We start from the raw sequence: 56,545 nt of genomic DNA, 5'->3' as shown, positions 1-56,545 counted from the left end.
CCATGCGGGAGAGTTGGGTGGCCCCGCCCGTGCCGCGCACCCGGGCGCGGGTGCGCTGGTCATGCACCACGCAGTCCACGCGGTCACCGGCGGAGTGGGCGAGGGCGGTCAGGAGCAGCGCCGCCTCAAACGAGGTGTCGATGCGTGGCTCGTTGTCGATTCGGGCGGCGGAGGTGCGCCCCGAGTCCACGAGGATGATCACGCGCCGGTCCCGCTCCGGCCGCCAGGTGCGCACGACAACATCCCCGCGTCGGGCGGTGGCCCGCCAGTCAATCGAGCGCACATCGTCGCCGCGCACATACTCACGCAGGGAGTCGAACTCGGTTCCCGCACCCCGCAGCATCGTGTGGGTTCGGCCGTCCATCTCTGTGAGCTGCGCGATGAGCGAGGGTAGGTGCCGCCGCGAGTGGAAGGGTGGGATCACACGGATGGTTCCCGGTACGGCGTGTGTGGCCTGGCGCGCCCACAACCGGAGCGGACCAAACGCCCGCACGGTGACGTGGGGGCTCGTCCGTTCGCCCCGCCGAAACGGCGTGAGGGTCACGGCGATGACGCGGCGTTCGTGAGGGGGTACCCGTATCCGCTGGCGGCTGGGGACGGCCCGAGCGGAGGGCTCCCAGCCGTCGCGGACCATCCCGCGCAGGCCGCGCGCGGAGGGGTTCCCCAGGACCAGCTCGCTGCGGGCGCTCTGACCGAGGCGAATCTTGGCGATGGGGCGACGTTCCACGGTCATCCGGCGTGCCGGGGCGGCGAGAAACAGGTCGAGGATGCCCAGCAGCAGACACAGCGCCAGCCAGACTCCCAGCGCACCGTACACGGCACCATCACCGGCATCCCCCAGCACCACGCTGGTGCCCACGAGGGGCACCACCCCGAGGAGAACGAGGAGCACAAACCACCCAGAAACGGCCACGATTAGACCGGAACGCGAACCTGCTGAAGAACCGAGCGCAGGATGCTGTCGGCGCTGACCCCCTCCAGCTCGGCCTCGGGTTGCAGTTGGATGCGGTGGCGCAGCACGGGCAGCGCCATCGCCTGCACATGGTCGGGGGTCACCGCGGTAAAGCCGCTCAGCCACGCCCAGGCCTGTGCGGCGGCGAGCAGTGCCGTGGTGCCGCGCGGGCTCACGCCGAGTTTCACGGAGGGGGCGTAGCGGGTGCCGCGGGCGACATCCACGATGTAGCCGAGTACCTCGGGTTGCACGACCACACGGCGTACCTCCTGCTGTGCGGCCGCGAGTGTTTCGGCGGTGAGCACGGGGGTGAGTCCGGCGGCGGTGAGGTCGCGGGGGTTGAAGCCCTGCGAGTGCCGGTGTAGCACCTCGATCTCTACGTCGCGGGGTGGCAGGTCGAGGACCAGTTTGAGGAGGAAGCGGTCGAGCTGTGCCTCGGGCAGCGTGTAGGTGCCCTCGTGTTCGATGGGGTTTTGTGTGGCGGCCACCATAAACGGTGTGGGCAGGGCGCGGGTCACGCCGTCCGCGCTCACCTGCCGCTCCTCCATCGCCTCCAGCAGGGCCGACTGCGTTTTGGGTGGTGTTCGGTTGATCTCGTCGGCGAGCAGGATGTTGGTAAACACCGGGCCCTCCCGAAACTCAAATTCTCCGGCGGTCGCGTCGTAGATGAGCGAACCGGTTACATCGCCCGGCATCAGGTCGGGAGTGAATTGCACCCGCTTGGTGTCGAGCGAGAGCGAGTGGGCGAGCGCGCGCACGAGCAGGGTTTTGGCCACCCCGGGCACGCCCTCTAGCAGTACGTGGCCGCGGGCGAGCAGCGCGATAATCAGGCCCGTTACCGCACCCTCCTGGCCCACGACCGCTTTATCAACCTCGACGCGCACGGCGTTGAGCGCTCGGCGCAGTGAGTCAGTCGGGTGGGGACCGGGGATGGTCGCGTCGGGAGTCGTGGTCATGTGGGGTTCTCTTCCTGCTGGCGGGGATGGTCGTGGGGAGGGCTGGCTCCGTGGATGCGGGCCCGGGCGTCGGTCTCCAGGGTGTTCAGGGTCTGTCCCAGTCGGGTGAGTCCCGCGCTGGTGACGGGGTCGTTGCCGATGAGCAGCGCGTGCACCTCGGCGATCGGCCAACCGGTGAGGCCTGCGACAACCGGGATCACGGTGGCGGCGGTATCCGTCACCCCCAGAAGCCGGGACAGCCGGTGCACAGTGCCGTTGCGGAGGATCTGGGCGGCGTGTTCGCTCGCCAGGTTGGTGGCGTACAGTCGCGCGCGGCCCTCGGTGGTCTCGCCGGCCTTGACGGTCACGGGCAGATTTTCGATGGTGAGCGGGCCGAGTCGGCGGCCACGCCAGACGGCCGCGGTGAGCGCGGTGAGGCCCAGGAGCAGCATCACGGGTGGCACCCAGCCGGGGAGGAGCTCGGTGGTGGTCGGCGGGGTGCCCTGGGCGATATCCGCCACCCCCGCGGTGTACCACACGAGCGTGCTGTGCCCGCCGAGCACTCCCAGCGCGAGGGCTGCATTGCCCTCCCGAGTGATGGTGCTGTTGCGTAGCACATCGCTGATGCCGAGCAGGGTGAGTGGATGCTCGCCCCCGATCACGGCAATCGCGTCGTTCCCCTCGCTGTCGGCGAAGCAGCCCACCCAACCCTCGATGGGTTCGAGTGGTGTGTAGCTGGTGCCCCTCCCGGTGATGGTGTCGGCCCGGGCGGCGGCCGGTAGGTCGCAGTCGGCCGATAGCGTGAGGGCGTCCTCGTTGGAGGATCCCGCCACGGGCCCGAGCGCGACGGGTAGGTCGAGGTGGCTGAGGGTGCCAAATGTGGGCTGGATAAAAACGGTTTCTGCGCCGAGCCGGAGCAGCCGGTCGAGTTGATCGGAGTTCAGTACACCCCCGGTATCATTCACCACCACGGTGCTGTCCTCCTCGGCCAGGGCGGTAGCCTCGTCGAGGCTGGTGGCCACGCGCACGTCAACCCCCTGTTGTCGCAGTACCTCCGCAAGGGCCTGCGACCCTGCCGGATAGGGACTTTCCGGGTTGAGATCACCCTCCGTGGTGGTGGCCTGGCCGTTGCGAAGAAAGAGGATGACCGCCCCGATCAGCACGACGGCCAGCAGAATCAGCCACATGCGGGCCTGCCGGAGGCGCGCGCCCAGGCGGGGGGTGAGTACGGTATCGGTCGGTGTGGCGACGGGGTCAGCGGTCACGGCGGCTGCGTTCACTATTCCTCCCTCGCAACGAGCGGGGGAGGAACGGCACCGGCCGTCACTCGGGCTCCCCGGAGTCGGGTATCAAGTTCGGTGACCTGCGCGTAGTGGTCGGGGGTGAGGGTCTCATTAAGGTAGCGGGCCGCGTCGAAGGCGCGCGCAGCGACGCGCAGAGCTTCGCGTTCGCGTGTGACGCTGTGGGCGGCCTCGGTGGCCAGGGTTTGGGCGGTCATTCCGGGCAGCACGGTCACGATCACGCGGTCGTCAAGGCTGCGGGCAATGGCGCGGTAGCACTCCACCACCGCGAGGTTCCAGTCGGCGGCGCGGGCGGCCTCGGCGGCGGCGGCTCGAAGCTCGGCAGCACTGCGCGTCTCTGCCTCGCCGAACAGGGCGCGGTTCTCCCCCGCCTGACGGTGGCGTAGCCGGGGCAGCCCAAAGATGAGGAGGGCGGCTGTGATGAGGGCCACCAGGACCCCCACCACGACAACCTGGCCCCAGGCGCCCCAGCTGCCGCCACCGTTCAGCTGACTAAAGAGCGACAACACCCACTCCCACACCCGCTCGGAGAGGAGATCAAACCAGTTGGGCTGGGCCGAGGTGTAGGCAGGTTGGGCGAGCTCGCGTTCCAGAAGCTGCCGCGCCTCGTCGGCGTCGGGGTCGAGGGGGATACCACTCAGCAGGGTGGCGCTGGCTGCTCTCATTGGGGTCCGAAGCTGGTTGGCCGAGGCAGGAAGGGGTTGTCGAGGGGGCTCGCATCGGTGTCAGACGCGTGGTACTCGGTGTAGCGCACGAGGTCCACATCGAGGCCCTTGGCGCGTATCCGCCGATCAATATAGATCAGGCTGTAGCAGGCCGAGGTGGCCACAGTGGTGATCGCCGACAGGATGAGGTTGAGGACTAATGAGGCGATGTAGTAGATAATAAGCGCCGTCATCGCCTGCGTGCCGCTGGGGTCGGCCATCGAGAACGCGCTGAAGAGCTGGTACACCAGACCGAGGGGCACCGTGATGATCGAGGCCGCCGTCGTGATGATGACAGAGAACAAAACGATCACGCCAAATGTGCGCCAGAACGCGCCGGATGTGAGCCGCCAGGAGCGGGTGATAGCCACCCCCAGCGAGGCCTTTTCGAGCACAATTGTGGCGGGAACGATGGCCAACTTGGTGCTGACCCAGGCATACACAACCCCGGCCCCCAGAAGAAGCGCGATGGTGAGGAGCACGGCGACCACTCCCCAACCGAATCCCGCGTTGCCATCCACGGCGGCCACGATCAGCAGGATGGTGGGGCTCAGTGCCACCCCAACACTCAGAAGCGTTGCCACGCTTGTGAGCAGCGACCACAGCAGGAGCGTGCCAAACCGGGGCGCGACCAACTGCCAGAGCTGGCGGAAGGTGCGCTTGCGGCCGATTGTGGCCTGGGCGACCTCCGCCGAGATAATCCCCTGCATGAGGCTCGCGGTCACGAGTTGGATGGCCGCTTGGAGGAGTACCACGGCGATCCCGGTGGCGATCCCGCCCGCCAGGATGGCCTCCTGGTCACTCGACATCGCTGACATGTATCGATTCACGAAGTACCAGAGGAGCAAACCCATAATGGTGCTCGATAGCAGCGCGATGCCGGTCTGCAGGAGGAGCGCTGCGCCGAGGGTGGGCCGAGGATTGCGGCGGAACACCTGAAACGGCACCCCGATCAGGGTGCCAAATCCCAGCGGTCGCAGGGGGATCAGGCCAGGCTGAGGGGCAGGTGACCATCCGGGTACCTGAGGGTAGCCGGGTTGGCCATAGCCGGGTTGGCCATAGCTAGGTTGGCCGTATCCGGGCCCCTGTCCGGAACTGTCCGGGGCCGTCCACTCGCGATTATTATCCACCCCTCCATGGTGTCACAGGGGGCCCTCCGGTGCAGACATTCGGGCTGCACAGTTTCCACCGACATAATAGGAGGCATGAACCCTCGCATTCTCGTGGTTGACGACGACGTAGCGCTGTCCGAAATGATCGGTATTGTTCTTGAGGGGGAGCAGTTTGAGCCCGTCTTTTGCAACGACGGGGCCGCGGCCATGGATATTTTCCGGGAGTCGCGGCCCGACCTCGTGCTGCTCGACGTGATGCTGCCCGGCCTGGACGGTATTGAGATCTGCCAGCTCCTGCGGCTCGAATCGGGTGTGCCCATCATCATGCTCACGGCCAAGACGGACACCACGGATGTGGTGCGTGGCCTCGAAGCCGGTGCCGACGACTACGTGGTCAAACCGTTCAACCCGGTGGAACTTGTTGCGCGTATCCGTACCCGTCTGCGCCCCGCGGCGGTCGAGGTGAGCGATGAGGTCAGGGTGGGCGACCTCACCCTGGATGTCGTCGGTCACGAGGTGCGCCGCGGGTCCGAGCGTATCAACCTCACCCCACTCGAATTTAATCTTTTACTCACGCTGGCCTCCAAACCGCAGCAGGTCTTCAGCCGTGAGGCACTACTGGAGCGTGTCTGGGGTTACCAGTACAAGGCCGATACTCGCCTGGTGAATGTCCATGTGCAGCGTTTGCGTGCCAAGGTCGAGAGAGACCCCGACCAGCCCATCATCGTCACAACCGTGCGCGGTGTGGGTTACCGGGCGGGCGCAGTCATCGAATGACCTCGCCGGTGGGGGAGCGGCTGAGTCGGTGGGGGGCGGCCACCCGGGCCACCCTGCGCAGCACCTGGCTGTCCTCACTCAAGGTGCGCACCATGACCATCACGGGTGTTGTCACGGCCATCGCCATTGTCCTGTGTGGCACCTACCTGTTGCTCAGTATCGGCGGAGACCTTTTTAACACCCGCAAAGACCAGGTGCTCGCCGACTCGGCACGGGCCACGGCCTCCGCTCAGCGACTTCTCGACGCTTCGGATGCCGCCGACCGCGTCTCGCTCAACAGCCTCGTGATCACCATGCGGGGTGCCATCCGGGACACCTCATCGAGCCAGCTCATTTCGCTTCAGCGGATGCCCGGCCAGAAATTTTCCTTCGACACCCCGCAAAACTTTGCGAGCGAGGGCCTCTCCGGCAACGTCATCACCGGCGAGCTGGTACAGGAGGTACGTGATGGCGAGGAGTCACAGTATTGGCAATCCGTCACCCTGACCAACGCGGATGGCTCCACCAGTGCCGGCATCGTCGTCGGTTCCCAGCTGGTGTTCCCCGGATCTGCCGGCATCTACGGTCTCTACATCGCCTACAGCCTTGCGGATGCCGAGCAGACTCTCGGCTATGTTCAGCGCACCATGCTCGTCACGGGTGTGCTGCTCATGGCCATGCTGGGCGTGCTCGTGTGGACGATCGTGCGGCTCGTCTTCCGCCCCATCCGGGTCGCCGCGGAGACGAGCCGTCGCCTGGCCCTGGGGGAGAGCCATGTGCGGATGCCCGAACAGGGGGATGAATCGTTCAATATCCTTTCCCAATCTTTTAACGAGATGGCCGACAGTCTGCAGAGTCGGATCAGTGATCTGGCTGAGCTCTCGACGATGCAGCAGCGATTTGTGTCCGATGTGTCGCACGAATTGCGCACCCCGCTCACTACCATCCGCCTCGCCGGTGACGTGCTGTACGCACAGCGCGGCGAGTTTAAACCGCCCACCGCGCGCACGGCCGAACTTCTGCACACTCAGGTGGACCGTTTTGAGCGTCTCCTCAACGACCTGCTCGAAATCTCCCGTTACGACGCCGGGTCGGTCACCCTGGAGCGCGACCCCACCAATCTGGTGCGCCTCGCTGAGGAAGAGGTTGAGGGCATGAGCAGCCTCGCCGAGAAGAGCGGTTCCACCGTCACACTCGTGGCCAACGGTGGATACCTGGACGCCGACCTCGACCCCCGCCGCATTCGCCGCATTGTCAACAATCTCCTGGGCAACGCCATCGAACACGGTGAGTCGAGACCCATCATCGTCACGGTTGATTCCAATGAGACGGCTGTCGCCCTGTCGGTCCGTGACTACGGTGTGGGGATGACTCCGGAGGCCGCCGAGCGTTCGTTCGACCGTTTCTGGCGGGCCGACCCCTCCCGCAAGCGCACGATTGGCGGCACGGGCCTTGGCCTCGCGATCTCGCTGGAGGATGCCGCCGCGCACGGCGGACGTCTGGAGGTATGGTCCGAGCTGGGCCACGGCACCTGCTTCCGCCTCACGCTGCCACGCATCGAGGGCACCGAGATCGTGCGCTCGCCGCTCCCGCTTGTTCCCGCCGACGAGGAGGATGCCGCCTACGCTGCAGTCATCCCCGCCCCCTCCAGCGCTACCGCCGAGGAGACCCCATGAGACGCCGTCTACACCGCGCCGGGATTGGCGTGTGTGCCGTCCTGCTGGCCGCTATTCTGGCCGGATGTCAGGTCGGCATTCCGCGGTCCGGAACGGTCTACCCCGGGCAGGGCGTTGACCCCGAGACGGAAGAATCGCTCATTTTTAACCCGGCCCGGCCCGTTCCGGGTGCCTCGCAGGAGGACATCGTGATCGGCTTTATCGCGGCAGCATCGAGCGCGACAAGCGACTACGCGATTGCCCGCGAGTTTCTGGCCCCCGGCCTCAGCACAACGTGGAACCCCCACGCCGGTGTGGTGATTGACTCGGGTCAGCGCCCCGTTACGCCCGAGGGCGACTCGGTGCGGATGACGCTCAACGCGGTCGCCTCGGTTGACGAGCACGGGACGATGCGTGCCGCCGGTATGGGCGGCGCGATCCAGTTGCATTTTGAGTTGCAGCGGGTGCTGGGGGAGTGGCGGATCAGCGTGGCTGAGGATGGCATCGTGCTCGATGAAGATATGTTCCCCAGCGTTTTCAACGAGCACTCACTGTATTTTCTCGCTCCCCAATCCCGGGTGCTGGTACCCGATCAGCGCTGGTTTCTCCGCGGCGCCACGACCGCTACGCGTATCGTCACCGAGTTGCTGGAAGGCCCGAGCGTGCTGTTGCGGGAGGGGGTTACCACGACGGCCTTCCCCGAGGGAACCGTGCTCGCGGCAAGTTCCGTTCCCGTCGTGTCCGGTCTCGCTCAGGTGGATCTCTCGCCCGAGGCGCTCACCGCCGAGACCCCCGCGTTGCGCATGATGCTGGCCCAGATAGAGACGAGTCTGTCTCGCGTGGCCGGGGTCACCCGAGCCTCCCTCTCCGTTGATCAGAGCGTGCTGCTGTCGGGCCCTGCCGACCCTTCGTGGGCGGAGCGCTACCCTCGCGTGCCCAGTAAGCCGATTGTGGTGTCCGACGGCACCTTTGGTGAGTTGGGGACGCAGCGGATCACGCCGTTCGGCAAACTCAGTAACATCGTGGTGGATGCCTCTGCCCGCGGTATTACGGTGTCGCGGGATCAGGCCACCGTCGTCTATGTCACTCCCGAGGGCGTCTTTTTTGCCACCAACACGGCCGCGACGCTCGCTGATAGTCGGCCGGGTCTGATCGACCCCACGCTCGACGGATACGGGTTTGTTTGGTCGGTGCCGCACGGTCAGCCGCGGGCCCTGCGGGTGAAGAATCAGGCGGGGGTGACGGCTGTGCCCCCTGCCCCCTGGTTGGATGCCGTCTCCATCGAGAAACTGCGGATCTCACGCGATGGCACCCGTTTGGTCGCGCTGTACGACCGGGGCGATGACTACGTTCTTGCCGTGTCCGGGGTTATCCGCGGGGCGGGTGGGATCCCGACGGCTTTTACCGAGCCCGTTGAGCTGGCGGTCTTCACCGAGAGGCCGGTTGATGTTGACTGGATCGACGAGAGCCAGATCGCCCTCGCCACGTCGTCATCGGGCTCGGCCAGCGTGGAGGTGCTGAGCGTGGGCGGTCGCAGCGAAAATCTGGGCCCCGCCTCCAGCATTGAGTCGATTGCCGGCGGTAACAGCATCTCGCAGCTGCGGGTGCTGGATTCCGACGGTGTGCTTCGTGAGTACCGAGGGTCGAGCTGGCAGGAGGTCGCGGTCGATATCACCGCCCTCGCCAAACGCGGATAGGCGGGTTCGGGGGTCTCCTCCACAGGTGGTGTGGTGCGCGATCTGTATACCGGTGACCGGTCATTGGGTGCTGGATACTCCGCCCCGGTGCATCCTGGAGTCATGACCCACTCCTCCAGCCCCCGCCCGCTCACGCCCCATACCGCCCGCGCGCTTTTCCGCGAGGCTGCTCTCGATATCGCCGCGCTGTGCGTGCCCACCCACTGCGTGCTGTGCGCGGCACCCGACCGCTCGCTCTGCCGTGGCTGCGCCACAGTCCTGCATCCCCGGCCAACGGCCCAGCGGCTTGCACCGTTGGTCCGACAGGGCCCCGCAGCCGGACCTCCCGCGCCACTCCCACCCGTCTTTTCTGCCTGTCCCTACACGGATGCCGTGCGTGGCGTGATCGTAGCTGTGAAGGAGCGTGGCCGCAGCGATGCCATCCCGGCTCTCGCCCGGCTCCTCGCGGAGGGTATCCTGGCGAGCGATGCTCTGGCCTGCGGTGCCCGGGAGAGCCGTCCGTCTCTGCCTCTGGTTGTGCCCCTGCCCTCCACACGGGCGAGCGAGCGGGCCAGAGGTTTCCGCCATATGGAATGTGCGGCCCGGGGTGCGATTCGGGTGCTTCGCCAGCGCGGGGGATACCGCCTGAGCCTGCGCCCCTGGTTGTGTTCCCGCCCCCGCCGAGACCAGGTGGGGCTGGGACGGGACGCGCGCATCCGCAATGTTACCCACACCATGAGCGCTTCGCCTCGGGTTCGTGGGTGCCGGGTGCTGCTTGTGGACGACCTCATTACCACCGGTGCAAGCGTGCGCGAGGCCTGCCGAGCCCTGCACGCAGCGGGTGCGCAGGTGGTGGGAATTGTCACCATCGCATATGCTCAGCGACATTCCAGTTAACCTGTTGTTGAACTCGTCGTCACCGGGTACCGTTAGGGAACAAGGAGCGAGACAATCGCCCACCAGAGGGCGATGAATCGCACGACAGGGAGGTCAATCGTGGAAGTTAACATCCGTGGTCGAAACGTTGGAATTACCGATCGCTTCGAAACTTATGCCCGGGCTAAGACCGATAAAATCTCCACTCTCGATGAACGCGCGCAGGTCCTTGAAATCAAGGTTTCCCGTCAGAGTGATCGCAGCCCCTCAAACGGCGACCGGGTTGAACTCACGCTTATCGGTCCCGGCCCCGTTGTGCGGGCGGAATCCGATGGGAGCGACAAATACTCTGCCTTTGATACCGCTATGGGTCGATTGATCGAGCGGATACGTCGCGCCAAAGACCGTAAGAAGGAGCGCCGCGGTCGCGGACGCACATCCCTGGGTGAGGCAGCCAACGCCGACTTCAGCGTGGTAGACATCACACCGGCGGATGTAGAGGTGATCGACCGAGTGAGCACCGGCTCTATCCCCGCTGTGTCCGACTCCGCGGCGGCAGGCGACGAGAGCTACAGTCCCGTTGTCATTCGCTCCAAGGAGTTTCCGGCCACCTACCTGACGGTCGAGGAGGCCGTTGACCAGATGGAGCTCGTGGGTCACGACTTTTACCTTTTTGTGGAGGTTCGGTCGCAGAAGCCCAGCGTGGTTTACCGCCGTAAGGGCTGGGACTACGGCGTCATCGGTCTGAACGATGCTGCCTCGGTCGGTGCGGTCGGGGGATAGCCCGCCACGAGACACCACCGCGGTCGTCGCTGCCCGGTCGTCCACCGACGGGGCGGCGACGACCGTTTCGCGTGTAGCGTGACCGGGCATCCGGAATTATGCACAATTCGTGCTTCCGTGCAGCGTTCACCCCGCTACCATTGGTAAAGTGGGCCGTCGCCGGTAGGCGATACGTCGTGAGGCGGACCTCGAGTCCCGTGTGGATGCGAGGCATGTGCCGCGCACACAACAAGATGGAGAAAATCGGTGGCATCAGTACTTGAAAAGGTGTTGCGAGTCGGCGAGGGTCGCACCCTCAAGCGACTGAGCAACATGGCCAAGGCAATCAACGCTCTGGAAGACAGCTTCAGCGAACTCACTGACGAGGAATTGCGCGACGAGACGGCGGATTTCCGTCGGCGATACGCCGCGGGCGAGACGCTTGACGATCTGCTTCCCGAGGCTTTCGCTGCCGTCCGTGAGGCCTCCAAGCGCACCCTCGGGCTGCGCCACTTCGATGTGCAGCTGATGGGTGGTGCCGCGCTCCACCTGGGCAATATCTCCGAGATGAAGACCGGTGAGGGTAAAACCCTCGTTGCTACACTGCCCGCATACCTCAACGCGATTGCTGGCGAGGGTGTGCATGTGGTCACGGTCAACGACTTCCTGGCGAGCTATCAGAGCGACCTCATGGGCCGCGTGTTCCGTGCCCTGGGGATGACCACCGGATGCATTATTTCCGGTCAGTCCCCCGCCGTGCGTCGCCAGCAGTACGAGGCGGACATCACGTACGGCACCAACAACGAGTTTGGTTTCGACTACCTGCGCGACAACATGGCCAGCAACGTTAAAGACATGGTTCAGCGCGACCACTTCTACGCGATTATCGACGAGGTTGACTCGATTCTGATTGATGAGGCGCGTACCCCGCTCATCATCTCCGGTCCCTCCTCTGGCGAGGCTAACCGCTGGTTCACCGAGTTTGCCTCAATCGCCAAGCGCCTGGAAGAGGGTGAAGACTTTGAGGTGGACGAGAAGAAACGCACCGTCGGCATCCTGGAACCCGGTATCGAAAAGGTTGAAGACTACCTCGGGATTAATAACCTGTACGAGTCGGCGAATACACCGCTCATCTCGTTTCTGAACAACGCCATCAAGGCGCGTGCCCTGTTCACTAAAGATAAAGACTACGTTGTGCTCAACGGCGAGGTCATGATCGTGGATGAGCACACCGGCCGTATCCTGTCGGGTCGCCGGTACAACGAGGGTATTCACCAGGCTATCGAGGCCAAAGAACGTGTCCAGGTCAAGGCCGAGAATCAGATGCTCGCGACCGTCACGTTGCAGAACTACTTCCGCCTCTACAAGAAGCTGGGTGGGATGACCGGTACGGCCGAGACCGAGGCCGCCGAGTTTATGAGCACCTACAAGCTGGGTGTGGTGCCGATTCCCACCAACAAGCCGATGGTGCGTAAAGACCAGGCCGACCTGGTATACAAGAACGAAGAGACCAAATTCGCCCAGGTGGTCAACGATATTGCCGAGCGTCACGAGGCGGGCCAGCCCGTTCTGGTCGGTACCACGAGCGTTGAGAAGAGTGAGTATCTCTCGCGCCTGTTGGCCAAGCGGGGCGTGCGACACGAGGTACTGAACGCTAAGAACCACGCCAGGGAGGCCGCGATTATTGCCCAGGCTGGACGCCTGGGTGCTGTCACGGTGGCCACTAATATGGCCGGTCGCGGGACAGACATCATGCTCGGTGGAAATGCGGAGTTCTTGGCGGTGAGCGAGATGACCGCCAAGGGTCTGAGCACCACCGAGACCCCCGACGAGTACGAGTTGGCCTGGGATGAGGTCTTTGACAGTGTCAAGGCTGCCGTCACGGAAGAGGCCGACAAGGTGGTCGAGGTGGGTGGACTCTATGTGCTGGGCACCGAGCGTCACGAGTCGCGCCGCATTGACAACCAGTTGCGCGGTCGGAGCGGACGTCAGGGTGACCCCGGCGAGAGCCGCTTCTACCTGTCGCTCACCGACGACCTGATGCGCCTGTTTAACGCGGGTGCGGCCCAGGCCCTGATGGCGCGCGGCAACGTGCCCGACGATATGGCGATTGAGTCCAAGATGGTGAGCAAGGCCATCCAGAGCGCGCAGTCGCAGGTGGAGGCGCGTAACGCCGAAATTCGTAAGAACGTGCTGAAGTATGACGATGTGCTGAGTCGCCAGCGTGAGGCGATCTATGGTGACCGCCGTCACATCCTGGAAGGCGACGATATCGAAGATCGTGTCCAGGGCTTCATGAATGATGTGGTGACGGCTGTGCTCGACGAGCATGCCGGTTCCGGCACCGGAGACGACTGGGACTTTGACGCCATGTGGACCGAGCTTAAGCAGCTCTACCCCATCTCTATTACGATCGATGAGGTGATCGAGGAGGCCGGTAGCAAGGGCAAGATTAACCGCGACTTTGTTCAGCGCGAGATCATGTCCGATGTGCAGGTGGCCTATCAGAACCGTGAGAAGACGCTCGGTTCCGAGGCTATGCGCGAGTTGGAGCGCCGTGTGGTGCTCTCGGTCGTTGATCGCCGCTGGCGCGATCACCTCTACGAGATGGAGTACCTCAAGGAGGGCATTGGCCTGCGGGCTATGGCTCAGCGTGACCCGCTTGTGGAGTATCAGCGTGAGGGTTTCGCGATGTTCCAGAACAGCATGGGTCAGATCAAGGAGGAGTCCATGGGTCTTCTCTTCAACCTGGAGGTTCAGGTCAAGCCCAAGGACGAGGCTGGCGTTGCTATTGAGGGCAAGGGGCTTGTGGCCGATGCCCCCAACCCACAGAAACTCAGCTACACCGCCCCGAGCGATGACGGCGGGGTTGAGGTGCGCAACGAGCGTGGCCAGGTGCAGAAGGCAGCAACGGCGAAAGCCCAGCGTGCCGCCCAGACCCAAGCCCCCCAGCCCGAGCAGCCCGCGGCTCGCGGTGCTTTTGGTCAGCAGGATGCGGCTCCGGGCAACCGGGCCGAGCGCCGCCGCCGAGCCAAGGACAGCTAGCGCATCGAGAGAGGTGCGTCGAGGGGCCGGTACTGCCGAGAGCGGTACCGGCCCCTCGACGGTGTTAACCGGTCGGTCGCGGGTGGTCAGCTAGACCAGGTCGCGCCAGTCGATTGCGTCGTCCGGGTCCTCGCCGAATGGCACCGGTTCGTGCTCCTCGTCGTTGATAGCGGGGGTGAGCGGGTCAACAAAGCGGCCGCTGGCATCCTCAACCGGAGGCGTGGTCGGCGCGGTGGTGGGTTCCGTAGTCGGTGATACCGCGGCGGTGGATCCAGTGGTGACACCGGAGTGGCTGGTGACCCTGGTCTCCTTGAGGGCTTTCTTGGCCGCCGCGGATGCCTTCTTGGCGGAGACGATCTCGACGGGCACGGTGTAGGTGCCGGTGGGCGGATTGTAGAGGCGGGCCTCGTCGCGATGGTGGGCTAAGACATCCCGAATGTAGCTTTCCACGGCCTCGGTCAGCGGGATGTCCCGCCCGGCCTTTTCGCTCTCAAACCAGCGATGCTCCAGTAACTGGTGGAAGATCTCGGCGGGTTGAAGCTTGCGGCGCATATCGCGGGGGATGGCCATGATGACGGGCTCAAACACGTCGGTGAGCCACTGGTGGGCGAGCATATCCTCGGGCAGGCCGGAGGTGCTGTGCCTGGCCACGTACTCGTCCAGGTCGTTCAGGAGTCGGCGGGCCTGGTTCTCTTGCGCATCCAAGCCGGTGAGACGGATGAGACGGCGCTGGTGGTGTCCCGAGTCCACCACCTTGGGCTGGATGTGCACGGTTGTTCCGGCACTATCGGTGGTGATCGACATCTCCTCGATGTCGAATCCGAGCTTGTTGAGTCGGCGCACACGCTCCCGGATGCGCCACGTCTCGTCACTCGCAAAGCTCTCGCTCTGGGTCAGCTCGGTCCACAGCGAGGTGTAGGTTTCCTGGAGCCGCTTGGCAATCTTGACCGGATCAATGCTCTCGTCGAGCCGTCCGCTGGCTTGCAGGTCGAGCAATTCGCCCGCGATGTTGATGCGGGCGATCTCCAGGTCGTGCTCGCGCTGCCCGTCCGAGAGGGAGCGGGCGACAAGTTTCCCCGTCTCGGCATCTACCAGGTAGGCGGCAAACGCGCCGGCGTCGCGCCGGAAGAGTGTGTTGGAGAGCGACACATCGCCCCAGAAGAAGCCGATGTTATGCAGGCGCACGAGCAGCAGGGTGAGGGAGTCCACGAGCCGGTTGGCGGTCTTTTTGCGCATTCGGCCGGAGAACAGGGCGCGATAGGGGAGCGAGAATGTGAGGTGCTTGGTGACGAGCACCGATTTGAGCGGCTCGCCCGTGCGGCTGAGCCGGTTGGTAATGCACGCGATGGGCTCCACGCACGGGATGTCGAGGCGCTGGAGCGTCATGAGCATCTCGTACTCGCCGCGCGCCATCTCGTCGGTGGTCTCCTTGACGGCGACGACGTGCCCGCTCAGGTGGGCGAAGCGCACCAGGTGGCGAGAGATTCCCTTGGGCAGCGCCGCGATGATCTCGTCGGGCCACTCGTCGAGCGGGAGCCGCCACGGGAGGTCGAGCAGGTTGGGGTCAACCCGCGCCGCCTGGATGTTGAGTGAACCGCTCATAGGTGTCCCTGTCGATGTCCGGCGCGGCCGCGCGGGTCCGCGAATGTGGGTAAAAACGCCGCTGGCGGGAGGCGCGGAGGTCCGCGTCCTCTCCGCCAGCGGTGAGTGGGTGTGCGTTAGTGACCCGCAGCCGGGTTGATCCGCTCGCCGCTCTCGGTGTTGAACAGGTGCACGTGGCTCTCTACCGGGTGAACATAGACCGTCTCACCAGCATTGGGGTGGTCGCGGCCGTCAACGCGGGCCACGATGTCGGTGCGTTTGCCCTCGACCTCGGAGTGGCCGTACAGGTAGCCGTCGGCCCCGAGCTCCTCCACCAGGTCAACCTGGACCTGGAGTCCCTTGCCCTCGATGGGAGAGATCTCAATGTCCTCGGGGCGTACCCCGATGGTGACGGAGGTGCCGGTCACCTTGGCAAGGGTTTCGCGCGGGGTGGCGAGCAGGGCCGTGCCAAACATCACGCCGTCCTCGGTCACATCGGCGGGGAACAGGTTCATCGCGGGGCTGCCAATGAACCCGGCCACAAATACGTTCTGTGGCGCGTCGAGCAGTTGGCGCGGTGTGCCGACCTGCTGGAGGATGCCGTCCTTCAGCACCGCGATCCGGTCGCCCATCGTGAGAGCCTCAGTCTGGTCGTGCGTGACGTAGACGGTGGTAACTCCCAACCGGCGCTGGAGCGAGGCGATCTGGGTGCGGGTCTGCACACGCAGCTTGGCATCCAGGTTGGACAGCGGCTCGTCCATCAGGAAGACCTGGGGCTGACGCACGATAGCGCGGCCCATGGCCACCCGCTGACGCTGACCGCCCGAGAGCGCCTTGGGCTTACGCGCGAGGTAGTCCTCGAGGTCGAGGAGTTTGGCCGCCTCGAGTACGCGGGCGGCGCGCTCCTCTTTACCCACACCGGCGATCTTGAGCGCAAAGCCCATGTTCTCGGCCACCGTCATGTGCGGATAGAGGGCGTAGTTCTGGAAAACCATGGCGATGTCGCGGTCTTTGGGTGCGATATCGGTGACATCCTTATCCCCGATCAGGATGCGACCACCGTTGACCTCTTCAAGGCCGGCGAGCATCCGTAGCGATGTGGACTTTCCGCAGCCGGAGGGGCCCACGAGAACAAGGAATTCGCCGTCCGCGATATCAAGATCGAGCGAGTCAACAGCGGGGCGAGGGGTGTTGGGGTACAGGCGGGTTGCTTTGTCATAGGTGACGGAAGCCATTTTTTCTCCTTCACCGGCAGGTACGTGCCGGACGATCCGTAGTGAATAGAAGTGCGTCGAGGACGTTCTCGGCACCCTCACAGTATGCCACCGGGTCGGGGTAAAATGGATTTTTTGCGATAACAGTTAGTCTTTTCGCAACTTGCCCCAGTAAAATCGGGAACATTATCGGGCCACTCGACACGTGGCCGCCTGCGCGAACACAATCATAGCCACCACAATCACTGCGATCAGATCGTCCCGCGCGATCACCGCGTCGCACTCACTCACACTCTATGGAGATATACACATGGTTAACGGCACCGAAGGCCGCCCCACCAAGAACGAGCGTCGCGAACGGGCCCGAATTCAGGCCAAACAGCAGCGTGAGAAGCAGCAGAAGCGGGAGAAGCGTAACCGGGTCTTCATTCAGAGTGGTGTCGTTGTCACCCTGCTGGCGATTGCGGCCGTTGTGACGCTCCTGATTGTGAACGCGGTGCAGCCTCCGGGACCGGGTCCGGCGAACATGGCCAGCGATGGAATTGTGATCGGTACCGATGGGGCCAATCTGACGGCTGTGCGTACCGACGCGCTGGGCCCCGACGAGAACCCGATCCCCTCGAAGCCTAACCGCGATAAAGACCCCATCGACATTGTCCTGTACGCCGACTACATGTGCCCCGGCTGTGGCCAGTTTGAGCAGACCAACGGCACGGTGATTCAGAACTGGGTGGGCAGCGGCGAGGCAACCCTCGAAATTCACCCGCTCGCCTTCCTCGACCGCATGTCCCTCGGTAGCAAGTATTCGAGTCGCGCGGCCAACGCTGTGGCCTGTGTGGCCGACACCGATCCCGACAAGTTTTTCCAGCTGCACAACACGCTGTTGAGTGCAGCTGTGCAGCCCGCCGAGAACACCAAGGGCCTCACCAACGATGAACTCTTGGAGCAGATCAAGGCTGCCGGCGTCAAGGTGGATGCCGCGATGAAGTCGTGTGTGAACGACCAACAGTTTGGCTCCTGGGTAACGGCTGCCACGCAGCGCGCCGGTACCGGGCCCCTGCCCAACACTGAGCTGGAGCGCGTGACGACCACGCCCACCGTCCTGGTAAACGGGGAGCGCTACGAGTCTGGCGCGTTTGAGGATCTGCTGCTCAAGCACGTGTCGGAGACCTCCGACTCCGCACAATAGCGAGGGTGCCTCCCGGACCGGTGGCGGCGAGGTGTCGCCACCCACCGGTCCGGCAGGCTATAATTGACGCTTGTATGCCGACTTGGCGCAATTGGTAGCGCAACGCTCTTGTAAAGCGTAGGTTGCGGGTTCGAGTCCCGCAGTCGGCCCCAGTAGCCCCGGAATCACCCGATTCCGGGGCTTTTTCGTGTGCTATCGCCGTCTAGTGAGCGCGGTCACCCTAAACTGACGGTTATCGTCGGCCAGATCGGCTGACACGATATTGTCCGCAGATAGTGTGTAGGTGTCGGCTAGGGCGCGATATATTGCGGTGCGGGAGCCTAAGCTCTGGTCCGCCTCCCGGCCGACCGTCACGCTGTCGATGTCCTGCCCACTGGCATCCGTCACATGGATGACCCACCCCTTGGGCTGAGACGTTTCGCCGTAGCGCTGGGTGGCCAGGGCGCTGAGTACCTCATTGTCAGTCATGGGGTCAGGGTATGTGTCCCCCTCCTTTTCGTGAAGGGGGTTGCGCTGGTAGCCAGCGGCGGTTCGCGATGTTGTGAGAAAGGTGCGCCGATGCGGGGGATAACCCCCGATAACAATCGGTAGGCACCCGTCTATCCGCCCCCGCGTATCCTCAGTAGATTTGAGAGCGTGAAGAAAAAACTAGTATTCCCCCTGATAGCGGCGGCAGATCTCGCGGTGGACGCGGTGGTGATGGCCGTTGTGACCGCCGTCTTATTCACTCTCATCACGGTCGGGGCGAGTCTCATTGTTGTGCTCGGTATCGGCCTCGTGATGATTGCCCTGTGCATCCCGATTGTGCGGGGGGTGGCCTTCGAGGAGCGCCGCCGGGCAGCAGGCGTGTACAGCATCAACATCCCGGAGGTGCTCCGCGTGCGCTCGCGGAGCACCTCCGGCTGGCGCTGGCTGCACCAGCTGTGGGTGGACCTGACCCAGGCGTGGTTCTGGCGTGCGGTGGCTTTTATCCTGGTGAGCGCGATCCTGGCGTTTATTGCCGGGGTTACCTCCCTCGCGCTGGTGGGTGCCGGGTTCGCCTTCGGTATGACGTCGAATCGCCAGGGCACCCCGCTTCGGGTGCTGACCCAGTTCTTCGGCATCGACAGCTTTCCGCTCTGGCTCGGGGCGACCCTGGGTATTCTCTCGGTTCTCCTCGCCATCGGCATTGTCATCGGGTACGGCCTGCTGGACCGGTTGTTGGTCCCGCTGCTGCTCGGACCGACCCGTGCCGACCTGCTCCGGGCGGATGTTTCGGAGCTGGCCGAGGCCCGTGAGAGCGCGGTGAGCGCCGCTGCCGGAGACCGGATGCGCGTGGAGCGCGACCTGCACGACGGCGTCCAACCTCGTCTTGTCTCGGTCGCGATGACCCTCGGCATGGCCAAGAACAAGTTTGACTCGGAACCCGAGAAGGCCAGGGAACTCATCGGCCTGGCACACAGCGAGACGAAAAACGCGATTACCGAGCTGCGTCAGCTGGCCCGCGGCATTCACCCGGCCGTTCTCACCGACCGCGGGTTGGATGCGGCCCTCTCCGCCCTGGCCGCCCGTTGCACCGTCCCCTCAACGATCTCCGTGGAGCTGCCGGGTCGCGCCACCCCCGAGGTGGAGGCTGTGGTGTACTTCAGTGTTGCCGAGGCCCTCACCAATGTGGATAAGCACTCCACCGCCAGTCGCTGTAGCGTGCAGGTGTACCGGGTGGGTGACCGGGTTGCCGCCGTGGTGACCGACGATGGCGTGGGCGGAGCCTGCGTGCGGGATGGCCTTGCGGCCTCCGGTCTGGCGGGTATTCGTGACCGCGTCCAGGCAGCCGGCGGCGAGTTCCGCCTGGCGAGTCCCGAGGGTGGCCCCACGACCCTCACCGTGCAGGTGCCCTGGCGCACCCCCGAAGAGACTACGGAGGTGTTGTAACCGTGCGGATTGTGATTGCCGAAGACTCCGTTTTGCTGCGGGTGGGTCTCGAACATTTGCTCGTGGATGCCGGGCATGAGGTGGTGAGCGCCGTCGATAACGCCAAAGATCTACTGGCGGCCGTGACCGTGCACAATCCCGACCTTGCGATTGTGGATGTGCGAATGCCGCCCACCTTCAGCGACGAGGGTATCCGAGCGGCGGCCGTTATTCGTTCCCAGAACCCGCAGGTGCGTGTGTTGGTGCTCTCGCAGTACGTCGAGGAACGGTATGCCGCCGAATTGATTGGTGATAACACGGGTGGCCTCGGCTACCTCCTCAAGGATCGAGTTGCAGATGTGGACGAATTCCTCTCAGCCGTTGACAACGTGGGTGCGGGCGGTACGGTGCTTGACCCCGAGGTGGTGGCGCAGATCGTGGTGAGATCGAGACGAACATCCGGCCTCGAATTGCTCACCCCCCGGGAGCGGGAGGTGCTCAAGCTGATGGCCGAGGGCCGGTCCAACGCGGCCATCGCTGCGAGCCTCGTGGTGGGGGAGGGTGCCGTCGAGAAGCATGTCAGCTCCATCTTCAGCAAGCTCGGCCTCGCTCCCGTCGAGACGGAAAATCGCCGCGTTCGCGCCGTCCTTCGCTACCTCGGAAGCGACGCATAATGACACAACCGTTTGATACTGAAAGGTTCCCCGTGAACACCATGACCCCGTCGGCACCGCAGTCCCAGGGTGGATTCCCGTCCGCCGGTCCCGATTCTCCGCCAGCCCCCGCCGCATCCACACCCTCCGACGGACCTAACCCCTGGAAAGTCGCCACCCTCCTGGTGGGGTCTGTGATTGCGATTGGCGCGATCGTGAGTGTGGCCTTCACCGGGTTTGTCGGCGGGCAATTTTCCCGCTACAACACGACCGTGCCGATCACCGAGAAGGTGCTAAACGTGAGCGTTTCGGCCGAGATCGCGGATGTTCGGGTGGAGCGGTCCGCCGGTATCACGCAGGCACAGGTCCGCTACGACACCCTCGGTTTCGGTCGTGACGAGCAGCCCGGCCAGATGATCAGCATCGAGGTTGTGGACGGAACTCTGCGGGTGACCGTGCCCAGCCGCAGCGGGGGTGCCTTCTGGAACCGCGATTACGTTTCGGATATTCGTGTCGAACTGCCCGCGGACGATGCCGCCCTCGAATCGGTTCGGGTGGATGGCAATGTGGGCAGTGTGCGCGTCTCGACCGACGTGACCGACGTTGATGTGACGACCCAGGTGGGGGACATCCGTATCGAGACCGAGACGAAACCCGAGACCGTCCGCGCGGTCACCGAGGTGGGCACCGTGCGAGTGCTTGTGCCCACGGGCACGTACAGCGCTGTGGTGGAGAGCGACATTGGCGGGGCGCGGGTGAGCGGGATTGTTGTCGATCCGGCGGCCCCCCGCTCCATCCTGGTCACATCAAACGTGGGCGATGTGCGGGTTGATGCGGTCGGCGGTTAACTCCGCCTGCGCTAGGCAAACGCCCCCACGCCCGTCACATCGCGGCCTACGAGGAGGGCCTGCATACTCTCGGTTCCCTCGTAGGTGTGCAGCGCCTCCACGTCTGCGAAGTGGCGGGCCACGTTGTTTTCCAGCAGGATGCCGTTGCCGCCCAGCATATCCCGCGCGATCTGCCCGATCAGTCGGGCCTTGCGGGTGTTGTTGTACTTGGCGAGCGAGGCTTGCGCGGGAGTGATGGTGCCCGCCGCCTCCCTCGTTGTGAGGGCGAGGCAGTGCAGCTGCATGGAGGTCAGCTCGGCGAGCATCTCGGTCAGCCGCTCCTGCACCATCTGGAACGCCGCGAGCGGCTTGCCAAACTGGGTGCGTTGCGTGGCGTAGCTGAGCGCCGCCTCGTACATCGCGGTTGCGTGGCCGAGTGCGCCCCAGGCCACCCCCAGGCGGGTGGCAAACAGGATGCGCGCGGTGTCCTTAAAGGAGCGCGCACCGGGCAGGATGGCGGAGGCCGGTACCCGGACATTCGTGTAGGTGATGAGGGCCTGATGGATGGCCCGCAGCGAGATTTTTCCGCGAATGGTCTCAGCCGTGTAGCCGGGGGTGTCTTGCGGCACGAGGAAGCCGCGCACATTGCCCTCCTCATCTCGGGCCCAGGTGATCGTGATGTCACCGACCGAGCCGTTGCCGATCCACTTCTTGGAGCCGTTGATGACCCACTCGTCACCGTCGCGCACCGCGGCGGTTTCGAGCGAGACCGAGTCGGATCCGTGGGCAGGCTCGGTGAGGGCAAACGCGCCCAGTTTTTCGCCGCGGGCGAGCGGTACGAGCCACTCAGCCTGCTGCTCGGGGCTGCCAAACAGGGCGATGCTGCGCAGCGCGAGACCGGCCTGCACCCCCGCGATGGTTCCGAGTGAGCCGTCGCCGCGGGAGAGTTCCATTGTGGCGAGGCCGGCGGCGAGCGGGCTGATCGTGGTGAGTCCGGGGCCCGCCACGCCGTCGTTGAGCAGGCCGTGTGCGCCCAGGGTGCGGACCCAGCTCAGCGGGTACTCGCCCGCATCCCAGGCGCTGTTGACCTCGGGCAGGATCTCGGCGACGCAGGCCCGGGCGCGCTGCCAGACCGTGCGGTCGGCGGCGGGTACGCTGTCGAAAATGCCGTAGTAATCGGTGTCGAGGGGTAGGTCGAGGGTGTATTCAGCCATGATTGGGAAGCTCCTGTGATTCACAAGTGGATGCTGGTCGGGCCAGTCTAGGGCGTCAGTGGTGGTGACGGGCGAGTTGTGGGGATGCGGCAATGATCGTGGGCCGCGGCCACTTATAGTGAGGGGATGACCACAAAATCCTCCACCACTCCGTTGTGGGTCGCAATCCTCGCCGTGATGGGCTGCGGCGCTCTTGTCGCGATTCAGACCCGAATTACCGGTCAATTGGGCCTCGGGCTGGGGGACGGGTTTGTCGCCGCTACGTACTCGTTCAGCTCCGGGCTTGTCGTGATGCTGATCTGTCTGCTGCTGAGTCGGCCGGCGCGCGCCGGGCTACGGTCGCTGTGGGTGGGCATCCGCGCGGGAGAGTTTCCGGTGTGGGCTGCGCTCGGCGGGTCGGCCGGGGCGTTTCTGGTGCTGTCGCAGGGGGTTGCCGCGGGCATCCTGGGGGTCGCCCTGTTCACGGTCGGGGTTGTGGCTGGCCAGACGAGCTTCGGCGTGCTGCTCGACTACTGGGGTATTGGTCCGTCGGGGAAAATCTCGCCCACGCGTCGCCGGTTGGCGGGCGTCCTGCTGTGTCTCGTGGCGGTGGTGATCACGGTGAGCGGGCAGCTGTCCCATGCGGGTGAGCTCGTCTGGTTCATCATGCCGCTCATTGCGGGTTTTGGTACCGCGTGGCAGCCCGCCGTGAACGGGCGGGTGCGGGCGCAGACCGGCAGTGCGGTGACGGCTACATTTGTGAACTTCCTGGTGGGCACGGTGATTCTGCTCGTGGTGACGACCGCGCGCGCCGTCTTTGTGGGTCTGCCCGAGAGCATCCCCACCGCACCGTGGCTGTACACGGGCGGCGTTATTGGCACGATTTTTATCGGGGGGATGGCCGTTTTTGTCAAGCGAACCGGTGTGCTTCTTCTGGGTCTGGCGAGTGTGAGTGGCCAGCTGTGCTGCTCGCTCATCCTGGACCTGGCGCTGCCCGTCGGCACGGTGGCCGTGTCGCTGGGCACGATTGTGGGCGTGGCGGTTGCGCTGGTGGCTGTGCTCGTGTCGAGCGCTCCGGCGCGCAACATCCGCAGCGCATAGAGGTTACAGGTGGGTGAGAAACTTCTCGGCGTTGACGGTCTTGCGTGGCCGTCCGTCTTTCTCCTTCGAGGGTTTGCCGCCCACGTAGAGCCAGCCCAGGAGCCGTTCGGTTTTCGCCAGCCGGTGTGCCCGGTGCACAGCTTTGGCCCGCGTGTACGAGCCGGTGCGCCAGATGGTACCCCAGCCCGCATCGTCGAGCAGGAGCATGAGCGCGTGTGCGACCCCGGAGGCCACGGCCTCCTGCTCCCAGTCGGGCACCTTCCCGCTGGACTGCGGTGAGTACACCACGGCTAGCAGGAGTTCGGCCCGCTGGGTCTTGCGGGCGTATCCCTCTACCACCCCGGCCGTGTTCTTCTTCGTGTGCGTGCCCTTCTTCTTGGCCTCGGCCTGGGCAAATGATTGGGCGAGAGCGAGCCGTGCATCCCCCCGGATTTCGATCACCCGCCACGGGTGTAACGAACTGTGGTCGGCGACGCGTCCGGCCGCCTCAATGAGGTGTAGCAGTTCGTCACGGTCAGGGGTGTCGGCGGTGACTTTTGAGCAGGACCGGCGGTTACGGACGGCGTCGTAAACGCTACTCATTGGTTGTCGTCTGATCGGCGGCCTCAGCAAAGTTGAGCGAGAGCGAGTTCATGCAGTATCGGTTGCCGGTTGGCGTGCCAAAACCGTCGGGGAAGACGTGGCCCAGGTGCGAGCCGCAGCGCGCGCAGCGCACCTCGGTGCGGGTGGTGCCGAGACTGTGGTCGTCGAGAAGTTCGACGGCTTCGGGGCGCACCGACTCGTAGAAGCTGGGCCAGCCGCATCCCGAGTCGAATTTGGTGCCCGCGGTGAAGAGTTCGTTGCCGCAGGCGGCGCAGGTGTAGAGACCGGACCTCTTCTCGTCGAGAAGTTCACCGGTGCCGGGTCGTTCGGTTCCGGCCTGGCGGAGGATCTGGTACTGCTCGGGGGTGAGGCGGGCGCGCCACTCGTCGTCGCTCAGGCTGACCTCGTATGCCATGAAAATACTCCTTATGTTATGTGGGATACCCCACACCGCGTATCAGTCCAGTGTAGGTCGCGTTCGCCCTCCGCCGGGTGGCTCGCCTCTTCTGTGGGGTCGCGGGGGAGAGGTTGCTGGTTTTTGACAGGTCCTCTGAAATTAGGCTAGGCTTGGCTTCCTTTTCTCTGTAAAACTACGAGGGACACAAACAAAGGATTTTTATCGTGGGTGCCGAGTGTGTGCGTGACCGACAGGGCAGAACTCCCCGCGGCCGAACGTGGGGCCTGGTCGCTCTTCTTCTGGCCTCCGGTGGATTCCTGAGCGCGATGGGGATGTCCGCACCGTTACCAGCCGTCGCCGAGACGGCAGAGACCGGCTGCCCCGTCAGCGCGGGCACCCTTACCTGGGGAGTCAAAGAGAGTTTTCGCGCCTACATTAGCGGTACGATTGCCAACGGCTCGTGGGAGGTCGCCGATGGGGCCACCTACACGACACCCACCTTCGGGTGGAGCAACCCCGCCGGTGGCTTCAGTGAGAAGACGGGCAGCGGCACGGCATCCTTTACCGGATCTATTCGGTTCACCGGGCACGACGACATCCTTAACCTGACTCTCGCCAACCCCCAGATCGAGGTGGTCTCACCCACCGAGGCGTATCTCCTGCTCGACCTGCGGAGCAACGACCCCGAGGGTAACGAGTCGGTTCGGGAGACGGCCGTGCGCGCGGCCACCCTGGAGCTCACTGCGCCGCTGGAGATCTCCTCCGGCAACACCGTCACCCGGGAGAGGGTCGCCGCCACACTCACCGAGCCCGGGGTTGTCGCGTTCGCCGAGTTCTATGAGCAGGGGGCTGATCTGGATCCCCTCAACTTTTCGCTCACATTTGGGCCGTGTCCTGCCGCGTCAGAGGCTCCCGGCGTCGCACCCAGCGCGATGCCGGGCAACCTGGAGAATGACACCCCCACGACCTCGCCCCCGTTCGGAATCTGGGTGCTTGTGGGGGGTGTGCTAATCGGCGGCGGTGCTGCGGTTATCGTGTGGCGGCGTCGGGCGCGTAGATAGCCCGAGCCAGGGCGTCAACGGCCTCCGCGGTGCGGGGGCCAAACGTCATAATGTCGTTATCGGCCATATCGATGATGTTGAGGTTTTTCCCCGCGTTAGTGAGGGCAACCGCTTCGAGCGAGTCCACTAATCCCTGTGGTCCGCCCACGCTGTCGAGACCCTTCGTCATCACGAGCAGCAGATCGGGGTTGGCCTCGATCAGGGCCTCGTCGGTCATGGGTTTCTCGCCCACCCAGCCGATCTCTGAGGCCACATCAACGCCACCCAGGGCGGCAATCAGATCATCAGCCCCCGAGCCCGCGCCAAAGAGATAGTAGATGCGTGACGTTCCGCGGAGGTAAAGAAAGGCGATGCGCGGCTTATCGGCGTTATCCGTCGGTGCGAGCGCGGCTATCTGCTCCTGCACACGCGTGATGTCGGTCGAGATGCTGTCGGCCAGGGTGTCGCCTGCCGCGGCATCCCCGAGAGCCTCTGCCACCTGGTGTGCCTTCGAGACGGCGCCATCGAGCGAGGGGTCCCGATCGATGAAGACGAGCGGGATCCCGGCATCCCGCAGCTGCAACACCACGTCGAGCGGGCCGATCGTGCCGTCGGTGATGACGATGGTGGGGTTGAGCGCGAGCACACTCTCCACGTTGATCGAGTGGCTGCTGCCCGTGACCACCGGAAGGTTCTGGGCGGCGTCGAACGAGGTGGTGACGTCCCGACCCACCATGCTGTCTCCGTAACCGAGGGCAAAGACGGTCTCGCCGATAGCTCCCGCAATGTCGAATGCAATGATGCGCGAGGTATCCGTAACGGTGACCCGCTGATCACCGGCAGGGTCGCGTGAGGTTACGGTGGTGGGGAGGCTCTGGCGGCCCGATGGTACCCTCGGGGTCACCGTGTGATCCGGGAGGGCGGCTGTGCACGGGCCGGAGCCCACGCGCGGGTCGCCGACGGGGACGAGTTCGCTGAGGGGTGTGGTGAACGACTGTGCGCTGGTGCAGGCCGGGCGGGTTACCGCTGTGGTCGTGCCGGGCGCGGGGTTTGTGGTGCTGCACGCGGTGAGGCCGAGGAGGGTGACCAGGCCGAGAGAAGCGAGCGCGCGAATGCGCGACAGTGAGTTCATGGGTGTGACACCTTACGACAGTCGAGTGAGGCCATCCTAATAGACCGTTCTGCAAGCTGTCAGCGAGCTGCCAGGCCTCTGCTATGTTTTCCGTCTACGCTGAGTGGGTTTCCCGGGGCACGTTGAGACACGGCCGGGGATGGGCGATACTATCGGAGTTGGAAACGCAAAAAAGAGACGGAACCCCAAAAGCAATGGCACGAAACGGTAACGACAAGCACCTTGTGAGTAGCCGCGGTTCCGCCACCTCTTCGGGGCACCGATCCAACTCCATCAACGTGCTCCAATCCGACGAGGATCCGTTCGAGAAACCCCAGATGGGTAAGCGGGTAGGAGTGCACCGCTCGGCGTCCCGACGCGGCACGAAGTGGATCCGCTTCATGTGGGCTGCCCTAGCCACGATTGTCCTGGCGGTTGGTGGCATCCTCTACCTGGCGATTGGTGAGGGCAACCTGAACCTGTCCATTCCTGGCTCCACCGCACAACCGACGGCGGTCGAAGAGACCCCCGCTGCCGATGCCGTGGTGAGCCCCGACACCTCCATCACGATCCTGAACGGTACCTCCGACATCACCCTCGGTGACGAGACCTCCGCCTTCATTACCGCAGGTAGCCTGGGTGAGGTGACCTACTCGGGCAGTAACACCACCGAGGATGTTGAGATCAGCGCCGTGTTTTACGTCAACGCCGCCGACGAGGGCCTCGCACGGGGTCTGGCCGAGAAACTGGGCGGCCTGCAATACTACCTTTCCGCCGATTACAGCGAGTTCGGTTCACAGCTCATCGTGCTCTTGGGCTCCGACTTTCAGGTGCCCACGCAGTAGCGAGTAGACAGGGGGAATGATGGTTACAGTCGCACGCGGGGGACGTCGTCTTCCCCGCCCAGTGATCGCGCTGGCCACGGCGCTCGCCGTCCTGGGATTGACCGCGGGTTGTGCGGGGGGCGAGCCTGCGGCTGATCCGAGACCCGTCACGACCTCGTCATCCCCCGCCGAGCCGGTTCGTGCCCCGTTGCGCGGCACGGTTATCGCGGCGGGGGAGGCCGAGAATCCCTCGCTCGCCGTCAAGATCGACAACCACGAGCGAGCCCGGCCACAGATCGGGCTGAACACCACCGACCTCGTCTTCGAAGAGCTCGTTGAGGGTGGCTATACGCGTTACGCCGCTATCTGGCAGTCAACCGTTCCCGACGAGGTGGGTCCGGTGCGCTCGATCCGGCCGATGGACCCCGATATCTTGTCACCTCTCGGCGGCGTCGTGGCCTACTCGGGAGGTCAACAGCAGTTTGTGGCGCTTATGCAGGCCGCGCCCGTGCAGAACCTGATCTTTGACCGGGACCAGACCCACTTCTTCCGCGATACATCGCGTCGGGCACCCCACAACGTGGTGCTTCGGGCCGCGGACGCCCTGGCCGACTACGCCGAGGTGCCCGCCCCCGCCCCGCAGTTCGCCTACGCGAGTGACCCGGGTGGGAGCACCGCCTCGGTGGCAGGGGTGCCCTCGGCGCGTATCGCGATGACCTTCTCGCACATCCGCTATCCCTCGTGGGACTGGGACGCCGCAACGGGAACCTATCTGCGTCATCAAGAGGACGCCCCCGATCTTGATAGCGAAGGTCAGCGTATCGCGACCGTTAACGTGGTGGCCCTGAAAGTGCCTGTAGAACTGGGCGACGTTCCCCGGACCGTGCTGAGCGGATCGGGCGAGGGTTGGTTCTCTGCTAACGGCCACACCGTCCAGGGCATCTGGTCAAAAGACGGGCGGGATGATCCGTTACGGTTCACCGACAGTAGCGGTTCGAGCGTGCTGCTGGCCCCCGGAAACACCTGGATTGAGCTCGTTCCGGCCGAGACCGGAACGATTGTGACGGGTTAGGGCCGACCCTCCCCTCGCCCCTATTCGGGCGGTGTGCTGGGCTTTCGCCTCGTGTGTAACGCCCCGTATCACCCTCACTTGCACTCTCAGGCAACGAGTGCCAGAATTGTCTCTAGCACTCGCCCTGAGTGAGTGCTAATTTTCACCTAATTCTTTGAACGTCCAGGAGGGACGATACTCACATGGCAAAGATTATTGCTTTTGACGAAGAAGCTCGCCGTGGACTTGAGCGTGGACTGAACACGCTTGCAGACGCGGTAAAGGTAACGCTCGGCCCACGCGGTCGTAACGTGGTCCTTGAGAAGAAGTGGGGCGCACCCACCATCACCAACGACGGCGTATCAATCGCCAAGGAGATCGAGCTTGACGAGCCCTACGAGCGCATCGGCGCCGAGCTGGTCAAAGAGGTCGCCAAGAAGACGGATGACGTAGCCGGTGATGGAACCACCACCGCTACCGTTCTCGCCCAGGCTCTCGTTCGTGAGGGGCTGCGCAACGTTGCAGCCGGTTCCGACCCGATCAGCCTCAAGCGCGGTATCGAGAAGGCTGTCGCGGCGATCTCGGACCAGCTGTTGGCTAACGCCAAGGAGATCGAGACGACCGAGGAGATCGCGGCAACGGCATCCATCTCGGCGGCCGACGAGCAGATCGGTGCGATCATTGCCGAGGCCATCGACAAGGTGGGCAAGGAGGGCGTTGTCACCGTTGAGGAGTCCAACTCTCTCGGTACCTCGCTGGAGCTCACCGAGGGAATGCGCTTCGATAAGGGCTACCTGTCGGCGTACTTCGTGACCGACGCTGAGCGTCAGGAAGCGGTTTTCGAAGACCCCTACATCCTGATCGTCAACTCCAAGATCAGCAACATCAAGGACCTGCTCCCCGTTGTGGACCAGGTGATCCAGTCAGGCAAGCAGCTCCTCATCATTGCTGAGGATGTTGACGGCGAGGCCCTTGCAACGCTCGTTGTGAACAAGATCCGTGGCATCTTCAAGTCGGTCGCCGTCAAGGCCCCCGGCTTCGGCGACCGTCGCAAGGCCCAGCTGCAGGACATCGCGATCCTTACGGGTGGTCAGGTCATCAGTGAAGAGGTTGGCCTCAAGCTGGAGAACGCCACGCTCGACCTGCTGGGTCGCGCGCGCAAGGTGGTCATCACCAAGGACGAGACCACGATTGTGGAGGGTGCCGGTGATGCTGAGCAGATCGCCGCTCGGGTGACGCAGATCCGCAAGGAGATCGAGAACACCGACAGCGACTACGACCGCGAGAAGTTGCAGGAGCGTCTGGCCAAGCTGGCCGGTGGCGTTGCCATCATCAAGGCCGGAGCCGCCACCGAGGTGGAGCTCAAGGAGCGCAAGCACCGCATCGAGGACGCCGTGCGTAACGCCAAGGCTGCCGTCGAAGAGGGAATCCTCCCCGGAGGTGGAGTGGCGCTCATCCAGGCTGGCGCGACGGTGTTCGCCACGCTGGAGCTGGAGGGCGACGAGGCAACCGGTGCCAACATCGTTCGCGTAGCCATCGAGGCTCCGCTGCGCCAGATCGCGCTCAACGCTGGCCTGGAGGCCGGAGTTGTCGCCGAGAAGGTTCGCAGCCTGCCCGTCGGACACGGCCTCAACGCCGCAACCGGCGAGTACGGCGACCTGGTGGCCCAGGGCATCCTGGACCCGGCCAAGGTAACGCGCTCTGCCCTGCAGAACGCGGCCTCAATCGCCGGACTGTTCCTCACCACCGAGGTGGTTGTGGCCGACAAGCCCGAGCCCGCGGCTGCGGCTGCTGGCGACCCCACGGGTGGCATGGACTTCTAGTCTGAAACTGACCCGGGCTCAACTCGCCCGGTAACAGTGATGAGGCGGGGCGGTTCCTTCGGGAGCCGCCCCGCTTCTGTGTGCTGCAGGCTAGGCGCTGCTCTGCGGTGCCGGGGGCTACGCGGTTGTTTCGGACTCCGCTGCGGGGCTGTGGTAGAGCGGTAGTGTCACTCGGAAGGTGGCTCCTCCGCCGGGCGTCTCGTGGGCGCTCACGGTGCCGTTGTGGGCGGCCACGATAGAGGACACGATGGCGAGGCCGAGCCCGCTGCCACCCGTGTCGCGGTTGCGTGAGGTGTCGGCGCGCCAGAAGCGCTGGAAGATTTTCTCTCGAATTTGCTCCGGGATACCCTCGCCGTGGTCCACTATTTCGAAGGTGGCCGTACCCGCGTCGGGGTCTGTGCTCACCGCGATCTCGATGGGGTCGCCGCTAGCGGTGTAGCGGCGGGCGTTACCCAGGAGGTTGGTCATCACCTGACGAATCTTGTTCTCGTCACCGAGCACCATCGCGGATGCCTGGGGGAGGTGGGGAGAGGGAGTGGGGGTATCCGGTCGCTCCGAATCGGGGCCCTCTGCGCTCAACTGGGCGAGTTCAATGCGGGTGAGGGGCTGGGTATCGAGCAGGGAACTGCGGCGCATTCGCATCTGCTTGAGACGAGCCAAGGTGGCCGAGGCAAACGGGATGTTGCCGGTGGCGACCATCGCTTCTTTCTCCCCAACGGATGGCATCTCATTGCCCGTGGCGCCGGTTGCGGAGAGCGTGGCGGCAAGGCTCGACCCCACGAGCGGCGCGTTGGGGGCCGTTGACCTACCGAGGATGACGCGCACCTGGCGGTCGGGAGAGGAGGCCATCGCGTCGAGGGCGGCATCCTGGGCCAGGGGGATCAGGTCAATGGGGGCCGCGTCAACCGGCTTGGCCTCATCAAGGCGGGCGAGCGCAAGCAGATCCTCCACGAGCGTTCCCATACGGACGGCTTCCTTCTCGATCCGCTCCATTGCTTGCGCCACATCGGCAGGAGTCTGGAGTGCGCCCATTCGGTACAGCTCGGCGTAGCCACGCACCGAGACGAGGGGCGTGCGCAGCTCGTGGCTTGCATCGCCCACGAAGCGGCGCATCTGCTCGATGGTGGCGGCGCGGTCGGCCAGTGCCAGGTCGATGCGGCGCAGCATGGTGTTGAGTGAGCGGCCGAGACGGCCCACCTCGGTGTGTGCCGCGGTGATGGGCACGCGCTGGCTGAAATCCCCGTCGGCAATCGCCGCGGCGGTGTTCTCCACCTCACGCAGCGGTTCAAATGTGCTCGTCACGAGTAGCCGGGTGAGGATCGCTCCGAGCACCACAACCACGAGGCCAAAGCCGGAGAAAATGGTGATGTAGCGCAGCATCAGATTGTCGATGCTGTCCATGGATAACGCGATGACGAGGGTACCCGAGGGGGTGAGATTGCCCGTCGTGCTATCCCTCGACACGATGGGTGAGAGCACCCCACGCCACGAGACATTGCGCTCCACCTGGGTGAGCGGCAGGATCTCGTTGCCGAGCTCGTTGGCCGTCTCCACAGAAACTTGTGGAATCTGTGGCACATCGTGCGAGGTTGAGTTGTGGAAATTGTCGTAGAGCAGCACGCCGTTTTCGTCGAGCACCCCCACGTAATACGTGTCGCGCGGTGCCATGAGGACGTCGTTGCGCGTGAGCCCGGTGGCGTTAGCCCCCGTCGCCAGGATGGGTGTGGGGTCTGCGCTCAGCTGCCGCAGGGTGGAGTCCTGCTGCGACACCAGCTGCGGACGGAGGATCATCATGGTGCCCGCGCCCACGATAAAGATACCGAAGGTGAGGATCAGAACCGTCACCCCGGTGATCTTTGTTCGCAGGGACACGGACTCCCACACATGAAACATCCGCCGCCGCGTGGTCGGTTGAGCTACGACTTTTGATCCACCTTTAGCATGTAGCCGAAGCCCCGCTTCGTCTGGATGAGTGGTGTCTCGGAGTGCTGCTCCAGCTTGCGGCGCAGATAAGAGATGTAGGACTCCACAATGCCGGCGTCGCCGTTGAAGTCGTACTCCCACACGTGATCAAGGATCTGTGCTTTGCTGAGCACCCGGTTGGGGTTGAGCATGAGGTAGCGCAACAGCTTGAACTCGGTGGGGCTGAGTTCAACGCTCACTTCGCCCACGTAGACCTCGTGGGTGTCCTGGTCCATTCGCAGGGGTCCCACCTCGATCTGTGCATCCTCTTCGTCTTGAATGGTGCGGCGCAGGATGGCTTTAATGCGGGCGACGATTTCGTCGAGACTAAACGGCTTGGTGACGTAGTCGTCACCGCCGACCGTGAGTCCCATGATTTTGTCTTCGGTATCGTCCTTGGCCGTGAGGAACAGGATGGGAGCGGTGTAGCCGGCCGAACGGAGGCGTTTGGTTACGCTAAATCCGTTCATATCGGGCAGCATCACGTCCAGGATGATGAGGTCGGGTTCGTCTTCGAGTACTGCGGAAATGGTTTGGGCACCGTTACTGACGGCTCTCACTCCAAAACCGGCAAAGCGCAGGCTAGTGGTGAGGAGGTCGCGAATATTCGGTTCATCATCGACAACAAGAATTCTGGGTCCGTCGTTCATTTCACCATTATCTGATAATTCACTGGCAGGTGGCTGTTTATTTTTTTATCAGGGCACTCGCATCAAGAATTGTGTACGAATATCCCTGTTCCGCGAGGAAGCGCTGACGGTTCTGGGCAAACTCCTGATCGACCGTATCGCGGGCCACCAGAGTGTAGAAGGAGGCGGTGTGACCGGTCTCGGTGGGGCGCAGGAGACGGCCGAGGCGCTGGGCCTCTTCCTGCCGCGATCCGAAGGAGCCCGAGACCTGGATGGCGACCGAGGCGTCCGGTAGGTCCACCGAGAAGTTGGCCACCTTACTCACGACCAGGACGGGGATGGCACCGGTGCGGAACTCCTGAAACAGCTGCTCACGCTCCGAAACGGGGGTCGCCCCGGTCAGGGTTGGGACGCCCAGGGCCGCACCGAGTTCTTCGATCTGATCGAGGTACTGGGCGATCACGAGGATCTGTTCGCCCGTGTGGTCGGCCACAAGCCTTTTGACGGTCTCGAGCTTGGCCGGGGCCGTTGCCGCGAGGCGGTAGCGTTCGTTGTCGGCCGCGGCTGCGTACTCCAACCGGGTGGACTGGGGGAGGTCAACGCGCACCTCGAAACACTCGGCGGGGGAGATGAAGCCCTGGGCCTCGATCTCCTTCCAAGGGGCGTCGTAGCGTTTGGGGCCGATCAGGCTGAACACATCGCTTTCGCGACCATCCTCGCGGACGAGTGTTGCGGTGAGGCCGAGACGGCGACGTGCTTGCAGGTCGGCGGTGAGTTTGAAAACGGGGGCTGGCAGCAGGTGCACCTCGTCGTACACGATGAGACCCCAGTCGAGCGCATCCAGTAACGAGAGGTGGGCGTACTCACCCTTCCGCTTGGCCGTGAGGATTTGGTAGGTAGCGATGGTGACGGGTTTGATCTCTTTGAGCTGACCCGAGTACTCACCAATCTCCTCGGGGGTGAGCGCCGTGCGTTTGAGTAGTTCGTCGCGCCACTGGCGGGCCGAAACGGTGTTGGTAACCAGGATCAGCGTGGTTGCGCCGACCGCCGCCATCGTGCCAGCCCCCACGAGGGTTTTCCCGGCACCGCAGGGCAGCACAACAACGCCCGAGCCGCCCGTCTGGAAGTTCTCGATGGCCCTCTTCTGGTAGTCGCGTAGGCTCCAATCATCCGTCAGCGAGATCGCGTGTGGCGTGCCTGGGGTGTATCCGGCGAGGTCTTCGGCGGGCCAACCCTGCTTCACGAGCTCCTGTTTGAGCTGGCCGCGGGCCCAGTGCTCCACACTGAATGCGTCGGCGCGGATCTGTTGAGTGAGCAGCGGGGCGATGCGCTTGCTGCGTGAAATCTGGTTGAGCGCGGCCTCGTCATTGGAGCGCACGATCAGGGTTCCGTCGGCATCACGTTCGATGACCAGCCGACCGTAGCGGCCCACGGTTTCCAGAATATCGATCGCGACCGACTGGGGGACATCAAACTTGGAGTACCGGGTGAGGGTGGCGAGCATCTCGTCGGCGGTGTGGCCGGCAGCACGAGCGTTCCAGAGGCCTAGTCGCGTAATGCGGTAGGTGTGGACGTGCTCGGGGGCCCGTTCCAACTCCGCAAAAACGGCGATATCGTGTCGTGCGTTTTCGGCATCCGGATGCGCGACCTCCAGTAAAACCGTGCGGTCGCTCTGTACTATTAGTGGCCCGTTAGACATAGCCACCAATCCTACGCCCTGTGGGCGAAATTAGCCCTCGATCGTTTCGACTGCCGTGATCCACCCGATGGGCAGGGTGCGTTCGACATCCGATACATGATCGAGTCCGCGCAGGCGGGCGGCGGAGACGCTTGTGGGCAGGATCGTGTACTCGTGGGTTGCGCCGTTGGGCGCGACGAGCGAGACGCGGATGGTGGACTTGGCCTTCACCGCCAGGCTCAGCTGCCGATTGAAGCCGGCCTCAACGGTCTCCGCCCCCTGTTCGCTCTGGTTCTTGCGGAGCTTGGCGATCAGTAATTGAACTGGGGAGAGCGGCGCGGCATCGGGGTCATGGTCGGGTGCCTCCTGCGCGGAGGCTTCTGTGTGTGGGGTGTGGGGTGCCTCGTGCGTAACGGGAGCAGACGAGGCTCCACGGTTGGCGGCCTCGGCGGGGGCCGCCGGGTAGCGTGCCTCCTGAAGTGAGGCGAGCACAACGCTGGTGCGGATCGGGCTGGTCAGGGCATCCGATGCGGATCGGCTGAGTGAGAGGTGTTGCAGGTTCCGGTCAACAAGCAGTGTGGCGAGAGCGTGGTGGTCGGTTGCGGTGATGCGCGACCGTGCCAGAGAATCACCGATTCCGCCCGTGGGCGTGAGCTCCTCTACGCGGATACTGCCGTGGCGGCGTACCGTCTCCGTGAGGAGGTAATCGAGGGGTTGCGGGATGCCCGTGAGCGAGATCTCGGTGAGAAATGTGCGGATGTCCTCGACGCTATCACCCGCGTTGAGTGCGCGCAGCAGGGTGGTCTCGGTGATGCGGTAGGTGGCGGCGAGAGCGCGGTTTTCGACGAGTGCCAGGCGGCGCATCCGGGTATCAAGGGTAGCCAGGAGCGGGCCGGGGGAGATGACCGTGAGGTCGGGCTGGATGTATACAGTGCTCACCTCAGCCGGAAACAGGGGGGCCAGTGCCGCCGCCGCTGCGGCTGGGCCCTCGGTCGTGAGGGCGTAGGCGAAGCTACTGGCTGAGTCGTTCGTGAAGATGCCCATAAAACGGGCTTCGCGGAGAACCGTCTCGATCCATTCGGCGGTACTTTTGCGGCCGCCCGGGTAGAGCCACGGCATGAGGGTGCGCACGGTGTCGCCCCACACATGCCGTGGATGCTGGGCAAGTGCCTGGGTGATGTCGGGCGGTGTGCGCGAATACCAGCGCTGTGCGAGAAAGGCCCAGCGTTCGGGGGCTGGCGTGGCCAGCCACTCCCGGGCGTCTGGTGTGGGCTTCCACCCGTCTGCGGAGGGCTGGGCCAGGTTGGTTTGTCCGGCCAGGTCGAGGGCAAAAGGCACCCAGTCGATGTCCACCCGGAGGGCCTCGGCGAGACGCTTGGTGGTGGGTAGGGTGAGGCCGCCGCGGGCACGCACGGCGGCCGGCTGCACACTCAGTTCTGCGATGAGTTCGGCCACGGCCTGCACGAGCGCGAAGGCCCGCTCGGCAGCGTGCCGATCAACCGTTTCGAGCTCGGTGTGTGGGAGGGCATCCATGAGGGTGGGGGGGACGAGTTGGGTGAGCTGGCGGTGTCCGGGGAGACCGTGGGTGGGCCACATCTCCAGAATGCTGTCGACTTCGGGCCAGCCCATGATCGCCTCGTTCTCCACTCGGATTAGGGCGAGAGTCGCGAGGCGGTCGCGGTGTGTAGAGATGAGTTCGGGTGTGATTTTGCTGTCGGGATTTGCCGCGCTGAGGGCCGCGACGATCTCGTCGATGGTCATCCACTGACCGGCGTTAGTCTCGGTCGCGAGTGTGGAGAGAATAGCGAGGGCTGAGCGCTCCAGCTGACCGAGGGCCAGGGTGAGGGACTCGGGCCTCATGAGTGCCGTTGCCAGGTCGAAGAAGTCTTTGATGCCGGCGGCGGTGACCTGGCGTTCGGTGAGGGTTATTTCCAGACTGGTGGTGGTCGCGCCACTGAGCTGGCTGGAAAGGGAAAGGACGCTGGTCATGGCTGTCCGCGCGGTGAGGGTTACCCCTCGTGCGATCCGGTCTTGGTGTTTTCGCCGCGGCGACGCACAATCCCCGTGATCATCATGGCAATGATGAGCATAAAGCCGACGGGCAAGCCCACATAGGTGATGGCGGTCACGAGGGGCCACAGGCCCTGGGCAAAGTCGCTGCGTTCCAGCCCGAGGAGGCTGGCCACGAGTACGGTAACGAAGGCGAGGACCGAGATGCCAATGATCCCGGCGATCATGAAGGCGAGGATCCGCTCAAGACGGCTGGGGGTTCCCTGTTTAGCAGACATCACCCCCAGGATACATTGGTTCCCAGTGTGGTGGGGGTGATCGGGGAGAATCCGGGGGATTGTGGGGGACGACCTCACCGCCGTGTGTGTGGGTTTACTCGTAGACTGTTCCAGTGGTGTTGCGGGCCGACCGGCCTGTGTACAGCATCTTTGGTGAGTAGAGACAAGGAAAAATGCCATGCCGACCGGCAAAGTGAAGTTCTACGACGACGAAAAGGGTTTTGGGTTCATCGCATCGGATGATGGGCAGGAAGTCTTTCTACACGCGAGCGCTCTGCCCACGGGTGCCGTGGTGAAGCCCGGGACCCGCCTGGAGTTTGGTGTGGCCGACGGAAAGCGTGGCGCCCAGGCCCTCTCGGTGCGGGTGCTGGACACTCCGCAGCGCCTTCCTCGGCAGAAGCCCAAACGTAAGCCAGCGGACGATATGGCCATCATCGTCGAAGATTTAGTTAAACTCCTTGATGGCGTGGGTTCGCGCCTCAAAAACGGCCACTATCCTGAAGCGGCCCAGTCACGAAAGATTGCAACGATGTTGCGACGGATTGCGGATGACCTAGATGCCTAACGAAACTGTAAACAACCTTTTTTCGCACGGTGAGACGGAGTACCAGGCACCCGAGTCGGGTGACGCCGCCGCCGCGGTTGAGGCCGCCTCCGTGGCTGAGAGTGTTGCCGTCGCCGATGCGCCGGAAGAGCCTGAGTCTGAATCTGAATTGTCGGAATCGTCTCAACCGGAATTGTCTCAATCGGAGGCTTCGGAACTCGATGTTTCTGCATCTGAAACGTCCGGTGGGGAGGATCGGGGGGAACCTGAGGAGCCGGCTGTCGCTGACGAGACCCTGCTGGCATCCGCCAGCCTGGCCTTGGCGGCGCTGCACGAGGTGACCGCGACGACCACGGTTGGCGAGGTGGTCGGCCACACGGTTGACGGCCACGGACTCCTCTCATTGCATTTTGCCACCCTGCTGCCCGGTTACCCCGGCTGGCACTGGTCGGTATCAATGTCGAAGGTGGACCCTGACACCGCGCCCACCGTGATGGAGGTGCAATTGATGCCCGGTGAGGGTGCGTTATTAGCCCCCGACTGGGTGCCCTGGTCGGTGAGATTAGCGCATTTCCGCGACTCGCAACTGCTTGAGGCCGAGGAGCGTGCAGCCCTGGAGGCTGCAGCCGCCGAGCTGGACGAGGGAGACGACGCGGATGACGATGACGATATCCTCGACAACGATTTCAGCGACTTTGACGACGAGATTGACGGGGTTGATATCGAGTTAGCTCTTGCGGATGACGAGTCAGCAGACGATGATGACGAATCCGACACGGATTCTGATGACGATGACGACGACTCGGATGACGACGACTCGGATGACGGCTTCGAGGACTCCGACGAAGATCGTCCCTACGACGAACGATAGCTGGGGTCGCCCCCGGACCTGCTTCGGCCTCCTTACCCGAATGGTGAGAGGCTGCCGCGTTGCCCGGCTCACATTCACCGACGAGTCGTATTTCGACTATCGGGTCACAGCTGGCTACGAAAGCGACGACTTCTGGACCCAGGCTCAGGTCTACCACGGCTAACGGAACAAAGAGGATCGGCCGCCCGTGGGAGAACACGGGCGGCCGATCTGGCGTGCGGGGTGGCTTTCGCGGCTAGAGACGTTCCAGGATGTAGTCGATTGCGCCCGTGAGCGTGCGCACATCATCCGGTTCGATGGCCGTGAACGTGGCCACACGCAGCTGGTTGCGGCCCAGCTTGCGGTACGGCTCGGTATCGACGATGCCGTTGGCGCGGAGGGCCCGGGCGATTGCCGCGGCATCCACGCTGTCGTCAAAGTCGATCGTGGCGACGACCTGCGAGCGGTGGTCGGGGTGCGATACAAAGGGGGTAGCAACCGTGCTGCGCTCGGCCCAGTCGTAGAGCACCCCCGAGGACTCCGCGGTGCGGGCGGATGCCCATGCGAGGCCACCGTTGTCGTTGATCCACTCAACCTGGTTGTTCATCATCACGAGTGTGGCCAGGGCGGGGGTGTTGAGCGTCTGGTTGAGACGCGAGTTGCTGACCGCGTTGGCCAGGCTGAGGAACTCGGGGATGTAGCGACCGCTGGCCGCGATGCGCTCGACCCGCTCGAGTGCTGCGGGAGAGAACAGTGCCCACCAGAGGCCGCCATCCGAGGCGAAGTTCTTCTGCGGTGAGAAATAGTAAACGTCTGCCTGAGCGGAGTCGAAGTCAATGCCTCCGGCCGCGCTCGTCGCATCAATCACAGTGAGTGATCCGGCGTCACCGTGTACGCGAGTGATCGGGGCCATGACGCCCGTGGAGGTTTCGTTGTGTGGCCAGGCATACACGTCGATGCCCTCGGTGGGGACGGGCTCGCTGCGCGACCCGGCGACCGCCTGAATAATATCCGGCTTCTCCAGAAAAGGGGCACTCGCCGCGGCGGCAAACTTGCTACTGAACTCACCAAAGGTGAGGTTCTGGCTGCGCTTCTCGATCAGGGCGTGGGCAGCGGAATCCCAAAAAGAAGTAGCACCGCCGTTGCCGAGGAGAACCTCGTAGCCATCAGGGATGCGGAATAAATCGGCAAGCCCGCTGCGAATCTGACCGACCAGGTTCTTTACGGGGGCCTGGCGGTGTGAGGTGCCCAGCAGGTTGAGGCTCGCGGACTCAACCGCGGCCACCTGCTCGGGGCGAATCTTGGAGGGGCCGCAACCAAAGCGACCATCGGCGGGAATGAGTTCAGCGGGGAGCGAAATTTCGGCCATGTCCACAATTCTATGGGACAAAAATCGGTAAAAATACTCGTGACCCAACTTTCCGGCTAGTCTTATCCGGGAGCGGGATGAGCACATATGGGAGAGCGCGATGGCTGATTTAATCGACACGACGGAGATGTATCTCCGCACAATTCTGGAGCTTGAGGAAGAGAACATCGTGCCGCTCCGGGCGCGCATCTCGGAGCGGCTGGGACACTCGGGGCCCACCGTGTCCCAGACCGTGGGCCGGATGGAGCGGGATGGTCTGGTTGTCGTCTCCGGGGATCGCCACCTTGAGCTCACCGCAACGGGGCGGCGCAAAGCTGTGAACGTGATGCGCAAACACCGTCTTGCCGAGCGGCTCCTGAGCGACGTGATCGGGCTGGAGTGGGAATTTGTGCACGAGGAAGCGTGTCGCTGGGAGCACGTGATGAGCGAGCAGGTGGAGCGCAAGATCCTGACTATCCTGGGCGATCCGACCGAGTCCCCCTACGGCAACCCGATTCCCGGCTTAGACGACATCGGCGGCTCGGAGACCACTCCTTTTTCGTATGGCGTGATTAATATTGTGGACGCGGTGATCCAATCTGAGGGGTTGGTGACGCGTATTATTCGCCGTCTTGGTGAGCCCGTGCAGGTAGACCCGGAGCTCCTGGGGCAGTTGAAGGTTGCCGGAGTAATCCCCGGAAATACGGCGGTTTTCTCGCGCAACGGTTCTTACGTTGTAGTTCAGGTTGAAGGTTTTGAGGAGGGGTTGGAATTGCCCAACGAAGTTGCCGGTCATATCTTCATTGACCAGGCCTAGGCGTAAATTCCGCGAAAAACCAAGCATCTCGTGGTGACGAAATCGTTATCCTTTGCTAACCTGGGTTCTTAGTGCGGCCTCTAGGCCGTGCGCCAGGGTTGTCTGTTACATCGCGACCCCCTGGAACCCCAGCCCCTGATGGAGGATTACCGTTGGCGTTGTTCAGCAGACGTGTTACCGCAGAAAACGCAGATAGTGCGCGCGACCGCACCCGAAAGACGCTTAGGTTCTCGTTCCGTGGCGTGTTCGCCCTGGTGCTCAGCGCGGGCCTCTTTGGCACCATCGTGCTCCCCGCCTACGCTGGCCTCCCCAGCAACGATGAGGATATTGCGCTCGCCTCACGCACAAGCGTGCAGAGCCTCATGGTAGACAGCACCGTGATCGAGGCCACCGTTGACACCGACGGGTTTGCCGCCACCACGGGCACCGAGATCGCGAAGATTGACGAGGCCAACAAGATCGAGGAGCAGCGCCTCGCCGCGGCGGAAGCTGCCAAGCAGGTGGCCACAAACGCCGCCGCAGGCAACTCCACCACTGGAGCTACCGGGGATCGCACCAACGCCAGCTGCGCAGCCCTGTCGCTCAACGACACCAGTTCCTTTGTGGGCTCGGCCATGGCCCAACTCGGCTGCTACCAAGACTGCACGGCGCTCGTGGAGAACGCCCTGCGCGCTATCGGGTACTCCATTGGCAATGTGGGCCCGATGGGCTTTGGCGGGGTGGGTACGGTTTTCAGTGACCCGTCTCAGGTTCAGGCCGGCGACATCATGATGCGCTCGGGCCACGTCTCGATCTACCTCGGCAACGGAACCGCCATTCACGGCGGCTGGACGGACGGCTCCACGGTGATAGCGGGCGGTGCCATCTCCAACCCCGCGAACTACTCGCAGTTTGTGCGGCTCTAATCCTCAACTGTTTACACCGTAATAGGTGCTATCGCCACGCGACCCCGAGGGGCGGCGTGGCGATAGACTTGTTCGGCACGCCTCTGTAGCTCAATGGAAGAGCACCTCCGTCCTAAGGAGTTGGTTGGGAGTTCGAGTCTCTCCAGGGGCACAGTGGTCTAGTTTCTTAGCGAGCTATGCCCGGTTCTCGGCAGGCCCCAGTTATTTCTGTGACGCTCGCCGATCTGCTCAGGAGGCCAGCTCATCCTGTTGTTGGCTCGTCTGCGGCTGTTCCGCGCGTGCACGGTGTGACGTGGCTCGTCGTGACGTCCCAGGTCGTGACAGCGGATACTTCTTATCGAGGTGGGGGTCGAGGTAGAGCCTACGCAGTGCACGCAGGACCTGGGTGCCGCCGACCCCGTAACCCAGAAAAAGGACCAGACGCTGCGCGAAGGTAAAGCTGGGCAGGGTCAGGACGACGTCGATGCCGCTCTCAAACGCCCCCGAGCCGAGCCGAATTACTCCTATGGCGTCCCCGCACGCCCCTCGGGAACGGAGTGTGGAGAGACCAGGGTCTCCGTTCATGGGCGGGCCGTAGTGCGGCGGCGAGGCAATGATGAAAAGCCCGGCCGCGGTCAGGACGAGTACCGTCCCGATGGCGCAGACCCGGGTCATCACGGCGGTGGTCTGGCCCTGAAGCTCGAAGCGGACGAGGGCGAGCAGGCCCAGCCCGACCAAGCCCCCGGCGGTGTTCACGATGACGTCGGTGATATCGGAACTGCCAACGGCCAGGACATACTCGGCGACCTCAAGGGCGAGGCTCCACCCGGCGACCACGCTCGCGATCCTCCACACCGACCACGACCGTGCGAGGAGACCAAGGTATACGCCGAAGGGGATGAAGAGTAGAAGGTTCGCCAGCACCTCGAGGGGCGCGCTGGCACCGGCACCGCCGCTCGGCACAAACGGAACGAGTTTGATGATGCGCCTCGTCTCGTCACCGGCCCACGGGGTCTCAAGCTTCCACAGCACGATCCAGACGATCGTCCCGAGATAGATCGCGCACAGAACGGCCAGGACGGCCCTGTTCCGTTCGCGCGCGGGGGCTGTCACGGTGTTCTGCGTGGTCGGGTGGGTGGTGACCCTACTCATATCGGAGATGCTTCCTGTGTGGGGGAGGGGCAGGGATGGGTCGGCTGAGCTGGTCACTGGTGCATCCTGGGATCGTGTGTGGGGTCGGCATACATGGCCGGGCATCCGTGGTCAACGGCCTCGGGTCGCCGTTCGTAATGCCAGGGTTCGTTTTCGTAAATCTGGCACAGGCCGTAGTCGGCACCGTGTGTGGAGAGCCAGGCTGTGGCGTCCCCGTGCCCCACATCCACGGCGTCCCCCCGCACATGGGGGGATGTGTCCGCCGTGGCCACCCACGCGGCGGCCGCCTCGGCCGAGCCGTACTCCGCGACGGCTTCGTCCAGCAACTGATCCTGATACTCGGGTGAGCGCCAACCGCTGTTGATCACGAAGGTGACCCCCTCCGCGTCGGCGTCGATTGCTGCCCGGCGGAGGGCATCACGTAGGTCACCGTCAAGGTTGGCCACCGCGGGGACCTCACTGTTCAGATCGGTCACCCCGTCAACGACCTCGCCGTCCGCTCCGAGCGCACGGTGCTGGTCGCCGCTCGGAGCGTCAAGAAGCGGTGCAGAGTCCAGCAGCTGCTCGCCGGCCGGCTGAGCTGTCCCCGCTCCGACGGGGGTCAGAAAAAGCGAGGAGGCCGCCGCAGAGAGGTTGCCGAGGAGCGCGACCGTTGTGGCCGCAGCCAGGGCGATTGCCCCGGCGACGAGAACAGCCGGTCGGGGGCGGTGGGGTGCCGCTTGTGGTGGTGTGGTGTGGGGCATCTGCCCAGTTAACGCGGTCCCGTGTTGCCGGAGCGTATGCGGATCAGCATATGCCCACGATAGGTGGCGGATCGTAAGATGGGCGCGTGCGTGTATTGATTGTTGAGGATGAGCCCTATCTGGCGGAGGCCATCCGTGACGGACTGCGCCTCGAAGCGATTGCGGCAGATGTCGCGGGGGACGGCGACACCGCCCTGGAGCTGTTGGCCATCAACACCTACGACATCGCCGTTCTCGACCGTGATATCCCCGGACCCTCGGGTGATGAGATCGCCCGGCGCATCGTCGCCTCCGGCAGTGGGATGCCCATTCTGATGCTCACCGCCGCCGACCGGCTCGACGACAAAGCCTCCGGGTTCGAGCTCGGCGCAGACGACTACCTCACCAAACCGTTCGAGTTCCGGGAACTCGTGCTCCGGCTCCGTGCGCTCGACCGCAGGCGCGCCCACAACAGGCCGCCGGTACGTGAACTCGCTGGCCTGCGGCTGGACCCCTTTCGCCGTGAAGTGTACCGTGATGACCGCTACGTGCCGCTTACCCGGAAGCAGTTTGCCGTGCTTGAGGTGCTGGTCGCCGCCGAGGGTGGGGTGATCAGTGCCGAAGAACTCCTCGAACGGGCGTGGGATGAGAACGCAGACCCCTTCACCAACGCGGTTCGAATCACCGTCTCTGCGCTGCGCAAGCGACTCGGCGAACCCTGGCTGATTGTTACCGTTCCCGGCGTTGGCTATCGGATTGATCCCACCCTCGGTATGCCAGGCGCGGGAGAAGGCCGTGGGTAGGCCACCCGGTGTGAGCGTTCGTCTTAAACTCACCCTCAGCTATGCGGGCTTTATCATGCTGTCTGGTGCCCTACTTCTGGTTGTGGTGTGGGTGTTCCTGCTGCGCTATGTGCCCGACCACGATATGTCTCAGGTGTCGGTGGGGTTCATTCCTAATCGCTCAGATCTCGAGCGCGCTTTCGTACCGAATGCCGCCATGGCCTTGGTCTTCCTGCTGATGTTTGGTCTGGTGGGTGGCTGGATTCTTGCCGGTCGGATGCTCGCCCCCCTGGCCCGAATCACCCACGCCACCCGCATAGCAGCGACGGGGTCGCTCTCTCACCGTATCCAGCTACCCGGCCGTGCCGACGAGTTCCGTGAGCTTGCCGATGCCTTCGACACCATGCTCGCACGGCTCGAAGCGCACGTTGCAGAGCAGCAGCGGTTTGCGGCCAACGCCTCCCACGATCTGCGCACCCCGCTCGCGACCACCCGGGCGCTTCTCGACGTTGCCCGCAACGATCCCGATCACAACACCGCTGAACTCCTCGAACGTCTACACACTGTCAATACCCGGGCAATCGAGCTCACCGAGGCGCTCCTCCTGCTCAGCCGCGCCGACCAACGGTCCTTCACCCGGGAGAATATTGACCTGTCCCTCCTGGCGGAAGAAGCCGTCGAGATGCTCCTTCCGCTCGCGGAGAAGCGTGGCCTCACGATTGAGGTCTCCGGTGATATCGCCCCGGTGCTGGGATCACCGGTGCTCCTGCTGCAACTGACCACAAACCTTGTGCACAACGCGATTGTCCACAACCTCCCCGCGGAGGGTACCGTGTGGATCAGCACTGCGGCTACCCCGGGGGTCGTCAGGCTCGCCGTTGAAAATACCGGTGAGAGGCTCAGCCCGGAGCTGGTCTCCACGCTCACTGAACCGTTCCTGCGGGGCACCGAAAGAATTCATAACGACCATGCGGGGGTTGGTCTCGGCCTGGCGATCGTCGCCAGCATCACCCGGGCACACGAGGGAACTCTGAGCCTGACACCCCGCACGGATGGGGGGCTCCGCATCGAGGTGCGCCTCCCGGTGGCAGCACCGCCCGCCGACCACTCGCCGTTGTGAGCCGGGTCGAGTCTCGCATCGGTGCACCGGGGGCCTGGCCGCGTGCGGAGTTCTTGCTGCCGGTTGCGGTCGGTGGGCTCGTGTGGCACTCTCGAAGCACCCCGTCGCTGGGTGACGGTGAACCGGACGGAGCAGAGTATGGGATTCATCCACATTGACCTCTTTACCACGCTTGACGGTGTTGCTCAGGCCCCCGGCGGTCCCGAAGAAGATACCGAGGGCGGGTTCAGGTTTGGCGGCTGGCAGGCCCCGCTCATTGATGATGTCGTTGGTGAGCAGGTCGGTGCTGGGATGGCTGGGATGGATGCGTTGCTACTGGGCCGTCGAACCTACGAGACCTTCGCCTCCTACTGGCCACACGTTGAGAACGGCGACGACGGCGGCATTGCCCGGCTATTCAACCGCCTCCCAAAGTATGTTGCCTCACGGCAGGCGCTGACCCTCGACTGGGCCAACTCCACGCTGCTCAGGGGGGATGTTGTCGCCGCCGTCCGCGGGCTGCGCGACCGCCACGAGCACATCCACGTGATCGGCAGCCTTGACTTTGTGCAGACTCTGTTCGCCGAGCGGCTCTGCGACCGGCTCACCCTGTGGGTGCACCCGATTCTCCTCGGCTCGGGAAAGAAAATCTTCGCCACGGGGGTTGCGCCAACGAGCCTCAGACTCATCGAACCAGTCGTCAGCTCGCCCCGTGGGGTGGTGCGGCAACGCTACGAGTTCCTCGACGAGGTGCCCGGTGTGGGCGATATGTCGCTCCGTGACCGGGAAGGTTAGTGCGGCCTCATGACGCTATGTTGCCGACCGGTTTGATGAATGCGGCCGACGGGGAGCAGGATTGCGGCTATCGCCCCATGAACGCCCGCTGAGAAAGGCCTCCGCAGATGTCCGAGTTGAACCTGCCCCGCGAGATTCGTTTTAACGCTTTCGATATGAACTGTGTTGCCCACCAGTCATCGGGTATGTGGCGGCATCCGTTGGATCAGTCTCGGCGCTACAACGAGCTGAGTTACTGGACGGAGCTCGCCCGGCTGCTGGAGAGGGGGCGCTTCGACGGCATTTTCATCGCCGATGTGCTCGGTACCTACGACGTGTATGAGGGGAGCAACGAAGCGCCGATTCGCCACGGGGCGCAGGTGCCGGTGGGCGACCCACTGATGCTCGTATCGGCGATGGCTGCGGTGACGGAGCATCTCGGCTTTGGCGTGACGGCCGGGACCGCGTACGAGCATCCGTATCCCTTCGCCCGCCGCATGACAACGCTCGACCACCTGACGAAGGGACGCGTCGGGTGGAATGTGGTGACGGGATACCTGCCGTCGGCCGCCCGTAACATGGGGCACGACGATCAGATGGCGCACGACGAGCGGTACGCCCACGCCGATGAGTACCTTGAGGTGCTCTACAAGCTGTGGGAGGGCTCCTGGGAGGATGACGCGGTTCTGGTGGACCGCGAGAACGGCGTGTTTACCGACCCGGCCAAGGTGCACGGCATCAACCACAAGGGCACGTTCTTTACGGTACCGGGTATCCATATCTCTGAGCCCTCTCCGCAGCGGACACCCGTGATTTATCAGGCGGGCACCTCGCCCCGGGGGGTAACCTTTGCCGCCGAAAACGCCGAGGCAATCTTTGTTGCGGCCCCTACGAAGGAATCGCTTAAGAAGTCGGTGGCCAGCATCCGAGACGCTCTCGAACGTGCCGGACGGGACCGGAACTCCGCGCGGATCTACACGCTGATGACCGTGATTACCGATGCCACACCCGAGCTGGCTCGGGCGAAGTATGAGGAGTACCTGTCCTACTCGAGTGAGGAGGGTGCCCTCGTGTTTATGTCGGGCTGGATGGGCATTGACCTCTCGAAGTACGACGTCAACGAGCCGGTGGGTAACGTGCAGAGCAACGCGATCCAGTCGGTCGTGTCACATTTTCAGCAGGGCAAGGACGACGGCGCGGAGTGGACCGTTGGCGATATCGGTAAGCACAGCGCGATTGGGGGGTTGGGGCCCACGATCGTCGGGTCCGGCGAGCAGATCGCCGACCAGTTACAGGAGTGGGCGGAGGAGGCCGATGTGGACGGCTTCAACCTTGCCTACGCCATTACCCCCGGCACGTTTGAGGACATTGTTGAGTTTGTGATTCCGGTGCTTCAGGAGCGTGGTGCCTACCCGACCGAGTACGTTGAGGGGACGCTTCGCGAGAAGCTACATGGGCGGGGTCGTCGCCTACCCGTCGAACACCGGGGCGCGAGCTTCGCCGTGTAGACGAGAGGCCGCAGTGAAATTCAGGAGCGCTCCGGGAGTGGTTGCGGAAGAATACTTGCATCTTTGGCGATTGATGAATTATGTTTGCACTTCGTATGGGGGAGATGTCTTGGGGGCATCGAGAAATAGCTGAGTGGTGCGGGATGGTTCCCGCGCTGTCGGCTTTCTGATACTGAACACGCTGCTGCGTTGCGGCGTGGGTTGGTAGGACAGCATCCTGTTAGGGAGATGCTGTCGGACAACCACCTTCTACCATCGCGGTTGCCAGTACCCCTGTGCACACATCACACTCTCTTGTTAGGAAGAATTGTGCACTCATCAGAGCAGATTCACGCGCGCGTGCCCGCACGCGGCGGTCGTCGGGCAGCGTGGAGGGTGGGCCTGGGCGGGCTCGTACTTGCCAGCCTCGTGGCCGCGCCGATCCTCGGTTTTTCCGCGGCTCCAGCCGCCGCGGCCGATCAGAGGCTGGGGGATATTCTCGCCGACCCACAGCTCGCCGCGTGCGTGGCGACGGCGCTGGGGACCACCCCCGCCACGGTCGTGACCCCGACAACGCTCGCCGGGCTTAAGAACCTCAACTGCGCGAACAGGGGGATCGTTTCGCTCAGCGGGATCGAGAACCTGAGCGGGCTTGAACAGGTACTGCTCGACAAAAATCCGATCACCGACCTGACCCCGCTGGCCGGAGTGCCGTCGATCTGGTTGCTGGGGCTTTCCGAGACGCCGGCGAACGACCTCTCCCCCGTGTATCAGCTGGGGGAGTTGCAGTGGCTTAACCTGGGTAACTCGGGGGTGACCTCGATTGCGGGTATCGAGCGGCTGACTGACCTGCGGCGCACCTTTCTCGACAGCAACGCCGGGCTGAGCGATATCCGCCCGCTCGCCGCCCTGCCCTACCTCAATACGCTTTACCTGAACAAGGACTCGGTGACCGACCTCTCACCGCTATCGGCGATGAAGAGCCTCCGATACCTCAATATCAGTGAGAACGGGGTGTCAAATATTGCCCCGCTGGGCTCGCTGACCGGCCTGCAAACGCTCAACGCCGAGGGCAACGCAATTGCCGATGTGTCGGCCTTCTCGACCATGACTGCTCTGAGTACCATCTCTGTCTCGGGTCAGCGCGTGGTGCTGCCATCGACCCCCTTCGCCGCCAACCTGGATGTGCCTACCCCGGTGACGACCGTCAACGGTTCCGCCGTGGCGTTGTCCGAACTGAGTAACGCGGGAACCTACTCCGCCGGTGCTGCCCACTGGACGGGCCTGAGCGACTCCCTGACCGAGGTGACGGCAACCTTCGGGGCTTATCCGCAGGTGCCCTCCGGGGCCTACATTTCCTTTACGGGCACGGTGGTGCAGCCGTTCGGTGTTCCGCGGGTACTGGTGGCTCCCGGCGAACCGGGCGGTGTGCGGGCCACCGGTTCGAACGAAACCATTGACGTCTCTTGGGTCGCCCCCGAGGTGGGGAGTTCCGCCATCACGAGCTACCTGCTGGAGTACAAAACGAACGACGATGACTGGACCCGGGTGAGCATTCCGGCCCCCGGCACGACGGCGACACTCGGCGGTCTCGTCAACGGAAGCACCTACCAGCTGCGCGTGACGGCCGTGAATTCGGACCTGAGCGGTGTGGCTGGCGCTGAGACTTCGGCGGTACCCTACTTATTTGAGCCGGTCTTTACCGATGGGTCGGAGGGGAAGCAGATCGTGACGGGAGGAGAGGTCTCTCCCGGTACGGATGTTGCGGTTGCCGCAACGGGTCTTCCCGCGGGCTCCACGGTCACCTTTGAGCTGCACTCCACGCCGCAGATTCTGGCGACCGGAACCGTGGAAAACAATGGGAGCGTCACTCTCAACGGAACACTTCCCGGCGATATTGCGGGGAATCACGAACTGGTCGCCGTGCTCGATGTGGCCGGGGTGGAGTCGCGGGGTGCGGTGAGCATTGTCATCCTGCCACCCGTGGCTGCCGCGCCCCGCATCGACCCACCATCGGTCCCGGGTGGAGAGAACTCAGCCGCGCCGAGCGGGTCCGCCAACCGACCCGCGCCCGCGGCATCGGGTACTGCGGCGGCGGCAACGCTCGCGGTCACCGGCGGCGGCAGCCTCCCCCTGGCGCTTCTGGCCGGGGTGACGCTGGTGCTGGCCGGGGGTGCCCGGGTGCGTTCGCGGAAACCGCGCGTGTGAGGATGCCCGCTCCCGCCGTTCTGCCCAGGGCAGAACGGCGGGAGGTTCCGCCTCCCCGGTGGGTAGGATGAGGCATGGTTACGGTGTCACGCCCCTCCCCGTCCGCACTATCCCGGGCCGGGAAGCGCCGACCTGAGCCGCTGTGGCGGGAGGCGCTCGGAAACCGGCTGCGGCTCATCCGTACCCACCGTCGCCTCACGCTCGCCGAGACGGCCGAGCGGGCCGGGATCTCACCGCAGTACCTCTCCGAGATTGAGCGGGGCCGCAAGGAGCCCTCGAGCGAGATGATCGCCGCGATTGTCGGTGCGCTGGGGATGTCCCTGGTGGACCTGACCGCACTGGTGTCGGACGATCTGCGGCGCGTTCAGGTGGTTGATCTGTCGCGCTCGACCGGCCACGAGCGCGGAGCGGCCTCCGCGGGGCGCGATTTGGATCGGACGGTCGTGGAGAACCGGGTCTGGCTCGTAGCCGCATAGCCTGGCCTGAGCCCGCCCGCGCCCGGTTACGGCGTGTCGTCGCGCGTTCCGAGCACCTGGTCAACCAGGCCGTAGCCGAGGGCTGCGTGCGCCGTAAAGACGCGGTCACGGTCGGTATCTGCCCGTAGTCGCTCGACCGTTTGGCCGGTGTGGTGGGCAAGGATGGACTCGACTTCGGCGCGCATCCGCACGACCTCATCCGCCTGCAGGATGAGGTCGGGGATGGTGCCCCTGCCCTGCGCCGCGGGCTGGTGGAGGACCACCCGTGCGTGGGGGAGTGCCGCCCGCCTGCCCGGGTGGCCGCCCGAGAGTAGGACCGCACCGGCCGCAACGGCCTGACCGACACAGGTCGTGGCGACGGGGGACTGGATGTGCGACATGGTGTCGTAGACGGCCAGCATCGCCGTGAGGTCGCCGCCCTCACAGTTGATGTACATGTTGATCTCACGGCCCGAGCGGTCTGAGTCAAGGTGCAGCAATTGGGCGATGAGGGTGTTGGCCACCCCGGCGTCGAGGGCGGTGCCCAGGTAGACGATCCGTTCGGAGAGCAGGTGGGAGTAGACATCCATGATGCGCTCGCCACGGGCATTTTGGGTGATGACGTTGGGAATGGTGTAGGTGTTCACGGGTTGTCCTAGCGTTTTTCGGGGGCGATGATCTGCTCGACGGAGTCAACGATGGCGTCGATGAAACCGTAGTCACGGGCCTCGGCGGCGGTGTACCAGCGGTCGTGCAGGGAGTCCTCGAAGATGCGCTCAGCGGGCTGCCCGGTGTCGGCCGCGATAAGGCCGAGCACGGTGTCGCGGGTGTGGCGCAGGTCGTTGGCCTGGGCCTCCACCTCGACGGCCGATCCGCCGATCCCCGCCGAGCCCTGGTGCATGAGGATGCGCGCGTGGGGGAGCGCAAACCGCTTGCCGGGTGTGCCCGACGAGAGCAAGAACTGCCCGGCACTGCAGGCGAGGCCAAGGGCGACGGTTGCAACGTCACAGGGAAGGAGCCGGATAATGTCCCGAATCGCCAGCATCGAGGGCACGGAGCCGCCCGGCGAGTGGATCCAGAGGGCGATGTCGGCGCGCGGGTCCTCGGCGGAGAGTGTGAGGAGCTGGGCGAGGAGGAGGGTGCCGTTGTCGTCGTTGAGCGGGCCGTCGAGGACGAGGATGCGACGGAAGAGGAGCTGGTTGCGGGTACGGGCGTCAAAGAGCGGTGGGGTGGGAGTGTCGGTCATGTCCTCAGGATGCACCGGGGCCGGTTGGCGGCGCGAGAAACGCTGCTGAGGGCTGATCCGCTGTGGGCAGCGGGCGTCTGGCGCGTTGTGAACCCGATGGAACCACCCGTCTTGACTCCGTGAGACGAGCCCCCCATAACATAGAGCAAGTTTTTATATATGCTATTAACTATTGGTGATACCTCAGTCAGGTTCTGAGCCTGTCCCGCAGCGCGAAGAACATGAGGATAATCGGTGAAGCAACGAGGAATCTGTCTGGCCTACGCCATCGTTGTGGTCTACGCGATCGTGTCCTCTTTTCTCGCGGTTGGCGCACGTGATGACGAGGGCGTGCTGGGGCAGAGAGCCTCGTCCTGGTGACCGGCCCGGCGACCACGGTGACGAGCGTCAAAGGATACGGCTTTCAACGACTGCTCGGTGCCTCCTACGTGCTGATGCGGGGGTGCGGTCTCCGATAGGTCGCGCGTTTTCTTTTGCCCGTAGTTCTCGTCGCGGCGGGCTGTGTTGTGGTGTTGCTTATCGTGCACTTTCTGGTGCTGTGGGTGGTGCAGCACCTGCCCAAACCGTGACGAGCACGGGCCCCAGCACCAGGATCCCCACAAGGATTGCGAGCATCGCTAGCCCTCGGTTAACGCGTGCTGGGGGTCAGACCTGTCCCGAGCTCTTTACTTCCGCAGCGGCCTGCCGGTGTCGGACTACTCGTTGAGTAGCCGCCCCTTGGCGTCCTCGTACTCCTCCGGGGTAAGGTCGCCGCGGTGTAGCATCTGTGTGAGTTCGGCGAGCTCGCTGACAAAGCGCGACTCCTCGGGTTCTTCCGCGCCGGCTTTGGCCTGCCGCTGGGGCAGTCGGGCGGTGGCCCACTCCTTGTTGAACTGCACGATGACCCACGGGTCGTTACCCGGCCCGATCCACGCCATCACCGCATCCCCGGCCTGGGGGATATCCGATTGCAGTACCGTGGAGCGTGCGTTGCCGGTCATCCGTGCAATCAGTCTGGCGGGGGGCTGTCCGGGCGGTGTGTAGTCCACGGTGGCTGTCAGTCGAGTCACCCGGCCGTTGTAGGCGGTGACGTCGCGCTCCGCAACCGTGCCGTGTATGGCCTGGGCCTGGGCGAGGAACGCCGGATACATATCGCTGAACTCACGTTTCAGGAGGGAACCTCGCCACGAGGAAATGAAACTTATCCACAGCGATATGAGGGCCGCACACATCACGAGCACCCACACCGTGTTCCACACCCACAGAGTTCCGTCGTTTTCGGTGAAGAGAACCCACAGGGCATACCAGAGAACGGCCACCGTGCCCACGACCCCCGCGGCGAGCCAGCGCAGTCGGGCCGCGTGTGACATCGGGCGGGCGACGAGCATAGACGCGTCTGCGGGTAGATAGTCAACCTCTGCGGGGGAGGTCACGAGACGCAGCCGGACCCGGGGGTTACGGGGTATTGATCCGCCGGGATGGTCACTGGATGCGTGTGCCACGAACATGCCTTTCCTCGCGCCCGCGGGGTGTGTAGGGGTGCGAATAACTCTGATGTACTGTGCCCGCGCGGTGGCACGGGCATCCCCCTCTCACGGGGCGACATAGACTCACACGATATCCCAGAAATCAGATGTCGTTCAACGAGTGAAAGAGAGAGTGTTGCCGTTGTGTGGGGAATGGAGAAGGATCTGGCCGTATTTAGCGGGCCGATACTAATAGGTTCCCGCCGAAGGGTGAACGCGCAGGTGGGGGTGAGAGATTTGTATGGTATTGAGGCATCCGTGTTTCGCTAGCCTACTGGCTAGCGAAACGGTGTTGCTTGGTTTTTGTGGATTTGTGTCGTAGGAAAATCGCGCCTTTCATCTCTCTTGGCAAGATTTTTAGGAAGAAGATGTAAATAATTTTGGTCGATTGTGGGGCGTCTTATTAGGTATTCATCACAATTGGTGAAAGAATGCATTTGTCCCACTCCACTGGTACGCGTTGACGTTTGTCGATGTTCGTACCCATCCCGACTACACAGGGGGAAGAACACACATGGCCCAAAAAGTAATTACCATCCTTATCGATGACCTTACCAAGGAAGAGATCTCGGCCGAGCAGGGCGAGACTGTCCGCTTTGGTCTGGATGACACTGACTACATTATTGACCTGAGCGCGGAGAACGCCGATGAGTTGCGCGCCACTTTTAAGAAGTACATTGATCACGCGCGTAAGGCGTCGTCAGTGGGCACCAGGGCAGCACGCGGAACGGCAAAGCCGAAGAAGAACCTCGGTGAAATTCGCGAGTGGTTGCGCGCAAACGGACACAATGTTTCTGATCGGGGTCGTATCCCGAACGAACTGATTGAGCTTTTCCACAACAAGTAGTATCTACGCATTAGGGCCGCTGCTGCTTCGATCTTCAGAGATCACGCAGCAGCGGCCCTTTGTGTTTTTTGGCGACGGTTGTGGAATTATCGTGATGATAGTCAACGAGAGCCGAGATAACTCACGGGAAGATCGCGGAAATACTCTGCGAGCGTTTGATGCCACTTGTTTGCGGGCAGCGTGGGAGTTAGGGTCGCGAGACCCACACAATACTTGCTCAGAGAGAGGGGGCGGTATCCTCGACCCCAGAGCCAACGGTCAATCGGCGTGGATCCACCGGGCGACTTGCTTTCGATAAGAACGTATCCTGCGAGGTGAACGGAGACCATTCGTGAATGCTCGTCGCAGATCAACTCAACATCTGCTGTCATCCGCGTGCCATTATCAGGGTTTACAAATGTCATTCGGTCATAGGTTGTTGTGAGTGTTGGCGTGATCGTATGTATCAGAGTGTCGATGTTCTCAACCACTCCTGTCAGGCGGTCGAGAATGAATTGCCGTGCCTCGGCCGTGATAGTGCTGCTCAGAGCGGGGTGATAGGGGAAGCGCTCCTTAACCGTTTGCCCGCGGCCTCCCTTTGCTTTGACCTCCAAAACGCAGTCATGAGAATCGAGGTAACTGCGGGTGCGCACTTTAAACCGGCGGCGGCGACCGTAGGCTGCGCTGTGGTATGAGGCCAGGTCGGGGGTATCAAAGTAGACCGACTCGTAACCAAAACGGTGCCGACCGTCAATGCTCAGCATTCTCATCACCGGTTGCTGATCGCGCAGCAACTCTGCGAAGACCCCGGGGGGCACGATGTACTTGCGGTCGATTCGGGTCTGCAGATCGGCGAGTTCCTGGATGCGGGGGAGATCAACCGTTGCAAAGGTGCGCAGGACATCCTCCACGGCAGAGACCTGGGGGGCGGGGGCCGTCTGCGGGCGCACCCGGGTCACTCCGGGTTGCCCTGGGTCACCGGATGCGACTGGGCAATCAGCTGCTGGGCCGCGGCGGCACGGTTGTACGCGGCCAGGGCGATTTCGTATTCGGCCTGGGCCAGGGCATGGGCTTGGGCGGCCGCGGCCGCGTCGTAGATGGGGGCCGCAGCCGAGGACGGCTGGGGCGCGTGCTCACCTGTCGGGGGCTGGGCAGGTGCGGGTTCGGTCGGTGTGGGTTCGACCGGTACTGGTTCGACCGGTGCTGACTCGACCGGTGCTGACTCGACTGGTGCTGACTCGGTGTGTAGCGATTCGGTTGCGGTCGGTTCCGGGGTGCCTGCGGACATCAACGGTTCAGCCGCCGTCGCCGGTGGGGCCGGAAATGCGGGTGGTGGCGGGGTGGGTGCCTGCTGCACGCTCGTGGGGGTGGTTGTGGGGGCGTGCTCACGGACGGGTGTGGCGGAGGATGCGGTCGCAACCGCAACGTGGGTCTCGCGGGGAGCTGTGGCCTCTGTATACGCCTCGATATCGGCAACCGCCGCGGCTTCAGCGGGACGGACGGGCAGCGACAGCGGGCCAATGGCGGGGAGTGAGTCGTCCGGGAACGTTGGCTCTTCCTGGGAGGACAACTCTGTTAGGCGAAGGGCTTCGAGGCGTTCGGCCTCGATTCGACGCTCGCTCGCTCGTCGTGCCGCATCGAGCCGTTCGAGTTCGGCCTGTTTCGGCACAACGTAGCGAACATCGACAACCTGTTGGTCGCGGACCAGATCAATCGCCTGCACGATAACGCGGCGTACCGAGCCGCCGAGCATCTGCTCGAGTCGATACTTCAACTCCACCTCGTTGGGGTAAACCGAGTCGAGCGTGATGACCTGTCTGCGGTAGCGCGCGTGCAGCAGATCGGAATCAATCACCCCAATGACGAGGATGAACACGCTACTAAAGACCGGAGTTACCCAGAGTGGCTCGGGTTGGAGACCGGCCACCAGGCCGAGGGCCAGAGAGGCGAAATAGTAGGCTACTTCCTCCTGCGCCAGTTCTGAGGAGCGTAGGCGGATGATCGAGAGCACGCCGAAGAGCCCCAGGCCCAGCCCGGCCCCCACCGAGGAGGAGGTGAACACCATCGTGACCCCCATGATGCCCAGGTTGAGGCCCACATAGGCTAGTAGCATGTCGCGACGACGGTATCGCCGGAAGTAGATGCCAAAGATGAGAACCAGGATGGCGACGAGGTCAAAAAGAATAATCCACAGATTGGGCAATCGGGACTCCTCAGTTGTGATGGTACGAGTAGCGGCGCCGCGTGCCTCGGGGATCGGCGCGATCCGCGTCGTCCACTGTCAAGGTGATGATGTTCCCGGACATCATAGAACCCCGGCTCCACCCAGAGTCGGACCCCGAAAGCGCTCATATTGTGAGGTCAATTCAGGCTAACTTACTCCGCGTGGCCCGCGCACCTCGGTGGAAGGTGATAGTGAGGGTGATTCTCGGCCCCGGTCTCCCGCCTCCAAGGCGTTCACAACCTCCTGATCGGCACTTCTTTCTGAAGGGTGGGGAGGCGCGGCCTGCTCCGAGCGGAGCGGCGGCAGGGATGTTGCTAGCATCCCTAGGTGCGTAGTCAACCCCCTCCCTCGCCCGTGCTGATCGCACTCGGTATTGTCACGCTGTGCCTGGTGGCGCAGTCCTCCGGCGTGGATTTTCCGGGTGGGATGCTGGGGTCGTCGGGTGTTGTTCTTGTGCTGCTGGGGCTCATGATTTTTCTCCACCCCGGGCGCGACGGTGTGTTTCCGGGTGTGGGGAGGGGGTCAATTGCGATTGCCACCATCCTGTCGGTGCACGATACCGGTGGTCGCGGTGGTATCAACCCGCGCGTGCGTTGTGAACTTTTTGTCCGTCGAGTTGGGGGTGAGAGCTACGTGGCCTCCACCTTTTTCCACGTGGCCAGCTCCGGGCCGTTTTCGTTGGCGGCCCTCCGACCGGGGGCTATGGTTGCGGTAAGGTGTCGCCCTGGTAGCGTATCTCGGGTGCGCATTGCGCGGGGACTCTCCCCACTCCACGCTCAGTGGGCTCTTGATCGGATCCGGTTGGCCGAGGGCGA

54 protein-coding genes and 2 tRNA genes (2 of these 56 running past the window's edge) are annotated in these 56,545 nt (G+C 63.8%); 31 read left to right on the top strand and 25 right to left on the bottom strand.

Annotated features, from left to right (window positions below; all coding sequences use genetic code 11):
- The 5 genes in view from FB466_RS02290 to FB466_RS02270 are tightly spaced (at most 2 nt apart) and all read right to left on the bottom strand, a layout consistent with a single transcriptional unit that may run on beyond the window.
- Positions 1 to 913 carry the 5' portion of a DUF58 domain-containing protein gene (locus FB466_RS02290; protein ID WP_141915513.1) on the bottom strand. 410 nt of this gene lie to the left of the window's left edge, so the window shows 913 of its 1,323 coding nt (coding positions 1-913); the start codon lies at positions 911 to 913; its stop codon lies beyond the left edge, outside the window.
- 2 nt (positions 914 to 915) lie between these two features.
- On the bottom strand, positions 916 to 1,908 hold the full coding sequence (locus FB466_RS02285) for an AAA family ATPase (protein ID WP_141915512.1): 993 nt from the start codon (positions 1,906 to 1,908) through the stop codon (positions 916 to 918).
- A complete protein-coding gene (locus FB466_RS02280) occupies positions 1,905 to 3,167 on the bottom strand; it encodes a DUF4350 domain-containing protein (protein ID WP_141915510.1) in 1,263 nt (420 codons plus the stop codon). The genes FB466_RS02285 and FB466_RS02280 overlap by 4 nt, the downstream gene beginning before the upstream one ends.
- Positions 3,167 to 3,853 (bottom strand): DUF4129 domain-containing protein, encoded by a 687-nt coding sequence (locus FB466_RS02275; RefSeq protein WP_141915508.1) that lies wholly within the window; start codon positions 3,851 to 3,853, stop codon positions 3,167 to 3,169. The genes FB466_RS02280 and FB466_RS02275 overlap by 1 nt, the downstream gene beginning before the upstream one ends.
- Positions 3,850 to 5,022 (bottom strand): hypothetical protein, encoded by a 1,173-nt coding sequence (locus FB466_RS02270; protein WP_141915507.1) that lies wholly within the window; start codon positions 5,020 to 5,022, stop codon positions 3,850 to 3,852. Before FB466_RS02270 ends, FB466_RS02275 begins: the two co-directional genes overlap by 4 nt.
- Positions 5,023 to 5,097: 75 nt before the next feature.
- Here FB466_RS02270 and mtrA point away from each other — a divergent pair, with 75 nt between their 5' ends.
- The 6 genes from mtrA (at position 5,098) to secA (ending at position 13,774) form a co-directional block, all read left to right on the top strand.
- Positions 5,098 to 5,781, top strand: coding sequence for an MtrAB system response regulator MtrA (mtrA, locus tag FB466_RS02265; protein ID WP_141915505.1), 684 nt, complete (start codon positions 5,098 to 5,100; stop codon positions 5,779 to 5,781).
- Positions 5,778 to 7,436 carry an MtrAB system histidine kinase MtrB gene (gene mtrB, locus FB466_RS02260; protein WP_141915504.1) on the top strand — a complete coding sequence of 553 codons (1,659 nt, stop codon included), beginning with the start codon at positions 5,778 to 5,780 and terminating at the stop codon, positions 7,434 to 7,436. The genes mtrA and mtrB overlap by 4 nt, the downstream gene beginning before the upstream one ends.
- Positions 7,433 to 9,112 carry an LpqB family beta-propeller domain-containing protein gene (locus tag FB466_RS02255; RefSeq protein ID WP_170205984.1) on the top strand — a complete coding sequence of 560 codons (1,680 nt, stop codon included), beginning with the start codon at positions 7,433 to 7,435 and terminating at the stop codon, positions 9,110 to 9,112. The genes mtrB and FB466_RS02255 overlap by 4 nt, the downstream gene beginning before the upstream one ends.
- A gap of 102 nt (positions 9,113 to 9,214) precedes the next feature.
- Entirely contained in the window at positions 9,215 to 9,988 is a 774-nt protein-coding gene (locus FB466_RS02250; RefSeq protein ID WP_141915500.1) for a ComF family protein, read from the top strand.
- A 99-nt stretch (positions 9,989 to 10,087) separates the two neighbouring features.
- Complete coding sequence (hpf, locus tag FB466_RS02245) at positions 10,088 to 10,750, top strand: ribosome hibernation-promoting factor, HPF/YfiA family (protein WP_141915498.1); 663 nt, start codon at positions 10,088 to 10,090, stop codon at positions 10,748 to 10,750.
- Between the two features lie 246 nt (positions 10,751 to 10,996).
- Entirely contained in the window at positions 10,997 to 13,774 is a 2,778-nt protein-coding gene (secA, locus tag FB466_RS02240; protein ID WP_141915497.1) for a preprotein translocase subunit SecA, read from the top strand.
- Between the two features lie 90 nt (positions 13,775 to 13,864).
- Here the strand turns inward: secA and FB466_RS02235 are convergent, their stop codons facing one another.
- On the bottom strand, positions 13,865 to 15,376 hold the full coding sequence (locus FB466_RS02235) for a DUF4032 domain-containing protein (protein WP_141915495.1): 1,512 nt from the start codon (positions 15,374 to 15,376) through the stop codon (positions 13,865 to 13,867).
- A gap of 116 nt (positions 15,377 to 15,492) precedes the next feature.
- Positions 15,493 to 16,590: an ABC transporter ATP-binding protein gene (locus tag FB466_RS02230; protein WP_141915493.1), complete on the bottom strand. Its 1,098-nt coding sequence runs from the start codon at positions 16,588 to 16,590 to the stop codon at positions 15,493 to 15,495.
- 289 nt (positions 16,591 to 16,879) lie between these two features.
- Here FB466_RS02230 and FB466_RS02225 point away from each other — a divergent pair, with 289 nt between their 5' ends.
- Positions 16,880 to 17,758: a DsbA family protein gene (locus tag FB466_RS02225; RefSeq protein ID WP_141915492.1), complete on the top strand. Its 879-nt coding sequence runs from the start codon at positions 16,880 to 16,882 to the stop codon at positions 17,756 to 17,758.
- 76 nt (positions 17,759 to 17,834) lie between these two features.
- A tRNA-Thr gene (locus tag FB466_RS02220) sits at positions 17,835 to 17,910 on the top strand.
- Between the two features lie 40 nt (positions 17,911 to 17,950).
- Here FB466_RS02220 and FB466_RS02215 read toward each other — a convergent pair.
- Positions 17,951 to 18,226, bottom strand: coding sequence for a hypothetical protein (locus FB466_RS02215; protein WP_141915490.1), 276 nt, complete (start codon positions 18,224 to 18,226; stop codon positions 17,951 to 17,953).
- Positions 18,227 to 18,394: 168 nt separating this feature from the next.
- On the opposite strand from FB466_RS02215, the gene FB466_RS02210 reads away from it, so the two are divergent.
- Genes FB466_RS02210 through FB466_RS02200 form a run of 3 tightly spaced genes read left to right on the top strand, consistent with a single transcriptional unit; the run spans position 18,395 to position 21,149 of the window.
- Positions 18,395 to 19,669: a sensor histidine kinase gene (locus FB466_RS02210; protein ID WP_141915488.1), complete on the top strand. Its 1,275-nt coding sequence runs from the start codon at positions 18,395 to 18,397 to the stop codon at positions 19,667 to 19,669.
- 2 nt (positions 19,670 to 19,671) lie between these two features.
- Positions 19,672 to 20,322, top strand: coding sequence for a response regulator (locus FB466_RS02205; protein ID WP_141915487.1), 651 nt, complete (start codon positions 19,672 to 19,674; stop codon positions 20,320 to 20,322).
- Between the two features lie 32 nt (positions 20,323 to 20,354).
- Positions 20,355 to 21,149: a hypothetical protein gene (locus FB466_RS02200; RefSeq protein WP_141915485.1), complete on the top strand. Its 795-nt coding sequence runs from the start codon at positions 20,355 to 20,357 to the stop codon at positions 21,147 to 21,149.
- 11 nt (positions 21,150 to 21,160) lie between these two features.
- On the opposite strand, the gene FB466_RS02195 is transcribed toward FB466_RS02200, so the two are convergent.
- A complete protein-coding gene (locus tag FB466_RS02195; RefSeq protein ID WP_141915483.1) occupies positions 21,161 to 22,342 on the bottom strand; it encodes an acyl-CoA dehydrogenase family protein in 1,182 nt (393 codons plus the stop codon).
- A gap of 126 nt (positions 22,343 to 22,468) precedes the next feature.
- Here FB466_RS02195 and FB466_RS02190 point away from each other — a divergent pair, with 126 nt between their 5' ends.
- A complete protein-coding gene (locus FB466_RS02190) occupies positions 22,469 to 23,422 on the top strand; it encodes a DMT family transporter (protein WP_141915481.1) in 954 nt (317 codons plus the stop codon).
- A 3-nt stretch (positions 23,423 to 23,425) separates the two neighbouring features.
- Here FB466_RS02190 and FB466_RS02185 read toward each other — a convergent pair whose 3' ends face one another.
- The gene (locus tag FB466_RS02185) at positions 23,426 to 24,004 is read right to left on the bottom strand and encodes a nitroreductase family protein (protein WP_141915479.1); all 579 of its coding nucleotides are present in this window, start codon (positions 24,002 to 24,004) and stop codon (positions 23,426 to 23,428) included.
- Positions 23,997 to 24,419: a peptide-methionine (R)-S-oxide reductase MsrB gene (msrB, locus tag FB466_RS02180; protein WP_141915477.1), complete on the bottom strand. Its 423-nt coding sequence runs from the start codon at positions 24,417 to 24,419 to the stop codon at positions 23,997 to 23,999. Before msrB ends, FB466_RS02185 begins: the two co-directional genes overlap by 8 nt.
- 206 nt (positions 24,420 to 24,625) lie before the next feature.
- Between msrB and FB466_RS02175 the strand changes: the two genes are divergently transcribed.
- Complete coding sequence (locus tag FB466_RS02175) at positions 24,626 to 25,462, top strand: HtaA domain-containing protein (protein WP_141915476.1); 837 nt, start codon at positions 24,626 to 24,628, stop codon at positions 25,460 to 25,462.
- On the opposite strand, the gene FB466_RS02170 is transcribed toward FB466_RS02175, so the two are convergent.
- Positions 25,431 to 26,573: a heme/hemin ABC transporter substrate-binding protein gene (locus FB466_RS02170; RefSeq protein WP_141915474.1), complete on the bottom strand. Its 1,143-nt coding sequence runs from the start codon at positions 26,571 to 26,573 to the stop codon at positions 25,431 to 25,433. The two genes, FB466_RS02175 and FB466_RS02170, sit on opposite strands and share 32 nt — an antisense overlap.
- A 194-nt stretch (positions 26,574 to 26,767) precedes the next feature.
- On the opposite strand from FB466_RS02170, the gene FB466_RS02165 reads away from it, so the two are divergent.
- From FB466_RS02165 to groL, 3 genes are all read left to right on the top strand, one after another.
- Positions 26,768 to 27,397 (top strand): LytR C-terminal domain-containing protein, encoded by a 630-nt coding sequence (locus FB466_RS02165; RefSeq protein WP_170205983.1) that lies wholly within the window; start codon positions 26,768 to 26,770, stop codon positions 27,395 to 27,397.
- A 16-nt stretch (positions 27,398 to 27,413) separates the two neighbouring features.
- Complete coding sequence (locus tag FB466_RS02160) at positions 27,414 to 28,448, top strand: DUF3048 domain-containing protein (RefSeq protein WP_141915470.1); 1,035 nt, start codon at positions 27,414 to 27,416, stop codon at positions 28,446 to 28,448.
- 182 nt (positions 28,449 to 28,630) lie between these two features.
- Positions 28,631 to 30,250: a chaperonin GroEL gene (groL, locus tag FB466_RS02155; protein ID WP_141915468.1), complete on the top strand. Its 1,620-nt coding sequence runs from the start codon at positions 28,631 to 28,633 to the stop codon at positions 30,248 to 30,250.
- Between the two features lie 117 nt (positions 30,251 to 30,367).
- Here the strand turns inward: groL and FB466_RS02150 are convergent, their stop codons facing one another.
- Genes FB466_RS02150 through FB466_RS02130 form a run of 5 tightly spaced genes read right to left on the bottom strand, consistent with a single transcriptional unit; the run spans position 30,368 to position 36,807 of the window.
- Positions 30,368 to 32,143: a sensor histidine kinase gene (locus tag FB466_RS02150; RefSeq protein ID WP_170205982.1), complete on the bottom strand. Its 1,776-nt coding sequence runs from the start codon at positions 32,141 to 32,143 to the stop codon at positions 30,368 to 30,370.
- A gap of 23 nt (positions 32,144 to 32,166) precedes the next feature.
- Positions 32,167 to 32,862 carry a response regulator transcription factor gene (locus FB466_RS02145; protein WP_141915466.1) on the bottom strand — a complete coding sequence of 232 codons (696 nt, stop codon included), beginning with the start codon at positions 32,860 to 32,862 and terminating at the stop codon, positions 32,167 to 32,169.
- A 37-nt stretch (positions 32,863 to 32,899) separates the two neighbouring features.
- Positions 32,900 to 34,540 (bottom strand): DNA repair helicase XPB, encoded by a 1,641-nt coding sequence (locus tag FB466_RS02140; RefSeq protein WP_141915464.1) that lies wholly within the window; start codon positions 34,538 to 34,540, stop codon positions 32,900 to 32,902.
- Between the two features lie 30 nt (positions 34,541 to 34,570).
- On the bottom strand, positions 34,571 to 36,508 hold the full coding sequence (locus FB466_RS02135; protein ID WP_141915462.1) for a helicase-associated domain-containing protein: 1,938 nt from the start codon (positions 36,506 to 36,508) through the stop codon (positions 34,571 to 34,573).
- 20 nt (positions 36,509 to 36,528) lie between these two features.
- Entirely contained in the window at positions 36,529 to 36,807 is a 279-nt protein-coding gene (locus tag FB466_RS02130) for a hypothetical protein (protein ID WP_141915461.1), read from the bottom strand.
- A 178-nt stretch (positions 36,808 to 36,985) separates the two neighbouring features.
- On the opposite strand from FB466_RS02130, the gene FB466_RS02125 reads away from it, so the two are divergent.
- From FB466_RS02125 to FB466_RS13855, 3 genes are read left to right on the top strand one after another with little or no spacing between them, the layout of a single operon-like run.
- Entirely contained in the window at positions 36,986 to 37,372 is a 387-nt protein-coding gene (locus FB466_RS02125; protein ID WP_141915459.1) for a cold-shock protein, read from the top strand.
- Positions 37,365 to 38,222, top strand: a complete 858-nt coding sequence (locus FB466_RS02120) for a DUF3027 domain-containing protein (protein ID WP_141915457.1) — start codon at positions 37,365 to 37,367, stop codon at positions 38,220 to 38,222. Before FB466_RS02125 ends, FB466_RS02120 begins: the two co-directional genes overlap by 8 nt.
- A 40-nt stretch (positions 38,223 to 38,262) precedes the next feature.
- Positions 38,263 to 38,385, top strand: a complete 123-nt coding sequence (locus FB466_RS13855; RefSeq protein WP_281285150.1) for a hypothetical protein — start codon at positions 38,263 to 38,265, stop codon at positions 38,383 to 38,385.
- A 72-nt stretch (positions 38,386 to 38,457) separates the two neighbouring features.
- Here the strand turns inward: FB466_RS13855 and serC are convergent, their stop codons facing one another.
- On the bottom strand, positions 38,458 to 39,570 hold the full coding sequence (gene serC / locus FB466_RS02115) for a phosphoserine transaminase (protein ID WP_141915455.1): 1,113 nt from the start codon (positions 39,568 to 39,570) through the stop codon (positions 38,458 to 38,460).
- A 100-nt stretch (positions 39,571 to 39,670) separates the two neighbouring features.
- Between serC and FB466_RS02110 the strand changes: the two genes are divergently transcribed.
- From FB466_RS02110 to FB466_RS02100, 3 genes are all read left to right on the top strand, one after another.
- A complete protein-coding gene (locus FB466_RS02110; protein ID WP_141915454.1) occupies positions 39,671 to 40,366 on the top strand; it encodes an iron-dependent transcriptional repressor DtxR in 696 nt (231 codons plus the stop codon).
- Between the two features lie 158 nt (positions 40,367 to 40,524).
- A complete protein-coding gene (locus FB466_RS02105; protein ID WP_170205981.1) occupies positions 40,525 to 41,271 on the top strand; it encodes a C40 family peptidase in 747 nt (248 codons plus the stop codon).
- A 79-nt stretch (positions 41,272 to 41,350) separates the two neighbouring features.
- Positions 41,351 to 41,422: transfer RNA gene (locus FB466_RS02100), tRNA-Arg, on the top strand.
- 77 nt (positions 41,423 to 41,499) lie between these two features.
- On the opposite strand, the gene FB466_RS02095 is transcribed toward FB466_RS02100, so the two are convergent.
- Entirely contained in the window at positions 41,500 to 42,402 is a 903-nt protein-coding gene (locus FB466_RS02095; RefSeq protein ID WP_141915450.1) for a VanZ family protein, read from the bottom strand.
- Between the two features lie 53 nt (positions 42,403 to 42,455).
- The gene (locus FB466_RS02090) at positions 42,456 to 43,145 is read right to left on the bottom strand and encodes a M15 family metallopeptidase (protein ID WP_141915448.1); all 690 of its coding nucleotides are present in this window, start codon (positions 43,143 to 43,145) and stop codon (positions 42,456 to 42,458) included.
- Between the two features lie 86 nt (positions 43,146 to 43,231).
- Here FB466_RS02090 and FB466_RS02085 point away from each other — a divergent pair, with 86 nt between their 5' ends.
- From FB466_RS02085 to FB466_RS02060, 6 genes are all read left to right on the top strand, one after another.
- Complete coding sequence (locus FB466_RS02085; protein WP_141915446.1) at positions 43,232 to 43,927, top strand: response regulator transcription factor; 696 nt, start codon at positions 43,232 to 43,234, stop codon at positions 43,925 to 43,927.
- 10 nt (positions 43,928 to 43,937) lie between these two features.
- Positions 43,938 to 45,026 carry a sensor histidine kinase gene (locus tag FB466_RS02080; RefSeq protein WP_281285149.1) on the top strand — a complete coding sequence of 363 codons (1,089 nt, stop codon included), beginning with the start codon at positions 43,938 to 43,940 and terminating at the stop codon, positions 45,024 to 45,026.
- Positions 45,027 to 45,164: 138 nt separating this feature from the next.
- Positions 45,165 to 45,800 carry a dihydrofolate reductase family protein gene (locus FB466_RS02075; protein WP_141915442.1) on the top strand — a complete coding sequence of 212 codons (636 nt, stop codon included), beginning with the start codon at positions 45,165 to 45,167 and terminating at the stop codon, positions 45,798 to 45,800.
- Positions 45,801 to 45,907: 107 nt separating this feature from the next.
- Positions 45,908 to 47,287, top strand: a complete 1,380-nt coding sequence (locus tag FB466_RS02070; RefSeq protein WP_141915441.1) for an LLM class flavin-dependent oxidoreductase — start codon at positions 45,908 to 45,910, stop codon at positions 47,285 to 47,287.
- A 309-nt stretch (positions 47,288 to 47,596) separates the two neighbouring features.
- On the top strand, positions 47,597 to 49,474 hold the full coding sequence (locus FB466_RS02065) for a leucine-rich repeat domain-containing protein (RefSeq protein ID WP_170205980.1): 1,878 nt from the start codon (positions 47,597 to 47,599) through the stop codon (positions 49,472 to 49,474).
- A gap of 74 nt (positions 49,475 to 49,548) precedes the next feature.
- Positions 49,549 to 49,950 (top strand): helix-turn-helix domain-containing protein, encoded by a 402-nt coding sequence (locus FB466_RS02060; protein WP_141915437.1) that lies wholly within the window; start codon positions 49,549 to 49,551, stop codon positions 49,948 to 49,950.
- Between the two features lie 26 nt (positions 49,951 to 49,976).
- On the opposite strand, the gene FB466_RS02055 is transcribed toward FB466_RS02060, so the two are convergent.
- Together FB466_RS02055 and FB466_RS02050 are read right to left on the bottom strand one after the other, a co-directional pair.
- The gene (locus FB466_RS02055; protein ID WP_141915435.1) at positions 49,977 to 50,576 is read right to left on the bottom strand and encodes a ClpP family protease; all 600 of its coding nucleotides are present in this window, start codon (positions 50,574 to 50,576) and stop codon (positions 49,977 to 49,979) included.
- Positions 50,577 to 50,584: 8 nt separating this feature from the next.
- A complete protein-coding gene (locus FB466_RS02050; protein WP_141915434.1) occupies positions 50,585 to 51,175 on the bottom strand; it encodes a ClpP family protease in 591 nt (196 codons plus the stop codon).
- Between the two features lie 234 nt (positions 51,176 to 51,409).
- Between FB466_RS02050 and FB466_RS13850 the strand changes: the two genes are divergently transcribed.
- The gene (locus FB466_RS13850) at positions 51,410 to 51,535 is read left to right on the top strand and encodes a hypothetical protein (RefSeq protein WP_281285148.1); all 126 of its coding nucleotides are present in this window, start codon (positions 51,410 to 51,412) and stop codon (positions 51,533 to 51,535) included.
- A gap of 335 nt (positions 51,536 to 51,870) precedes the next feature.
- On the opposite strand, the gene FB466_RS02045 is transcribed toward FB466_RS13850, so the two are convergent.
- Positions 51,871 to 52,656, bottom strand: coding sequence for an SHOCT domain-containing protein (locus FB466_RS02045; RefSeq protein WP_141915432.1), 786 nt, complete (start codon positions 52,654 to 52,656; stop codon positions 51,871 to 51,873).
- 538 nt (positions 52,657 to 53,194) lie between these two features.
- On the opposite strand from FB466_RS02045, the gene FB466_RS02040 reads away from it, so the two are divergent.
- The gene (locus FB466_RS02040; protein WP_141915430.1) at positions 53,195 to 53,527 is read left to right on the top strand and encodes a histone-like nucleoid-structuring protein Lsr2; all 333 of its coding nucleotides are present in this window, start codon (positions 53,195 to 53,197) and stop codon (positions 53,525 to 53,527) included.
- Between the two features lie 101 nt (positions 53,528 to 53,628).
- Here FB466_RS02040 and FB466_RS02035 read toward each other — a convergent pair whose 3' ends face one another.
- Both FB466_RS02035 and FB466_RS13585 read right to left on the bottom strand, forming a co-directional pair.
- Positions 53,629 to 54,465 carry a polyphosphate polymerase domain-containing protein gene (locus tag FB466_RS02035; RefSeq protein ID WP_141915428.1) on the bottom strand — a complete coding sequence of 279 codons (837 nt, stop codon included), beginning with the start codon at positions 54,463 to 54,465 and terminating at the stop codon, positions 53,629 to 53,631.
- Positions 54,462 to 55,709 carry a DUF4956 domain-containing protein gene (locus FB466_RS13585; protein WP_211344740.1) on the bottom strand — a complete coding sequence of 416 codons (1,248 nt, stop codon included), beginning with the start codon at positions 55,707 to 55,709 and terminating at the stop codon, positions 54,462 to 54,464. Before FB466_RS13585 ends, FB466_RS02035 begins: the two co-directional genes overlap by 4 nt.
- A 348-nt stretch (positions 55,710 to 56,057) precedes the next feature.
- Here FB466_RS13585 and FB466_RS02025 point away from each other — a divergent pair, with 348 nt between their 5' ends.
- Positions 56,058 to 56,545, top strand: partial view of a hypothetical protein gene (locus tag FB466_RS02025; RefSeq protein ID WP_141915427.1) — the 5' portion only. Its footprint extends 304 nt past the window's final position; 488 of the gene's 792 nt are visible here — the first part of the coding sequence; its start codon is at positions 56,058 to 56,060; the stop codon falls past the right edge of the window.

The organism is Klugiella xanthotipulae (assembly GCF_006716695.1).
Classification (GTDB): domain Bacteria; phylum Actinomycetota; class Actinomycetes; order Actinomycetales; family Microbacteriaceae; genus Klugiella; species Klugiella xanthotipulae.
This window is presented reverse-complemented; position numbering and strand designations above follow the sequence as displayed.

Excerpts from the sequence above, each read along its gene's own strand:
- msrB (WP_141915477.1), bottom strand. The coding sequence starts at position 24,419 with ATGGCATACGAGGTCAGCCTGAGCGACGACGAGTGGCGCGCCCGCCTC.
- mtrB (WP_141915504.1), top strand. The coding sequence starts at position 5,778 with ATGACCTCGCCGGTGGGGGAGCGGCTGAGTCGGTGGGGGGCGGCCACC.
- FB466_RS02190 (WP_141915481.1), top strand. The coding sequence starts at position 22,469 with ATGACCACAAAATCCTCCACCACTCCGTTGTGGGTCGCAATCCTCGCC.
- FB466_RS02125 (WP_141915459.1), top strand. The coding sequence starts at position 36,986 with ATGCCGACCGGCAAAGTGAAGTTCTACGACGACGAAAAGGGTTTTGGG.
- FB466_RS02075 (WP_141915442.1), top strand. The coding sequence starts at position 45,165 with ATGGGATTCATCCACATTGACCTCTTTACCACGCTTGACGGTGTTGCT.
- FB466_RS02070 (WP_141915441.1), top strand. The coding sequence starts at position 45,908 with ATGTCCGAGTTGAACCTGCCCCGCGAGATTCGTTTTAACGCTTTCGAT.
- FB466_RS02235 (WP_141915495.1), bottom strand. The coding sequence starts at position 15,376 with ATGAGCGGTTCACTCAACATCCAGGCGGCGCGGGTTGACCCCAACCTG.
- FB466_RS02145 (WP_141915466.1), bottom strand. The coding sequence starts at position 32,862 with ATGAACGACGGACCCAGAATTCTTGTTGTCGATGATGAACCGAATATT.
- FB466_RS02215 (WP_141915490.1), bottom strand. The coding sequence starts at position 18,226 with ATGACTGACAATGAGGTACTCAGCGCCCTGGCCACCCAGCGCTACGGC.
- FB466_RS02165 (WP_170205983.1), top strand. The coding sequence starts at position 26,768 with ATGGCACGAAACGGTAACGACAAGCACCTTGTGAGTAGCCGCGGTTCC.
- mtrA (WP_141915505.1), top strand. The coding sequence starts at position 5,098 with ATGAACCCTCGCATTCTCGTGGTTGACGACGACGTAGCGCTGTCCGAA.
- FB466_RS02185 (WP_141915479.1), bottom strand. The coding sequence starts at position 24,004 with ATGAGTAGCGTTTACGACGCCGTCCGTAACCGCCGGTCCTGCTCAAAA.
- FB466_RS02130 (WP_141915461.1), bottom strand. The coding sequence starts at position 36,807 with ATGTCTGCTAAACAGGGAACCCCCAGCCGTCTTGAGCGGATCCTCGCC.
- groL (WP_141915468.1), top strand. The coding sequence starts at position 28,631 with ATGGCAAAGATTATTGCTTTTGACGAAGAAGCTCGCCGTGGACTTGAG.
- FB466_RS02135 (WP_141915462.1), bottom strand. The coding sequence starts at position 36,508 with ATGACCAGCGTCCTTTCCCTTTCCAGCCAGCTCAGTGGCGCGACCACC.
- FB466_RS02230 (WP_141915493.1), bottom strand. The coding sequence starts at position 16,590 with ATGGCTTCCGTCACCTATGACAAAGCAACCCGCCTGTACCCCAACACC.
- serC (WP_141915455.1), bottom strand. The coding sequence starts at position 39,570 with ATGGCCGAAATTTCGCTCCCCGCTGAACTCATTCCCGCCGATGGTCGC.
- FB466_RS02050 (WP_141915434.1), bottom strand. The coding sequence starts at position 51,175 with ATGACCGACACTCCCACCCCACCGCTCTTTGACGCCCGTACCCGCAAC.
- FB466_RS02060 (WP_141915437.1), top strand. The coding sequence starts at position 49,549 with ATGGTTACGGTGTCACGCCCCTCCCCGTCCGCACTATCCCGGGCCGGG.
- FB466_RS02170 (WP_141915474.1), bottom strand. The coding sequence starts at position 26,573 with ATGAACTCACTGTCGCGCATTCGCGCGCTCGCTTCTCTCGGCCTGGTC.
- FB466_RS02225 (WP_141915492.1), top strand. The coding sequence starts at position 16,880 with ATGGTTAACGGCACCGAAGGCCGCCCCACCAAGAACGAGCGTCGCGAA.
- FB466_RS13855 (WP_281285150.1), top strand. The coding sequence starts at position 38,263 with ATGGTGAGAGGCTGCCGCGTTGCCCGGCTCACATTCACCGACGAGTCG.
- FB466_RS02040 (WP_141915430.1), top strand. The coding sequence starts at position 53,195 with ATGGCCCAAAAAGTAATTACCATCCTTATCGATGACCTTACCAAGGAA.
- FB466_RS02120 (WP_141915457.1), top strand. The coding sequence starts at position 37,365 with ATGCCTAACGAAACTGTAAACAACCTTTTTTCGCACGGTGAGACGGAG.
- FB466_RS02110 (WP_141915454.1), top strand. The coding sequence starts at position 39,671 with ATGGCTGATTTAATCGACACGACGGAGATGTATCTCCGCACAATTCTG.
- FB466_RS02095 (WP_141915450.1), bottom strand. The coding sequence starts at position 42,402 with ATGAGTAGGGTCACCACCCACCCGACCACGCAGAACACCGTGACAGCC.
- FB466_RS02140 (WP_141915464.1), bottom strand. The coding sequence starts at position 34,540 with ATGTCTAACGGGCCACTAATAGTACAGAGCGACCGCACGGTTTTACTG.
- FB466_RS02250 (WP_141915500.1), top strand. The coding sequence starts at position 9,215 with ATGACCCACTCCTCCAGCCCCCGCCCGCTCACGCCCCATACCGCCCGC.
- FB466_RS02150 (WP_170205982.1), bottom strand. The coding sequence starts at position 32,143 with ATGTTTCATGTGTGGGAGTCCGTGTCCCTGCGAACAAAGATCACCGGG.
- FB466_RS02255 (WP_170205984.1), top strand. The coding sequence starts at position 7,433 with ATGAGACGCCGTCTACACCGCGCCGGGATTGGCGTGTGTGCCGTCCTG.
- FB466_RS02195 (WP_141915483.1), bottom strand. The coding sequence starts at position 22,342 with ATGGCTGAATACACCCTCGACCTACCCCTCGACACCGATTACTACGGC.
- FB466_RS02160 (WP_141915470.1), top strand. The coding sequence starts at position 27,414 with ATGATGGTTACAGTCGCACGCGGGGGACGTCGTCTTCCCCGCCCAGTG.
- FB466_RS02090 (WP_141915448.1), bottom strand. The coding sequence starts at position 43,145 with ATGCCCCACACCACACCACCACAAGCGGCACCCCACCGCCCCCGACCG.
- FB466_RS02285 (WP_141915512.1), bottom strand. The coding sequence starts at position 1,908 with ATGACCACGACTCCCGACGCGACCATCCCCGGTCCCCACCCGACTGAC.
- FB466_RS02275 (WP_141915508.1), bottom strand. The coding sequence starts at position 3,853 with ATGAGAGCAGCCAGCGCCACCCTGCTGAGTGGTATCCCCCTCGACCCC.